General features: G+C 65.2%; 50 protein-coding genes (2 of these 50 running past the window's edge). 30 read left to right on the top strand and 20 right to left on the bottom strand.

Annotated elements, in window-relative coordinates; genetic code table 11:
* The 3 genes from RN01_RS09940 to RN01_RS09930 form a co-directional block, all read right to left on the bottom strand.
* Positions 1–1,082, bottom strand: partial view of a lytic transglycosylase F gene (locus RN01_RS09940; RefSeq protein WP_024569503.1) — the 5' portion only. 418 nt of this gene lie to the left of the window's left edge; only the first 1,082 of its 1,500 coding nucleotides appear in the window; it begins with the start codon at positions 1,080–1,082; its stop codon lies beyond the left edge, outside the window.
* Between the two features lie 194 nt (positions 1,083–1,276).
* Positions 1,277–2,083: an IclR family transcriptional regulator gene (locus tag RN01_RS09935; protein ID WP_017510964.1), complete on the bottom strand. Its 807-nt coding sequence runs from the start codon at positions 2,081–2,083 to the stop codon at positions 1,277–1,279.
* Entirely contained in the window at positions 2,080–2,865 is a 786-nt protein-coding gene (locus RN01_RS09930) for an IclR family transcriptional regulator (protein ID WP_017510965.1), read from the bottom strand. Before RN01_RS09930 ends, RN01_RS09935 begins: the two co-directional genes overlap by 4 nt.
* A gap of 217 nt (positions 2,866–3,082) precedes the next feature.
* Here RN01_RS09930 and RN01_RS09925 point away from each other — a divergent pair, with 217 nt between their 5' ends.
* The 5 genes from RN01_RS09925 to RN01_RS09905 all read left to right on the top strand — a co-directional run bounded on the left by RN01_RS09925 (position 3,083) and on the right by RN01_RS09905 (position 8,633).
* Positions 3,083–4,042 (top strand): MBL fold metallo-hydrolase, encoded by a 960-nt coding sequence (locus RN01_RS09925; RefSeq protein ID WP_008645261.1) that lies wholly within the window; start codon positions 3,083–3,085, stop codon positions 4,040–4,042.
* Between the two features lie 103 nt (positions 4,043–4,145).
* Entirely contained in the window at positions 4,146–5,900 is a 1,755-nt protein-coding gene (locus RN01_RS09920; RefSeq protein ID WP_017510966.1) for an FAD-dependent oxidoreductase, read from the top strand.
* A gap of 25 nt (positions 5,901–5,925) precedes the next feature.
* Positions 5,926–6,135 (top strand): DUF2783 domain-containing protein, encoded by a 210-nt coding sequence (locus RN01_RS09915; protein WP_017510967.1) that lies wholly within the window; start codon positions 5,926–5,928, stop codon positions 6,133–6,135.
* Positions 6,136–6,218: 83 nt separating this feature from the next.
* Entirely contained in the window at positions 6,219–7,580 is a 1,362-nt protein-coding gene (locus tag RN01_RS09910; RefSeq protein ID WP_017510968.1) for an MFS transporter, read from the top strand.
* Positions 7,581–7,724: 144 nt separating this feature from the next.
* Positions 7,725–8,633: a glutamate/aspartate ABC transporter substrate-binding protein gene (locus RN01_RS09905; RefSeq protein WP_017510969.1), complete on the top strand. Its 909-nt coding sequence runs from the start codon at positions 7,725–7,727 to the stop codon at positions 8,631–8,633.
* A 12-nt stretch (positions 8,634–8,645) separates the two neighbouring features.
* Here the strand turns inward: RN01_RS09905 and RN01_RS09900 are convergent, their stop codons facing one another.
* Positions 8,646–9,542 (bottom strand): MurR/RpiR family transcriptional regulator, encoded by an 897-nt coding sequence (locus RN01_RS09900; protein ID WP_008644433.1) that lies wholly within the window; start codon positions 9,540–9,542, stop codon positions 8,646–8,648.
* A 203-nt stretch (positions 9,543–9,745) separates the two neighbouring features.
* Here RN01_RS09900 and RN01_RS09895 point away from each other — a divergent pair, with 203 nt between their 5' ends.
* The 3 genes from RN01_RS09895 to RN01_RS09885 all read left to right on the top strand — a co-directional run bounded on the left by RN01_RS09895 (position 9,746) and on the right by RN01_RS09885 (position 13,232).
* Positions 9,746–11,071, top strand: a complete 1,326-nt coding sequence (locus RN01_RS09895; protein WP_017510970.1) for an aspartate aminotransferase family protein — start codon at positions 9,746–9,748, stop codon at positions 11,069–11,071.
* An 11-nt stretch (positions 11,072–11,082) separates the two neighbouring features.
* Complete coding sequence (locus tag RN01_RS09890; RefSeq protein WP_017510971.1) at positions 11,083–11,952, top strand: 3-keto-5-aminohexanoate cleavage protein; 870 nt, start codon at positions 11,083–11,085, stop codon at positions 11,950–11,952.
* 80 nt (positions 11,953–12,032) lie between these two features.
* A complete protein-coding gene (locus tag RN01_RS09885; RefSeq protein ID WP_017510972.1) occupies positions 12,033–13,232 on the top strand; it encodes a pyridoxal phosphate-dependent aminotransferase in 1,200 nt (399 codons plus the stop codon).
* A 71-nt stretch (positions 13,233–13,303) separates the two neighbouring features.
* Here RN01_RS09885 and RN01_RS09880 read toward each other — a convergent pair whose 3' ends face one another.
* The 5 genes from RN01_RS09880 to RN01_RS09860 are packed head-to-tail and all read right to left on the bottom strand — an operon-like array spanning position 13,304 to position 18,601.
* Positions 13,304–14,770 carry an efflux transporter outer membrane subunit gene (locus RN01_RS09880; protein WP_017510973.1) on the bottom strand — a complete coding sequence of 489 codons (1,467 nt, stop codon included), beginning with the start codon at positions 14,768–14,770 and terminating at the stop codon, positions 13,304–13,306.
* A 12-nt stretch (positions 14,771–14,782) separates the two neighbouring features.
* Positions 14,783–15,937: an ABC transporter permease gene (locus tag RN01_RS09875; RefSeq protein WP_017510974.1), complete on the bottom strand. Its 1,155-nt coding sequence runs from the start codon at positions 15,935–15,937 to the stop codon at positions 14,783–14,785.
* A complete protein-coding gene (locus RN01_RS09870; RefSeq protein WP_017510975.1) occupies positions 15,934–16,932 on the bottom strand; it encodes an ABC transporter ATP-binding protein in 999 nt (332 codons plus the stop codon). The genes RN01_RS09875 and RN01_RS09870 overlap by 4 nt, the downstream gene beginning before the upstream one ends.
* Entirely contained in the window at positions 16,929–17,891 is a 963-nt protein-coding gene (locus RN01_RS09865) for an HlyD family secretion protein (protein WP_029700022.1), read from the bottom strand. Before RN01_RS09865 ends, RN01_RS09870 begins: the two co-directional genes overlap by 4 nt.
* A gap of 17 nt (positions 17,892–17,908) precedes the next feature.
* A complete protein-coding gene (locus RN01_RS09860; RefSeq protein WP_017510977.1) occupies positions 17,909–18,601 on the bottom strand; it encodes a TetR/AcrR family transcriptional regulator in 693 nt (230 codons plus the stop codon).
* A 201-nt stretch (positions 18,602–18,802) separates the two neighbouring features.
* On the opposite strand from RN01_RS09860, the gene RN01_RS09855 reads away from it, so the two are divergent.
* A complete protein-coding gene (locus RN01_RS09855; protein WP_223277304.1) occupies positions 18,803–20,209 on the top strand; it encodes a carbohydrate porin in 1,407 nt (468 codons plus the stop codon).
* A gap of 12 nt (positions 20,210–20,221) precedes the next feature.
* Here RN01_RS09855 and queF read toward each other — a convergent pair whose 3' ends face one another.
* A complete protein-coding gene (gene queF, locus RN01_RS09850) occupies positions 20,222–21,055 on the bottom strand; it encodes an NADPH-dependent 7-cyano-7-deazaguanine reductase QueF (RefSeq protein WP_011515232.1) in 834 nt (277 codons plus the stop codon).
* A gap of 11 nt (positions 21,056–21,066) precedes the next feature.
* Positions 21,067–22,602, bottom strand: coding sequence for a threonine ammonia-lyase, biosynthetic (gene ilvA / locus RN01_RS09845; protein ID WP_008644404.1), 1,536 nt, complete (start codon positions 22,600–22,602; stop codon positions 21,067–21,069).
* Between the two features lie 192 nt (positions 22,603–22,794).
* On the opposite strand from ilvA, the gene otsB reads away from it, so the two are divergent.
* From otsB to otsA, 3 genes are read left to right on the top strand one after another with little or no spacing between them, the layout of a single operon-like run.
* The gene (gene otsB / locus RN01_RS09840; RefSeq protein WP_008644402.1) at positions 22,795–23,595 is read left to right on the top strand and encodes a trehalose-phosphatase; all 801 of its coding nucleotides are present in this window, start codon (positions 22,795–22,797) and stop codon (positions 23,593–23,595) included.
* On the top strand, positions 23,592–25,454 hold the full coding sequence (locus tag RN01_RS09835; protein WP_008644401.1) for a glycoside hydrolase family 15 protein: 1,863 nt from the start codon (positions 23,592–23,594) through the stop codon (positions 25,452–25,454). The genes otsB and RN01_RS09835 overlap by 4 nt, the downstream gene beginning before the upstream one ends.
* Positions 25,455–25,485: 31 nt before the next feature.
* The gene (gene otsA / locus RN01_RS09830) at positions 25,486–26,880 is read left to right on the top strand and encodes an alpha,alpha-trehalose-phosphate synthase (UDP-forming) (RefSeq protein ID WP_008644400.1); all 1,395 of its coding nucleotides are present in this window, start codon (positions 25,486–25,488) and stop codon (positions 26,878–26,880) included.
* Between the two features lie 46 nt (positions 26,881–26,926).
* Here otsA and RN01_RS09825 read toward each other — a convergent pair whose 3' ends face one another.
* The 8 genes from RN01_RS09825 to RN01_RS09790 form a co-directional block, all read right to left on the bottom strand.
* Positions 26,927–27,523, bottom strand: a complete 597-nt coding sequence (locus RN01_RS09825; protein ID WP_024569499.1) for an NTP transferase domain-containing protein — start codon at positions 27,521–27,523, stop codon at positions 26,927–26,929.
* Positions 27,520–28,566, bottom strand: coding sequence for an XdhC family protein (locus RN01_RS09820; RefSeq protein WP_024569498.1), 1,047 nt, complete (start codon positions 28,564–28,566; stop codon positions 27,520–27,522). Before RN01_RS09820 ends, RN01_RS09825 begins: the two co-directional genes overlap by 4 nt.
* Positions 28,539–29,108 (bottom strand): CoxG family protein, encoded by a 570-nt coding sequence (locus tag RN01_RS09815; protein WP_017515447.1) that lies wholly within the window; start codon positions 29,106–29,108, stop codon positions 28,539–28,541. Before RN01_RS09815 ends, RN01_RS09820 begins: the two co-directional genes overlap by 28 nt.
* Complete coding sequence (locus RN01_RS09810) at positions 29,099–30,367, bottom strand: VWA domain-containing protein (RefSeq protein WP_024569497.1); 1,269 nt, start codon at positions 30,365–30,367, stop codon at positions 29,099–29,101. The genes RN01_RS09815 and RN01_RS09810 overlap by 10 nt, the downstream gene beginning before the upstream one ends.
* Positions 30,368–30,369: 2 nt before the next feature.
* The gene (locus RN01_RS09805; protein ID WP_024569496.1) at positions 30,370–31,266 is read right to left on the bottom strand and encodes a MoxR family ATPase; all 897 of its coding nucleotides are present in this window, start codon (positions 31,264–31,266) and stop codon (positions 30,370–30,372) included.
* Between the two features lie 76 nt (positions 31,267–31,342).
* The gene (locus RN01_RS09800) at positions 31,343–32,143 is read right to left on the bottom strand and encodes a xanthine dehydrogenase family protein subunit M (RefSeq protein ID WP_017515114.1); all 801 of its coding nucleotides are present in this window, start codon (positions 32,141–32,143) and stop codon (positions 31,343–31,345) included.
* Between the two features lie 16 nt (positions 32,144–32,159).
* Positions 32,160–34,538, bottom strand: a complete 2,379-nt coding sequence (locus tag RN01_RS09795) for a xanthine dehydrogenase family protein molybdopterin-binding subunit (protein WP_024569495.1) — start codon at positions 34,536–34,538, stop codon at positions 32,160–32,162.
* An 11-nt stretch (positions 34,539–34,549) separates the two neighbouring features.
* Positions 34,550–35,044, bottom strand: coding sequence for a (2Fe-2S)-binding protein (locus RN01_RS09790; protein WP_017513308.1), 495 nt, complete (start codon positions 35,042–35,044; stop codon positions 34,550–34,552).
* 249 nt (positions 35,045–35,293) lie between these two features.
* On the opposite strand from RN01_RS09790, the gene RN01_RS09785 reads away from it, so the two are divergent.
* From RN01_RS09785 to RN01_RS09710, 16 genes are all read left to right on the top strand, one after another.
* Positions 35,294–35,872: a YqaA family protein gene (locus tag RN01_RS09785; RefSeq protein ID WP_011515244.1), complete on the top strand. Its 579-nt coding sequence runs from the start codon at positions 35,294–35,296 to the stop codon at positions 35,870–35,872.
* 169 nt (positions 35,873–36,041) lie between these two features.
* Positions 36,042–40,016: an FAD/FMN-binding oxidoreductase gene (locus RN01_RS09780; protein WP_017513307.1), complete on the top strand. Its 3,975-nt coding sequence runs from the start codon at positions 36,042–36,044 to the stop codon at positions 40,014–40,016.
* A 77-nt stretch (positions 40,017–40,093) separates the two neighbouring features.
* Positions 40,094–40,528 (top strand): HIT family protein, encoded by a 435-nt coding sequence (locus tag RN01_RS09775; RefSeq protein ID WP_024569494.1) that lies wholly within the window; start codon positions 40,094–40,096, stop codon positions 40,526–40,528.
* A gap of 150 nt (positions 40,529–40,678) precedes the next feature.
* Positions 40,679–42,589 carry an ABC transporter ATP-binding protein/permease gene (locus RN01_RS09770; RefSeq protein WP_024569493.1) on the top strand — a complete coding sequence of 637 codons (1,911 nt, stop codon included), beginning with the start codon at positions 40,679–40,681 and terminating at the stop codon, positions 42,587–42,589.
* A gap of 70 nt (positions 42,590–42,659) precedes the next feature.
* On the top strand, positions 42,660–43,076 hold the full coding sequence (locus tag RN01_RS09765) for a gamma-butyrobetaine hydroxylase-like domain-containing protein (protein ID WP_011515247.1): 417 nt from the start codon (positions 42,660–42,662) through the stop codon (positions 43,074–43,076).
* A 35-nt stretch (positions 43,077–43,111) separates the two neighbouring features.
* Complete coding sequence (ubiE, locus tag RN01_RS09760) at positions 43,112–43,843, top strand: bifunctional demethylmenaquinone methyltransferase/2-methoxy-6-polyprenyl-1,4-benzoquinol methylase UbiE (RefSeq protein ID WP_011515248.1); 732 nt, start codon at positions 43,112–43,114, stop codon at positions 43,841–43,843.
* Positions 43,844–43,905: 62 nt separating this feature from the next.
* Positions 43,906–44,883 (top strand): Tim44 domain-containing protein, encoded by a 978-nt coding sequence (locus RN01_RS09755; RefSeq protein WP_024569492.1) that lies wholly within the window; start codon positions 43,906–43,908, stop codon positions 44,881–44,883.
* 120 nt (positions 44,884–45,003) lie between these two features.
* Positions 45,004–45,675 carry an SCP2 domain-containing protein gene (locus RN01_RS09750; RefSeq protein ID WP_017512023.1) on the top strand — a complete coding sequence of 224 codons (672 nt, stop codon included), beginning with the start codon at positions 45,004–45,006 and terminating at the stop codon, positions 45,673–45,675.
* Positions 45,676–45,716: 41 nt separating this feature from the next.
* Entirely contained in the window at positions 45,717–47,294 is a 1,578-nt protein-coding gene (gene ubiB / locus RN01_RS09745; RefSeq protein ID WP_024569491.1) for a ubiquinone biosynthesis regulatory protein kinase UbiB, read from the top strand.
* Between the two features lie 334 nt (positions 47,295–47,628).
* Positions 47,629–49,065, top strand: coding sequence for a sodium:solute symporter family protein (locus RN01_RS09740; protein ID WP_011515253.1), 1,437 nt, complete (start codon positions 47,629–47,631; stop codon positions 49,063–49,065).
* 223 nt (positions 49,066–49,288) lie between these two features.
* Positions 49,289–49,618: an FmdB family zinc ribbon protein gene (locus tag RN01_RS09735; RefSeq protein WP_024569490.1), complete on the top strand. Its 330-nt coding sequence runs from the start codon at positions 49,289–49,291 to the stop codon at positions 49,616–49,618.
* 14 nt (positions 49,619–49,632) lie between these two features.
* Complete coding sequence (locus tag RN01_RS09730; protein ID WP_024569489.1) at positions 49,633–50,346, top strand: DUF502 domain-containing protein; 714 nt, start codon at positions 49,633–49,635, stop codon at positions 50,344–50,346.
* A gap of 48 nt (positions 50,347–50,394) precedes the next feature.
* Entirely contained in the window at positions 50,395–52,203 is a 1,809-nt protein-coding gene (gene aspS, locus RN01_RS09725) for an aspartate--tRNA ligase (RefSeq protein WP_017512028.1), read from the top strand.
* Positions 52,204–52,381: 178 nt separating this feature from the next.
* Positions 52,382–53,317 (top strand): hypothetical protein, encoded by a 936-nt coding sequence (locus RN01_RS09720; RefSeq protein ID WP_017512029.1) that lies wholly within the window; start codon positions 52,382–52,384, stop codon positions 53,315–53,317.
* 79 nt (positions 53,318–53,396) lie between these two features.
* Positions 53,397–53,888, top strand: coding sequence for a dihydroneopterin triphosphate diphosphatase (gene nudB, locus RN01_RS09715; RefSeq protein ID WP_008645954.1), 492 nt, complete (start codon positions 53,397–53,399; stop codon positions 53,886–53,888).
* Entirely contained in the window at positions 53,885–54,640 is a 756-nt protein-coding gene (locus tag RN01_RS09710; protein ID WP_017512030.1) for an endonuclease/exonuclease/phosphatase family protein, read from the top strand. Before nudB ends, RN01_RS09710 begins: the two co-directional genes overlap by 4 nt.
* 16 nt (positions 54,641–54,656) lie before the next feature.
* Here RN01_RS09710 and mobB read toward each other — a convergent pair whose 3' ends face one another.
* The gene (gene mobB, locus RN01_RS09705) at positions 54,657–55,166 is read right to left on the bottom strand and encodes a molybdopterin-guanine dinucleotide biosynthesis protein B (protein WP_017512031.1); all 510 of its coding nucleotides are present in this window, start codon (positions 55,164–55,166) and stop codon (positions 54,657–54,659) included.
* Between the two features lie 94 nt (positions 55,167–55,260).
* On the opposite strand from mobB, the gene clsB reads away from it, so the two are divergent.
* Positions 55,261–56,610 (top strand): cardiolipin synthase ClsB, encoded by a 1,350-nt coding sequence (clsB, locus tag RN01_RS09700; RefSeq protein WP_024569488.1) that lies wholly within the window; start codon positions 55,261–55,263, stop codon positions 56,608–56,610.
* A 383-nt stretch (positions 56,611–56,993) separates the two neighbouring features.
* Positions 56,994–57,500 carry the 5' portion of a TetR/AcrR family transcriptional regulator gene (locus RN01_RS09695; RefSeq protein ID WP_008645958.1) on the top strand. 84 nt of this gene lie beyond the right edge of the window, so 507 of the gene's 591 nt are visible here — the first part of the coding sequence; its start codon is at positions 56,994–56,996; its stop codon lies beyond the right edge, outside the window.

The raw sequence follows: 57,500 nt of genomic DNA, 5'->3' as shown, positions 1-57,500 counted from the left end.
GCGTTCTGATTCAGCTGGGACTCCTGGAAGCCCTGCGCCGCCAGCATCAGCGGATCGAAATGGTAGAGCTTGCCGTACTTCTCGAAGAACGCCAGGGTGTCCTGGAATCGCTTGATCTCCGCGCCGTTGGTGTTGTCCGAGATCTGCTTGATGACCTTCATGTATTGCTTCAGCCGGTAGTCGGCGATGCCCTGCTTCTTGATGAAGTTGTCGTTGTAGTCCGAGAGGACCGCGTTCAGCTTTGGACTGCCCTTGCGGATAGCCCAGCCGATCTTGCTGCCTTCGCGTACCGCGAGGTCATCGCGAACCTTGATGCGCTTCAGGATCTGGGCCCAGATGCGCGCCTTCCAGTCGTCGACCACCAGGATCTGCAGCGTGCCGGCATTGAGCATCTCCAGTGCGTCCTCGTCCTCCAGCGCGTCGGGCAGTAGCACCAGGCGCATCTGCGGTTTGCCGGCCTTACGGAAGCGGTCGTTCAACGCGGTCAGGCTTTCGTAGTAGCTGCTGCTGGGGCGCACGTGCACGGTCTTGCCAGCCAGGTCGTCGAGAGTGCCAAGCGTGGGGGATTTCGGGCCCGTGATGACCAGCTCACGGATCGGCTTGCTGGTCTGCCCGACAATGAAATCCGCCTGCTTGAGCCGGGAGTCGGTGACCGTGAGATTGCCGGCTGCGATGTCGCCAAGACCGGCATTGAGATCGGGCAGCAAACGGTCGCGCGTGACCGGAATCATGAAGACCGTGAGCGGCCGCTTGGCAAGCTGATTGGCCATGGTCTTGTTGATATAGCGCTCGAAATCCCGCACGGTGTCCGCCGTGACGCCCCGTTCGCGCCCCCGGTCGTTGAAGTACAGGGTGCGGCTGTAGGGCACCAGCACACGAATGCTGCGATGCTTGAACATGCCATCGAAGTCACCGGTCCAGGGCTTATTGGTCAGGTTGAGCTGGCGCGGGGGGGTGAGCCGTTTTTCCTTGGGGGCTGGAATGGCGGGCGTCGCTGCCGCCGCCAGTCCTGACCACGTGATGGAAGCGCCGGCCAGTGCGCGGGCGCCGATGACAAGGAACCGCCTTCGATCGTTGACCATTGCACACCTCGCGACAGTCAGGTCTTGCTGGCACGCGGATGCCGGCCACCGGGAGCGGGCCCGGATGCGCAGGCAATCGCCGTCCGTTGACTAAGCATAGACGGGCAATTGGCGATCGTAGAGGTTCCGTAGAGGTTCCGTAGAGGTTCCGATGAGGGCCGGCCGCGAAGCCGGCGTTGGCCGGTGCGGCCAGGTCAGGCGGGCGCCGCGCCGCTCGCGCCGAATCGCCATGACAGCCGCCGCGCGGCCTGCCGCACCACGTGGGCGGTATCGCTGTCGAGCCGGCTGTCGAAGCTGCCGCTACTGCCCATCACCGCGATCACCAGGGCGAGCGCGCCGGTGTGGTCGAACACCGGTGCGGCCAGCGTGTCGATGCCGGGCACGGGCCGGCTCACGGCGTGGTCGATGCCGCCGGCGCGGATGCCGCGCAGCCGTTCGAGGTATCCGGATGGCAACGCGCCGTCGAAGGCAGTGCCCGCCATGCGGATAGCATCCTGCGCGAGCGCGTCGGCCAGCAGGTCGTCGGGGAGATGCGCCGCCACCACGCGGCCAATCGCCGTATTGACCATCGACAGCACGGTACCCACGCGCAGGCTCACGTGCTGCGGACGGGCCGATTCCTCGAGCCGGATCACGGTGGGCCCGAGCGGCCCCTGCACGGCCATCGCCACCGACAACCCCGTGGCATGGGCCAGAGCGATGACCTCCGGCTCCGCCTCGCGCGTCGGGGAGAGCCGCTGCAGCGCGATCAGGCCGAGTTCCAGACCCAGCGTGCCAGCCTGGAAGTCGCCATCGGCGTTGCGGGAAATCAGTCCGATCTTCTGCAGGCTGACCAGATGCGGAAATGCCTTGGCCGGCACCATGCCCGCCGCGCGCGCCAGTTCCCCGAGCGAGAGTGGCTGCCCCGCATCGACCAGCGCGCCGAGCAACTGGCCCGTGTTGTCGAGCGACTGGATGCCGCGTTGGGGTTTGGCGGCGTCCGCCAGCATCTCGTCGCTCATGCGTCACCTTCCTTCATCGCGCGGGCGATATCGCCGATCGCAGCACGTAGCGCGCTGGCCACCGGACCATCCCACGCGACGTCGATCGCCCCGGTGGAGCCGATGGCGGTCAGCACCAGTCGCAGCGTGCCGTCGTCGTCGAGCAATGGCATCGCCAGACTACTCACGGCCGGGCTCGGCGAATCGATGCTGCGCTCCGTGCCGCGTGCGCGGACGGCGGCAAGTGTTTCGAGAAAGGCGGGCAGGGTGGAGGCCGTGGCCGGTGTCTGCTGCTGCGTCCAGATCGGCTGCCAGTGCGATTCGGGCTGGAACGCGCAGTAGGCGCGTCCCGTGGCGGTGGTGGCCAGCGCCATCACCGTGCCAACGTGCAGGTTCAGATGCAGCGAGGTGCCGGCCGGCGCGTAGTGGACGATGGTCGGCCCTTGCGGCGTGGGCAGGCTGATGGCGACGTTGAAGCCGATATCGGTGGCCAGCGTCCGCACGCGCTGCACTGCGGCACGGTAGGCCGGCTCATTGTCGAGCCGCATCATGCCAAGCCGCAGCGCCAGTGGGCCCGGTTCGTAGTAGCCGTCCACGTGCTCGCGCTTGATCAGTCCCAGCCGCATCAGGCTCACCAGATAGGTGTGCGCCTGCGCCGGAGCCAGTTGCGCGGCAGCCGCCAGTTCGGCCAGCGGCAGTGGACGCCGCGCATCGGCGAGCGCCTGCAACAGGCGGCCGCCGACCTCCACGCTCTGGATGCCGCGTTGCGTCTTGCCCGAACCCTCGCCCGGCGTGCGTGCCATGCCTGTGCCTTGCCTGAAAAGTCCAAATGGTAATCCATGCGCCTCGCAAGGCGCCCCCTGTTGCCATGCTGGATGAGGGTTTTCCCGGGGCGGGCCACGCAACGACAAGGGTTTGCGGGATGTTTAGCGAATAGCAATTGAATTTGCCATTGACTAAAAATGGTCGAATTCCTAAGATTCCCATACCGCTCCCCACGATTCCCATAAAGAGACAGACATGGCAAAAGCATTCGCATCCCAGGCCGACCTGGAAGCCAAGCAGATCACCTTCACCCAGCTTTCCGAAAACGCCTACGCCTACACGGCCGAGGGCGACCCCAATTCCGGCGTGATCATCGGCGATGACGGCGTGATGATCATCGACACCACCGCCACGCCCGCCATGGCACAGGACCTGATCGCCAAGATCCGCGCGATCACGGACAAGCCGATCAAGTACGTGGTGCTGTCGCACTACCACGCGGTGCGTGTGCTCGGCGCGTCGGCGTACTTCGCCGAAGGCGCGCAGCAGATCATCGCCAGCCGTGGCACCTACGAAATGATCGTCGAGCGTGGTGAAGCCGACATGAAGTCCGAGATCGAGCGCTTTCCGCGTCTGTTCGCCGGCGTGGAAACCGTGCCGGGTCTGACCTGGCCGACGCTCGTGTTCGAACGCGAAATCACGCTGTTCCTGGGCAAGCTCGAAGTCCGCATCGCCCATCTGGGCGCGGGCCATACGAAGGGCGACACCGTGGTATGGCTGCCGCAGCAGAAGGTGCTGTTCTCGGGCGATCTGGTCGAATACGACGCGGCCTGCTACTGCGGCGATGCCCAGCTTGAGCAATGGCCTGCCACGCTCGACGCGCTGGCCGCGCTGCAGCCCGAGAAGCTGGTGCCGGGCCGTGGCCCCGCGCTGACCACGCGCGAGGACGTGGCCAAGGGCCTGGCCTACACCAAGGATTTCGTGTCCACGCTGTTCCAGGCTGGCAAGGAAGCCGTGGCCGGAAAGATGGACCTGAAGGCGGCGATGGCGCATACGCGCAAGTCGATGGACCCGAAGTTCGGCCAGGTGTTCATCTACGAACACTGCCTGCCGTTCGACGTGTCGCGCGCCTTCGACGAGGCGGCTGGCGTCACGCATCCGCGTATCTGGACCGCGCAGCGCGACCAGGAGATGTGGGCGGCGCTGCAGGACTGAGCGTCGTTCGGTTGTTGAGTGTGGTTTCCCTCTCCCATGAAGTGGGAGAGGGGAGCAAACAGAAAGCAATATCAAGCGCCGCAAGTGCGTGGATGGAGACACCATGAGCAGTACCAAGGTCGACATCGACTACCAGCGCATCCAGTACGACTACGTACCATGCGCCGAGCAGCGGGGGGCATCGACCAATGCCGCCCCGCATCCCGTGATCGTGGTCGGGGCCGGGCCGATTGGCCTGGCCACCGCCATCGACCTGGCCCGCCACGGCGTGCCGGTGGTGGTGGTCGATGACGACTGCATGCTCTCGGTCGGATCGCGTGCAATCTGCTTCGCCAAGCGCACGCTGGACATCTTCGATCGGCTCGGCTGTGGCGACCGCATGGTCGACAAGGGCGTGCGCTGGAACCTGGGCAAGGTCTTCCTGCGGGACAGCCAGGTCTATGCGTTCGACCTGTTGCCCGAATCCGACCACCAGCGGCCGGCATTCATCAACCTGCAGCAGTACTACCTCGAAGGCTATCTGCTCGAATGCGCGCAGGCGATGCCCAACATCGAGATCCGCTGGAAGAGCAAGGCAGTTGCCATCGAGCAGCACGCGGACCACGTGGCGCTGACGATCGAAACGCCCGATGGCTGCTACGCGCTGCGCGGTGCCTACGTGGTGGCCGCCGATGGCTCGCGCAGCCCGCTGCGCAAGATGTTGGGCCTGGAGAGCCACGGTCATACGTTCCGAGACCGCTTCCTGATCGCCGACGTGAAAATGGAAGCGCCGTTTCCGGCCGAGCGCTGGTTCTGGTTTGATCCGCCGTTCCATCCGAACCAGTCGGTGCTGCTGCACCGGCAGCCCGACAACGTCTGGCGCATCGACTTCCAGCTTGGGTGGGATGCCGATCCTGCATTCGAGAAGACGCCCGAGCGCGTGCTGCCGCGTGTGCAGGCGCTGCTTGGCCCCGATGCGAAATTCGAGCTCGAATGGGTCAGCGTCTATACGTTCTCGTGCGTGCGGATGGACAGCTTCCGCCACGGCCGCGTGTTGTTCGCGGGCGATTCGGCCCACTGCGTCTCGCCGTTCGGCGCGCGCGGCGCGAACAGCGGCGTGCAGGATGCCGAGAACCTTGCCTGGAAACTGGCCTACGTGCTGCAGGGCAAGGCGCCGGAAGGCCTGCTGGATACCTACGCCAGCGAGCGCGAGTTCGCGGCCGACGAGAACATCCTCAACTCGACGCGCTCGACCGATTTCATTACGCCGAAGAGCGCGGTTAGCCGCATCTTCCGCGACGCGGTGCTGACACTGGCGCGCGACCACGCGTTTGCGCGGCAGCTGGTCAACAGTGGCCGGTTGTCGGTGCCAGCGGTGCTGCGCGACTCGCCGCTGAACACTGCCGATGCGGAATCGTTCTCCGGCCAGATGGTGCCGGGCGCGGCATGCGTCGATGCCCCCGTGGCCGGCACGGAAGGCAAACCGTGGCTGCTGCCGCATCTGGGCGACGACTTCGTGGCGTTGATCTTTGGCGCGCCGGCTGGCATCGACGCCGCCTGCCGTGAAGCGCTGACGCGACTGCAGCAGGGAGACATTCCACTGCGCGTGGTGTTCGTGACCGATGCGGCCATTTCGGCATCGGCCGAAGCCTGGCCCGGCGCGGTCGTGTTGCGCGACGCGGGCGGCGTGGCGGCCCGGCGCTATGACGCGCGCGCGGGCACCTGCTACCTGATTCGCCCCGACCAGCACGTCTGCGCGCGGTGGCGCGCGGTCGATGCGAACCAGATCGCCGGGGCGATCGCTCGCGCCACATGCAATGCCGCAGCAAGCGTCGCGGCGCAATCGACAGCCGCGGCACGCACGCCGGCACTGGCCTGATCGACAGTCACCAGGAGACAGGCCCATGCCGCTCAACACCGCTCCCAATCTTGCCTATCCCGACGAGTTCTACGAAGCGCTCATCGAGATGCATCACGACCTCGATGACGCCGAAAGCCAGGCCGTCAACGCGAGACTGATCCTGCTGCTGGCCAACCACATCGGTGATCTCGACACGCTGCGCGAAGCGATGCGCCTGGCGCGCGATGTCGCGCTCGAGCCCGCCGCAACTTAGCCACTTCATTCCTGCCCGCCGGTGACCCGACAGGGGCGCGACAGACGCCCCGGGGCCAACTCGACCCTATTCCGGAGACAACCATGCATACCCAGAGCCTGGGCGCCGCCCCCGTCTTGCCTGAAATCTCGTCACACGCACTACCGCAAGTCCTTCCCGCGCAGCAGGAGGACGCGCTGTACCGCAAGGTCTGGCTGCGCATCATCCCGTTCCTGTTCATCTGCTACGTCGTGTCGTTCCTGGACCGGATCAACATCGGCTTCGCGCAATTGCAGATGAAGCATGACCTTGGGTTCAGCGACGCGATGTACGGGCTGGGCGCCGCAGTGTTCTACGTTGGCTACGTGCTGTGCGAAGTCCCCAGCAACATGCTGTTGGCACGCTTCGGCGCGCGCCGCACGTTCACGCGGATCATGCTGCTGTGGGGTGTCGCATCGGTGGGCATGATGCTGGTGTCGCAGCCGTCGCACTTCTATCTGCTGCGCTTCCTGCTCGGCGTGTTCGAAGCGGGCTTCTTCCCGGGCATCGTGCTGTACCTGACCTACTGGTTTCCGGCGCGCCGTCGCGCGGCGGTGATGGCGATCTTCTTCGCGGGCGTGGCCGTGGCCGGCGTGCTCGGCGGGCTGATCTCGGGCTGGATCATGCGCGACATGGCCGGTGTGCTTGGGATGCGCGGCTGGCAATGGATGTTCGCGATCGAAGGCGCGCCGGCAGTGCTGCTGGGCCTGATCGCCGCCGTGTGCCTCGTCGATGGCCCGCGGCAGGCGCGCTGGCTGACGCCGGCCGAGCAGGATTACCTGGTGGCCCAACATGAGGCGGAATCGCAAGGCGCGGGTGGCCACGCCCATTCGATGCAGGCCCTGCGTCAGGCCCTGGCCAACCCACGGGTCTATCTGTTCGCGTTCATCTACTTCGCGCTGACGTGCGGCTCACTGACGCTGTCATTCTGGATGCCGCTCATGATTCGCGATTTCGGCATCCAGGACGTGGTGGCCGTCAGCCTCTACTCTGTCATCCCGAACGCCATCGGCGCGGTGGGCTTGATCCTCATTGCGCGGCGCTCCGACCGCCTCGGCGAGCGTCACAGGCATTTTCTCTGCTGCACTGCAGGAGGCGCACTGGCGCTGGCCGCGTTGACGCTACATGTGCCGAGCCTTGGCGTGTCGTTGGCGATCCTATCTGTTGCCGCCGTGCTGATCTTCGCCGCGCTGCCGATCTTCTGGGCGCTGCCGCCAAGCCATCTGCCGGCCCAGACCGCCGCCACCGGCATTGCCTTCATCTCCAGCATCGGTATCACCAGCGGCATCGTCAGCCCCTGGGTCATTGGCCAGATCAAGGCGCACACGGGCAGCATGGACAACGCGCTGTACCTGTTGGCCGGACTGCTGCTGGCCAGCGGGCTGGCGCTGTGGAAGGGCGTGCCGCGCACACCGACGGCGCACTAGCCGGGTCGTGTTCCCCGATACCGGGCGCTTCATGCCCGATATCTGGGAAAAATCATTTGTTTCATGGTTATCCATGATGGAACACTTGTTGCTCTATGCCTAGCATTGCAACACCTGACGCTTTCATTCAACAGGAGTGTTCCCATGAACCAGTTCTTCATGACCCGTGCCGCCGTGCTGATGGCGGTGTCGCTCGGCGCCGGTTCGGCGCTTGCGGTCGACGTGGCCGCCAGCCCGACGCTCAGCAAGATCAAGTCGTCCGGCACGATTTCGATCGGTCACCGCACATCGTCGATCCCGTTCTCGTACTACGACGCGAACCAGAAGGTGATCGGCTTTTCGCAGGACATCTGCGATCGCGTGATTGATGCGGTCAAGAAGGAAACCGGCACGCCGAATCTGCAGGTGCGCATGGTGCCCGTGACGTCGCAGAACCGGCAGTCGCTGGTCCAGAATGGCACGGTGGACCTGGAGTGTGGCGTGACCACCAACCTGAAGTCGCGCCAGCAGCAGGTGGCGTTCTCCACCACGTTCTTCGTGGCCGGCACGCGACTGCTGGTGAAGAAGGGCAGCCCGGTCCATGACTTCGGCGATCTGTCGGGCAAGGCCGTGGTGACGAACGCCGGCACCACGTCGGAACGCATCCTGCGCAAGCTCAACGACGAGAAGGGCGCCAACATCACGATCCAGAGCGCCAAGGACTATGGCGAGTCGTTCCTGATCCTGCAGTCGGGCCGTGTGGCCGCGTTCATGATGGACGACGTGCTGCTGTCCGGCTCGCGCACGCTGGCGCCGAACCCCAATGACTGGGTGGTGGTGGGCACGCCGCAGTCGTTCGAGGCGTACGGCTTCATGATGCGCAAGGATGACCCCGGCTTCAAACAAGTCGTGGATGCCACCATGACGGGCCTGATGCGCAGCGGCGAGATCAACACGCTCTACACCAAGTGGTTCCTGAAGCCGGTGCCGCCGAAGAACCTCAGCTTCGACTTGCCGCAGAGCGAGCAGATCAAGAAGGCCTACGCCAATCCGAATGACGAGGCGTTCGAGTAACGCACTGGCGTTTCAGCCGCGCCGCGACGGGAGATAGGCCCCCGTCCGGTGCAGCTGCCCCTCCGTCTGTTCCAGCGCCCGGATCGCCCCCTTGCCCTTCTTTGCCAGCAGATGCTCGACCAGCGCCTCCACCATCGCCACGCCGCTGGTGATCGACGGGAAGAACGATGGGCTGTCGATGGCAAAGAGCAGTGTGCAATCGGCTTCCAGCGCGATTGGCGCCACCGTGCTGTCGGTCAAGGCGATCACCGTGCAGCCAGCCTCGCGCGCGGCGGTGGCCACGCGCATGCTTTCCTGCGAGTAGGGCGCGAAGCCGGCTACCAGCACCGCGTCTTTGGGGCTCAAGGCGCGCAGTTCCATCTCCAGCGTGCCTGCGTCGCCACGGATCAGGCGCACCGAGCTGCGGAACAGTCCGTAGATGTAGTGGAACGAGAACGCGATCGGAAAGCACGAGCGGAAGCCCGCGACGTGGACCATGGGCGCCGCCGCCAGCAGTTCGGCCGCGCGTGGCAGCGCGTCGGCGTTGCTGGCCAGCAGCGCGTCGAGGTTGTGATGCTGCACTTCGATCATTTCCGCGAACATGCGGCTCGAGCCACTTTCCCGCACCACCTTGCGGGCGCGCCTGGCGTAAGGCTGGCTGTCGCCGTCGCGCACTGCCTCGACGAACAGTTCGCGCAATCCCTGCCAGCCTTCGAACCCGAGCGCCTGCGACAGTCGCACCAGCGTGGCGGGCTGCACCCCGGCGTTACCGGCCACCTTGCGCATCGACTGGATGGCGATGTCGCGCGGGTGATCGAGCAGGTATCTGGCGCCACTCTGGAACTGCGCGCTCAGATTCGGGAAATCGGCGCGGAGTTGCGCCAGCAGCGCATCGAGCGACTGCGGCGGCTTGGGCGTGGAGGCGGGCATCTCTGGTTCAGGATTCTTGTGATGCAACGATTGTTGCACAGCTTGGCCCGCCGCAGGGCGCCCTTGTGTTGTGAACGGGTGGCACCGGTGAGGCATCGTATGTTTCGTGGTGGTGCTTCAATGAAACACTTGTTGCGCTGCCGGGACGTTGTTCCTATACTCACACCTGTTTCCGGGCAGACCCCCGCATCCCGCACCTCACCATGACGCACGTATTCCACCGCAATCCGAAGCAAACCTTGCCGGTCGCCGTTGGCGGCCAGGGTATCGAACTGATTGACAGCAATGGCCGGCGCTACCTCGACGCTTCGGGCGGCGCGGCGGTTTCCTGTCTCGGTCATGGCCACCCGCGCGTGATCGAGGCGATCAAGGCGCAGGTGGACACCATTGCCTACGCGCATACGTCGTTCTTTACCACCGAGGTGTCAGAGACGCTGGCCCAGACGCTGGCCGATGCGGCCCCCGGAGATCTCGATCATGTGTACTTCGTGTCAGGCGGCTCCGAGGCGGTGGAAGCCGCGCTGAAGCTGGCGCGCCAGTACTTCGTGGAGATCGGCCAGACGCAGCGCCGCCACTTCATCGCGCGGCGCCAGAGCTATCACGGCAATACGCTTGGCGCGCTGGCGATCGGCGGCAATGCGTGGCGTCGCGAGCCGTTCCTGCCGCTGCTGGTGCCGGCGCACCATGTGTCGCCGTGCTATGCCTATCGAGATCAGGCGGCTGGCGAAACCGACACGCAGTACGCGCAGCGTCTGGCCGACGAACTGGAAGCAAAAATCCTCGAACTCGGCCCCGACTCGGTGGCCGGCTTCGTCGCCGAGACGGTGGTCGGTGCTACCGCAGGGGCGGTGCCGCCGGTGGCCGATTACCTGAAGCGTATCCGCGCAGTGTGCGACAAGTACGGCGTGCTGCTGATCCTCGATGAAGTGATGTCGGGCATGGGCCGGACGGGTTACCTGTTCGCGTGCGAAGAGGACGGCGTGGTGCCCGATATCGTGACGATCGCGAAGGGCCTCGGCGCCGGCTACCAGCCGATCGGCGCGATGCTCTCGACGTCGCGCATCTATGACGCGATCATCGGTGGCAGCGGCTTCTTCCAGCACGGCCACACCTATATCGGCCATGCGACGGCGTGCGCGGCAGCGCTGGCCGTGCAACGCACGATCGTCGAGGACCAGTTGCTGGACAACGTGCTGGCGCGTGGCGAACAGTTGCGCGCACGCCTGCGCGAATCGCTCGGCGACCATCCGAACCTTGGCGACGTGCGAGGCCGTGGACTGTTCGTCGGCGTGGAGTTCGTGGCCGATCGTGCCACCAAGGCCACGCTCGACCCGGCGAAGAAGACGCACGCCGTGCTCAAGCGCACCTGCATGGAGCATGGCGTGCTGGTTTATCCGATGGGCGGCACGGTCGATGGCATCCACGGTGACCACGTGCTGTTTGCGCCGCCGTTTATCTGCACGCCCACCGACATCGACAACATCGTAGACCGCTTCACGCAGGCCGTGAAAACGGTACTGCCGGCCTGAGGAGCGCGACGATGCCGAACCAGAATCCTGTCGCTACCGCTGACACCTTGCGCCGCCCGTTCGCCCTGGCGGTGGCCCCGAATGGCGCGCGCAAGACGCACGCGGACCACGCATGCCTGCCGATCACGCCCGACGAGCTGGCGCAGTGCGCGCGCGAATGCGTGGATGCCGGCGCTGCGATGATCCATCTGCACGTGCGCAAGGCCGACGCCACGCACAGCCTCGAAGTGGCCGACTACGAGCCGGCCATTGCCGCGGTGCGCAAGGCCGTGGGCAATGCGCTGGTGCTGCAGCTGACCACCGAGGCGGTCGGTATCTACCAGCCGGCGCAGCAGATCGCGACCGTGCGTGCGCTGCGCCCCGAGGCCGCATCGGTGGCCGTGCGCGAACTCGTGCCCAATGCCGCCGCGTTGCCTGCCGCCGCCGAGTTCTTCCAGTGGATGCACCGCGAGCATGTGGTGGCGCAATACATCCTCTACGATGCCGACGACGTGCGCCGCTATGCGGCCCTGCGCGAAAGCGGCGCGATTCCGGCCGGGCGGCACTGGGTGCTGTTCGTGCTGGGACGGTATTCGGCCGGACAGAAGTCGTCGCCGGCGGACCTGCTGCCGTTCCTGGCCGCCTGGCGCGAGACCGGACTCGATCAGTCTGGCGTCGAATGGGCGGTCTGCGCATTCGGCAAGCAGGAGGCCGATTGCGCGGCCACGGCCGTAATGCTGGGCGGCCACGCGCGTATCGGCTTCGAGAACAACATGACTTTGCCCGATGGCGCGATGGCGCCGGACAACGCCGCGCTGCTGCAAGCGGTGCGCACGCCGCTCGTCGCGCTTGGCTATGCCTCGATGACGGCTGACGTGCTGCGCGAGCGTTTCGCGGGCTGAAAAAGCCGTCTGACGACGACAGCAGGGCGGGGCGGATTCCGGTACGCTAGGCGTTTCATCGTTCCCCCGAAGGAGTGCCGATGTCGACCAGCCCGTCCCGCCAGTCTTCCCTGACCGAAGCGCCGCCACGGGCGCGTGACGTCGTGCACGCGCTGCGCGCGTCGCGCATCCGTGAAGTGGCCAATGCAGGGATCGGCCTGCCCGACGTGTTGCCGTTCTGGTTTGGCGAATCGGACCAGATCACGCCTTCCTTCATCCGCGATGCCGCGAGTCGCGCGCTCGCCAACGGCGCCACCTTCTACAACCACAATCTTGGCATCGCGCCGCTGCGCGCGGCGTTGTCCGAGTACGTGACCCGATTACACGGGGCCACGCCGGTGGACCATATCGCCGTGACCAGCGCCGGCGTCAATGCGCTGATGCTCGCCGCGCAACTCGTCACCGGCCCCGGCGACCGCGTGGTGGCGGTGACGCCGCTGTGGCCCAACCTCGTCGAGATTCCGCGCATCCTTGGCGCGGCGGTGGAAACAGTGACGCTCGACTATGGCGCGGATGGCTGGACACTCGATGTCGACAAGCTGCTGGCCGCGCTGACGCCGGGCACGCGCGCCGTGATGATCAATTCGCCGAACAACCCGACCGGCTGGGTCATGCCCCGCGCCGCACAGCAGGCCGTGCTCGACCACTGCCGGCGCCACGGCATCTGGATCATCGCCGACGAAGTCTACGAGCGGCTTTACTACGGCGACGAAGGGGCTGTCGCACCATCGTTCCTTGACATCGCTGGCCGCGACGAGCGTGTTATCGCGGTCAACTCGTTCTCGAAGGCATGGCTGATGACCGGCTGGCGGCTTGGCTGGATGGTGGTGCCGTCTTCGATGATGGACGACCTGGGTAAGCTCATCGAGTACAACACGTCCTGCGCGCCTTCGTTCGTGCAGGAGGCCGGCGTGGTGGCCGTGCGTGATGGCGAGGCATTCACCCAGGATCTGGTCAAACGGCTGCGCTCGGCGCGTGATCATCTGGTGAGCGCGCTATCGGCATTGCCCGGTATCGACGCGCACGCGCCGGATGGGGCGATGTATGTGTTCTTCCGCCTGAAAGGCGCGACCGACAGCCTCGATCTGTGCAAGCGGCTCGTGCGCGATGCCCATCTCGGGCTGGCGCCGGGGAGCGCGTTCGGCGACGAGGGCGAGGGCTTTGTGCGGTGGTGCTATGCGTGCGACGAGGCGCGGCTCGATGAGGGGGTGAAGCGGTTGCGGGGCTATCTGCGGCGGTAGTGGTTGATGGGCCCGACCCTCTGGCTCGGCCCCTCCCGCGCTAACGATCCGCTAACGATCGCTAACCACCTCTATTTCAAACTCCCCACCGTTTCCGACTCTCCCCACCATCCACCACCCAGCGCCTGCATCAGCGCGGCTGAATCTGCCAGCCGCGTGGCGCGGGCCTGCGCAAGATCCAGCGCCGCCTGTCGTGCCTGCCGCTCGGCGTCGAGCACCGTGAACTGGCTTACGCCGCCAAGCCGATACTGCTCGTTGACAATCGCCAGTGTGTCGCGCGTTTGCTTTGCGTTGTCCGCGCGCGCCTGCAGCGTGCCAGCGTCCGCGTCCAGCGCGCGCAGGGTGTCGGCAACGTTCTGCAGCCCCTGGAGCACCGCCTGCCGATAGGCGCCCAACGATGCTTCGTACGCAGCTTCCTTCGCACGTTTCTGCGCACGCAACTCGCCCCCGTGGAACACCGGCTGCACGACGCCGGCGGCCAGGCTCCACACATTGAAGCTGTTGAACAGGTCGCTCATGCGCATGGCCTGCGTGCCGCCGCTGGCGGTCAGCGTGATCTGCGGATAGAGATTGGCCGTGGCTACGCCGATATCCGCCGAGGCCTGATGGAGCAGTGCTTCTGCCGCCCGAATATCGGGGCGGCGCCGCGCCAGTTCGGAGGGCAGGCTTACCGGCAGGGTCTCGGGCAACTGCATATCTTCGAGCCGGAATTCTGGAAGCTGGGCGGCGGCGGGGGTCTGGCCGGTGTAGACGGCTAGCTGGTGACGTGTGGCATCGATCTGCTGTGACAGTCCCGGAATCAGCGCCTGTGTCTGCGCTAGTTCGGCCTGCTGGCGCTGCACGTCGACGCGCGCGACACCACCCTGGCCGAGGCGCTGCTGCATGATGGCTAGCTGGCGCTTCTGCGCGTCGGCCATGGCCACGGTATCGGCCAGTTGCGCGCGCAGCCCGGCCTCGCGAATCGCCGCCGTGGCGACGTTGGCCGCGAGCGAAAGCCGGGCTGCCTCGAACTCGTAGCGCTGGTAGTCGACCGCGGCCTGCAAGCCTTCCAGTTCTCGACGCTGACCACCGAACAGATCCAGCGCATAGGACACCTGCACACTCGCGTTGTAGAGCGTGAACGGCCCAGGGCTCGGGAACTGCGTGATGCCGACCGACTGCAGGTTGACCTGCTGCCGCGTTGCGTTGAAATTTGCGTCTACCTGCGGGAAGCGCGTGGCGCTGGTACGGGCCGCGAGATTCTCCTGCGCCTCGCGCAGCTTGGCCTGCGCTTGCGTCAGCGTCGGGCTGTTGGCCAGGGCCACGCGGATGGTTTCATCGAGCTGCGAATTGCGGAACAGCGTCCACCATTGCGCGGGGACGTCACCTTCCACCAGCGATTGCGAGGGATAGTCCTTCGCGTCAAGGCGTTCAGGCTGCGGGCCCGATGTGTAGCGAGCGTCAGCCGGCGCATCGGGCGTGCGGAAATCCGGGCCGACCGCGCAGCCGGCCAGCGACATCACGGCGGCGCACATCAACAGCGTGGGGATCGCGCGCATGGCGGTCTCCTTTCAGTCGAGCGTGCGCTTGTAGAAGCGCACGGCAATGGTGAGGACGATCACCGTGAACAGCGCCACGGGCCACACGTTCGGCCAGAGTTCGATCCAGCCGCTGCCCTTGAGCATGATGCTGCGGATCATCCGGTTGAAGTAGGTCATCGGCAGCACGTTGCCGATCCACTGCGCCCACGTTGGCATGCCCGCGAACGGGAACATGAAGCCGGACAGCAGGATATTGGGCAGGAAGTAGAAGAATGTGAGTTGCAGCGCCTGCAACTGGTTGGCCGCCAGTGAGGACAGCGTGATGCCCACGGTCAGGTTGGCCGCGATGAACAACAAGGCGGCCAGATACACGGCCACGGGTGATCCGACGAATGGCACACCGAACACGAAGTGGGCCGCCAGCAGGATGATCGTCGCCTGAATCAGTCCGATGAAGATGTACGGGATGATCTTGCCCGAGATCACCTCGAGCGGCTGCACCGGCGTGGCCAGCAGGTTTTCCATCGTGCCGCGCTCGCGTTCGCGCGTCATGGCCAGGCCGGTCATCATGACCATCGTCATCGTCAGGATCGTGCCCATCAGCCCCGGCACGATGTTGTACTGCGTGATGCCCTCCGGGTTGTAGAGCCGCTGCACGTTGACGTCGAAGGCGGGCTGCCCGCCGGCCAGTGGCGCCAGCGCGCCCTTCAGGTCGATCCGGGCAACGGTGGCGGGGAGTTGCGCCAGCGCGGCGATGGCCTGGCCCGTCGCGGAAGGATCGGTGGCATCGGCCTCGACCAGGATCGAAGGGCGATCGCCATGCAGCAGGCGTCGCGAGAAATCGGCCGGAATGCTGACCACGAACTGCACATCGCCGCGCATCAGCGCCTCGCGGCCCGCGGCCTCGTCCGGCATCGTGCGCACCACCTTGAAGTACGTGGTGTTGTCCAGCGCGGCAATGAAGGTGCGGGAGAAGTCGCTGTGCTCGGCCACGATGACCGCGGTGGGCATATGGCGCGGATCGCTGTTGATCGCAAAGCCGAACAACAGCAGCTGGATGATCGGTATCCCGATCATCATCCCGAACGTGACGCGATCGCGCCGCAGTTGCAGGAATTCCTTCAGGACGATGCTCCACCAGCGGTGCGCCGAGAAGCGGGAGATCTGACGGCGTACGGCTTTCACGCGTCCCCCTTCGGCCCGCTGGCCCTTTCTGCGCTCTCCTTGGTGGCTTCCTTGGCGGCTGCCTTGGCGGGAACGGCCATGTTGTCCTGCGCGTCACCCATCATGTGGATGAAGACGTCCTCCAGGCTCGTCTCCACCGGCTCGATGCGGTGATCCCGGCCGGCGTACTGCCTGAGCGTCTGTTCGAGCGCGGTGCCGTCCTTGCCCGTGACATGCAGCGCCGTACCGAACGCAACGGTCTGGTCCACGCCGGGCTTGCCCTGCAACTGGGTCGACAGTTCGGCCAGTTCGTCGCCCGATACGCTCCACGTGGTCAGGTGCTGGCTGGCGACGACTTCGGCCGAAGTGCCTTGCGCCAGCAGCTTGCCGTAGGCGATATAGGCGAGCTTGTGGCAGCGCTCCGCTTCGTCCATGTAGTGCGTGCTGACCAGCACCGAGATGCCACGGGCGGCCAACTGGTGCAACTGCTCCCAGAAGTCGCGGCGGGCCTTGGGGTCCACGCCGGCCGTGGGTTCGTCGAGCAGCAGCAACTGCGGTTCGTGCAGCAGGCACGCGGCCAGCGCCAGGCGCTGCTTCCACCCGCCGGAAAGCGACCCGGCCAGTTGTTCGGCCCGCGACGCCAGCCCGAGGTCCTCGAGCGCGCGGTCCACGACCTCGCGCCGGTTCGGCATGGCATACACGCGTGCGACGAAGTCCAGGTTCTCGCGGATCGACAGGTCTTCCCAGTAAGAGAAACGCTGCGTCATGTAGCCCACGTTGCGCTTGATCTCGGCGGACTCCTTGATGATGTCGAAGCCCAGGCAGGTGCCCGCGCCGGAGTCCGGTGTCAGCAGTCCGCACATCATGCGGATCGAGGTGGTCTTGCCGCTGCCGTTCGGGCCCAGGAAGCCGAAGATCTCGCCACGGGCCACCTGCATCGTCAGGTCGTTGACCACGTGCTTGTCGCCGAAGCGCTTGTTGAGGCCGTGCACGTCGATGGCCAGTTCGCCGTTCATGATTGCGTGACCTCGACAGGCTGGCCAGGGCGCAGCTTCGGTGCTTCGGCGGGGTCCGGACGTGCCTCGATCAGGAACACGAGCTTGCGGCGTGTCTCGTTGCTGTAGATGACCGGTGGCGTGAACTCGGCTTCGTTCGAGATATAGGTGATCTTTGCCGCCACCGGGGCCGCGCAACCGTCGCAGCGGATATGGACGGCCTGCCCGTTCTTGAGCGCGCCGACCACGGTTTCAGGTACGTAGAAGCGCACCTTGACGTTGGCGGCGGGCAACATGCGGACCACGGTGCTGCCCGCGGGCACCCACTCGCCGGGGCGGAACGGCACGTCGTAGACCAGGCCCGGCACCGTGGCATTGACGAACTTGCGCGAGAGCTTCCACTCGGCCTGCGTCAGCGCCGCACGCGCGGCATCCACCTGCGCGCTTTGCGCGGCAAGCTGGTCCTTGCGACCCGGCAGGCGCGCGACGTCGATATCGCGCTGCAACTCGCGCACGCGTGCCGCGTCCGCATCCGCCGTGGCGCGGCTGTCGTCGAGCTGCTGTCTGGAGACGCCGCCGATCTCGAACTGGGCTTCGTCACGCCGGCGTTGCGCCGCGCTGCGTTGGGCCTGTGCCTGTGCCTGCGACAGTTGTGCCTGGGTCACGGCCACTTCCACGGGGCGCTTGCCGATCTGGATATCGGCAAGCTGTGCCTCGGCCGCGCGTAGCTGCTCGGCGGCCTGTTGCCGCGCGGCGCGTTCGTCGTCGGATTCCAGCACGAATAGCGGCGCGCCATCGGCCACCTGCTGGCCACGGTCGACCGACAGCTTTTCCAGGCGGCCCGCGAATGGCGACGCCACAGAGACGAACTCGCCCTCCACGTAGCCTTGCCAACTGACGGGCTTGTCATTGCTGCACGCGGCCAGTGCCGTTGCCATGATCAGCAGGGACCACGCATGACGGGGGACGGGATAGGACATACGGGCTCCGGGTGGGCTTATTTGTCTTGGGACGGGGTGCCGGCGGACAGCCCGTGGGTGAGCAGGGTGGTGACGTGGCGTACGAGCGTTTCGGTATCGATATTGGCCGCGCCGGGGAGGCTGCGCCAGATGTGCGTGGTGGCGGGCGGCAGCAGCGCCAGCCCGATCAGCGACACCATGACAAGGGCCGGTTCGAGCCCCGGGGTCAGTTTGCCTTGCGCGTGGGCGGCTGCCAGTGGTCCCATGATCAGCGAGGCACGCCGCAGGGCTACGCGCTCGACCATCCGCTCGCGCAGATGGCCATCGGTACCGACGATCTCCCGGATCCACAGGCCCGGAAACCACGGCGTGGCGGACGCCGTGCGGATCAATTGGCCCGCCAGCGCCGGAATTACTGTCACGATGTCACCGGCGTGCCCGGCCAGGGTCTCGAACACCTGCTCGAACAGCGGCTCCAGCCGTTCGTCGAAGACGGCATCGAGCAGTAGCTCCCGATCGTGGAAGTAGTAGTGGACCAGTGCTGGCGTGACGCCAGCTTCGGCGGCGATCGCCTTGGTGGAGGTGGCGGCCACGCCGTGGCGCGCGAACAGGGTGACGGCGGCGTCGATCAGGCGGTTACGCTGATCGGCATCATTGGCGTTGGCCGTGGGGCGTCCCGGCCGGCGCTGTCGCGGTGCCGGGGACGTATCGGACGAGGACTTGGCTGGCATCAGTCAACTCCAGACGGTATCGAATAGATATTAATTTTCGAATTAATTAATTCAAGATCGGTTACAAAATCGAGTGAGAGCGCAGCGCGTTGGATATGCTGCATTGCAACAATTCACGGTAGACATGTCATGGGGCTTTGGCTAAGCTGCCCGCCAATCCACTGGATGCCTGCATGCGCGCATCCACTGCCCCCAATTCCTATGTCGCGTTCTTGTCCGCCAGCCGCTCCGCAGCGGTTGCGCCCGAGCTTTGCCTGCCGCCTTGCTTTCCCATTTGCCGCCTTGCTGGTGGCGGGCGGGCTTGCATTGCCGTGGGTGGCGCACGCGCAGGAAGCCACCGGGCCGGGGCAGGAAGCCGTGTCCGATGTGGAAAGCCCGTTCGCCTTCCATGGGCAGACCACGTATATCTGGCAGCGCAAGCCGTCCTTCGGCGCGGGGTACTCCGGCGAGAACAGCCTGACGCCCGATCGTGCCAAGAGCTATTCGTTCACGGCCACGCTCGACCTGGGATTGCGGCTCTGGCAGGGCGCCGAGTTCCATTTCAATCCGGAGGTGGCCCAGGGCGTGCCGTTCTCCGAACTGCATGGCGTGGGTGGCCCTTCCAATGGCGAACTGGCCAAGACGGCCAGCACCAATCCGAAGTTCTACCGCGCGCGGGCCTTCATTCGTCAGACGTGGGGGCTGGGAGGCGGCGAGGAAAAGCTCGAGGCCGATTTCAACCAGTTCGCCCGCACCGTCGACAAGCAACGCGTGGTGCTGACCGCCGGCAACTTCAGCGTGCTCGATGTCTTCGACCAGAACCCCTACGGGTCCGATCCACGCACGCAGTTCATGAACTGGTCGTTCCTGACGCACGGTTCGTTCGACTACGCGGCCGACGCGCGGGGCTACAACTGGGGGGCTTCGATCGAGTACATCGGCGATGGCTGGTCGGCGCGTTTCGGCCGTTTCCTGCAGCCGCTCGAATCCAATGGCCAGGAGCTCGACACGCGCATGTTCGAGCACTACGGCGACGTGCTGGAACTCGAAAAGCGCTACCAGATCGGTGGCCGCCCTGGCCAGGCCCGGCTGCTGCTGTGGCGTAACAAGGCGAAGATGGGGGCGTTCAACGACGCCATCGCTTTCGGACTGGCCAACAACGTGACGCCGGACGTGGCCGACGTGCGCCGCGAACACGCGAAGGTGGGCGTAGGGCTTGCGTTCCTGCAGGAGGTCAACGATTCGCTGGGCCTGTTCCTGCGGGCCAACTGGTCCGACGACAAGACCGAAACCTACGCGTTCACGGAAATCGGCCGGCAGGTGGCGTGGGGCGGCACGCTCAAGGGAACGGCGTGGGGTCGTCCCAAAGACGAGGTGGGGCTGGGGATGGCGATCAACATGCTTGGGTCCAACCATCGCAACTATCTGGCGGCGGGTGGCCTGGGCGCGTTCCTGGGGGATGGGGCGCTCAACTACGGCCCCGAGCAGGTATTCGAGATCTACTATAGTTTCGCGGTCTGGAAGACGCTGAGCCTGAGCCCGGACTTCCAGTACATGCGGAACCCGGGCTACAACCGGGATCGCGGGCCCGCCAAGTTCATCGGCATCCGGGCCCACGCGGAGTTTTGAGTCAGTGCGGTCCTACTGCCGCGCATTGCGCCGGTTGTCCGGCCACGGCGTGTTGTAGTTGGTGCGGAACGGATTGATGTCCAGCCCGCCGCGGCGCGTGTAGCGTGCGTAGACCGCGAGCTTCACCGGCTTGCACATGCGCATGACGTCCGTGAAGATCCGCTCGACGCACTGCTCGTGGAACTCGTTATGGTTCCGGAACGAGATCAGGTACTTGAGCAGGCCTTCCTGATCGATCGGCGCGCCCACGTAGCGGATCTGCACGCTGCCCCAGTCCGGCTGGCCCGTGACCAGGCAGTTCGACTTGAGCAGGTGCGACACCAGCGTTTCCTCCACCGGCGACTCTTCCTGCTCGGCCGACAGCAGCGTCGGATCGGGTTCGTAGATATCGGTCTCGATGTCGAGCCGGTCCAGCAGCAGCCCGTCCAGTTCGCCCATCTTCTGCGTGCCGAGGTCGGCCTCGGTCACCAGCCGGACCTGCACCGTGCCGCCCGTGGCCTCGGAGAGGTCGTGATGCAGCAACTGCTGCAGCGCCTCGGGCGAAGCGATCTTGGTCTGGTTGAACGAGTTCAGGTACAGCTTGAACGACTTCGACTCGACGATGTTCGGCGTATCGGCAGGAATGATGAACGTGGCCAGCGCCACCTGCGGCTTGCCCTTCAGGTTCAGCCACGATACCTCGTAGGCATTCCAGATATCCACGCCGAAGAAGGGCAGCGCGCGCCCTTCCGGCAGGCCGATCTCCGCGCGTTTCGGCTGGCGCGGGATCGGGAACAGCAATGATGCGTCGTATTCGGTCTTGTACGCCGAGGGCTTGCCCAGCGGCGAGTGCTCAGGAAGCGTCATGATCGGGGGCGTCAGGAAAGGAACAGCTTGTAGACGGGGTTGTCGGTCTCATCCCAGTGTACGTAACCGAGCGTCGAAAGGAAGCTGCGGAACGCGCGCTTCTCGTTCTTCGGCACCTGGATGCCGACCAGGATGTTCGACGTATCCGCGCCCTGGTTCCGGTAGTGGAACAGGCTGATGTTCCAGTTCGGGCTCATGCTGGACAGGAACTTCATCAGCGCGCCCGGGCGCTCCGGGAATTCGAAGCGATACAGCAGTTCGTCATGCGCCAGCGGCGAATGGCCGCCGACCATGTAGCGGATGTGCTGCTTGGCCAGTTCGTCGTTCGACAGGTCGAGCGTGTCAAAGCCATGGCGGCGGAAGTTGGCGGCGATCTTGTCGCTCTCCGCGCGGCTGGCGATCTGCACGCCGACGAAGATATGCGCCACGCCCTTGTCGGCGATGCGGTAGTTGAACTCGGTCACGCTGCGCGTGCCGACCTGTTCGCAGAAGCGCTTGAAGCTGCCGCGTTCCTCGGGGATCGTCACGGCGAAGACCGCTTCCCGCGCTTCACCCACTTCGGCGCGCTCGGCCACAAAGCGCAGGCGGTCGAAGTTCATATTGGCGCCGCAGGCGATCGCCACCAGGTGCTGGTGCTTGAGCTTCTCGCGCTCGGCGTACGCCTTGAGGCCGGCCACGGCCAGCGCGCCAGCCGGTTCGAGGATGCTGCGGGTGTCCTGGAACACATCCTTCAGGCCCGCGCAGATCGCATCGGTATCGACCAGGATGATGTCGTCGACCAGTTCACGCGTGATGCGGAACGTCTCCTTGCCCACCAGCTTGACGGCGGTACCGTCCGAGAACAGGCCCACATCCTTCAGTTCCACGCGCTTGCCGGCGTCCACCGAGCGCTTCATGGCATCGGAATCGAAGGTCTGCACGCCGATCACCTTGATCTCGGGGCGCACCGCCTTGACGTAGGCGGCGATGCCGGAGATCAGGCCACCGCCGCCGATGGCGACAAAGATCGCGTGGATCGGGCCAGGGTGCTGGCGCAGGATCTCCATCGCGATAGTGCCCTGACCAGCGATGACCTCGGGGTCGTCGAACGGGTGGATGAACGCGAGCTTGTGCTTCTTCTCGAGTTCGGCCGCGTGCAGGTAGGCATCGCTGTACGACTCACCGTGCAGAACGATCTGCACCCACTCGCCGCCGCGCTCGCGCACGGCGTCGATCTTCACCTGCGGCGTGGTGGTCGGCATGGCGATGATCGCCTTGCATTGCATGCGGGCCGCCGCCAGCGCCACGCCCTGGGCGTGGTTGCCTGCCGAAGCGGCGATCACGCCGCGCTTGAGTTCCTCGGGCGTGAGGGACGCCATCTTGTTGTACGCCCCCCGCAACTTGAACGAGAACACCGGCTGGGTGTCCTCGCGCTTGAACCAGACCGCATTGCCGGTGCGCGCCGACAGCGCGGGCGCATAGGTCAATTCGGTTTCCTGGGCCACGTCATAGACCTTGGCAGTCAGGATTTTTTTCAGATAGTCGGGCTTGGCGGGCGTGCGGGTCATGGTCTGCGGAGTGCGGCGCCGGGGGCAGCGGCAAAAAAACCGGAAAAATCGGCGGAAACCGCCAATGATAATGGATGGCGCACTTGGCAGTGCCAGGTTGGCAGTTGCCGTGCGACGGGTGCAGTGACAGCCACAGTTGTAGGACAGCGTCCGGCTGACACCTTCCAAATCGACGTGTTACGGTCTTGCGTGATGTCTTCGCTACCTCTCATCGAACCCGATACCGCGCTGTTTCTGGATTTCGACGGCACGCTGGCTGACCTCGCGCCGCGCCCCGAGCTGGTGCAGGTCGAGCCCGAACTGGTTGGCACGTTGCGCGCGCTGCACACCTGCCTGGACGGCGCCCTGGCCATTATCTCGGGCCGGCCCGTTGCCGAGCTCGATGGCTTCCTGCAGCCGCTGAGGCTCCCCGCCGCAGGCGTGCACGGCGCCGAGCTGCGCCATGACGGCGAAGCGCTGTTTATGCCACCGGCGCCAGGCATCACGGCATTGATGCCGAGGCTCGAAGCCTTCGTCGCGCGCCATCCCGGCCTACGCATCGAGCGGAAATCCGTGGCAGTCGCCATTCACTATCGACAGGCCCCGGAACTCGAGGCGCAGGTGCGCGCGATGGTGGCCGACACCCTGCACGACGTGGATGGGCTGGAAGGCTTGCCCGGAAAAATGGTCGTGGAGATCAAGCCTGCCGGCGTCGACAAGGGGGGCGCGATTGCCACGTTCATGCGCATGGCCCCCTTTGAAGGACGCAAGCCGCTGTTCGCTGGTGACGATGTCACCGACGAAGCGGGTTTCGTCGTGGCGCGTGAACTCGGCGGGGTGGGCGTGCTGGTTGGCGAGCGCGCCACGGCCGCCACGGTCAGCGTGACCGGACCCGCTGCGTTGCGTTGCTGGCTTCATCGATCCGCCCATGCTCTTCTGGCGCTCAGGGCGCAACGCGGCGGCAAGCCGCAGTCCGTCTCATCCACTTCGTCCGAAACGGAGGACTCGCTGTGAACGCCCCCCCCACCCCTACCGCGCATCATCCTGAAGCGCCCGCTTTCAATACCGATACCAATTGCACTGGCCGTCACGCCGATCCGTCGCTATCGCTCGGGATGATTGGCAACTGCGCATTCTCGGCACTGGTCGACGGACGCGGCCGCATCGTCTGGTGTTGCCTGCCGCGCTACGATGCCGACCCCGTTTTCAATGCGCTGCTCGATTCGAGCGAGAACGGCGGCCACTTTTCCATCGAGGTGGAAGACCTGGTGAAGTCCACGCAGTGGTACGAGCCGAATACGGCCATCCTGCGCACGCGCCTGTACGACAAGCATGGTCACTGCCTGGAGATCACCGATTTCTGCCCTCGGTTCTTCCGGCTTGGACGCTATTTCCGCCCGCTGACGCTGGTGCGGCGGATCCGGCCGGTTCGTGGCGCGCCACGGGTGCGGGTCACAGTGGCGCCGCGCTTCAACTGGGGCCGGATCAAACCGCAAATGACACGCGGCAGCAGCCATGTGCGCTATATCGGCGAGGACCTGACGCTGCGGATGACCACTGACGCGCCGCTGGCCTATGTGCTGTCGAACACGCCGTTCCTGGTCACGCGCAACTACAACTTCATTCTCGGGCCAGATGAAACGCTGGCGCATGGCGTGGAGGAGACCGCGCGCGACTTCGAACAGGAGACCACGTCCTACTGGCGCATCTGGAGCCGCCGGCTGGCCGTGCCGCGCGAATGGCAGGACGCCGTGATCCGCGCGGCGATCACGCTGAAGATGTCGCTCTACGAGGAGACCGGCGCGATCGTCGCGGCGATGACAACGAGCATTCCCGAGGCGCCCGGCAGCGGCCGGAACTGGGACTATCGCTACTGCTGGTTGCGGGACGCGTTTTTCGTGGTGCGCGCGCTCAACAGCCTGTCCGAGGTCGGCACGATGGAGGACTACATGCGCTGGCTGACGAATGTCGTCGTGCAGGCGCAGGATGGCCATATCCAGCCGCTCTACGGCATCGGGCTCGAACGCGAGTTGCCGGAGAGCGTTCTCGATCATCTGGGCGGATATCGCAATATGGGCCCGGTGCGCGTGGGCAATCAGGCGCAGGAGCACTTCCAGCACGATGTCTACGGCAACGTGGTGCTCGGCGCCGCGCAGGCGTTTCACGACCACCGGCTGCTGCATCGTGGCGGCCTGACTGAATTTCACCGGCTCGAGGACGTCGGCGAGCAGGCGGTGCGCGTGTTCGGCACGCCGGACGCGGGCATGTGGGAGTTGCGCACGCGCGCGCGGGTCCATACGTCTTCCGCGCTGATGAGCTGGGCAGCTTGCGACCGGCTGGCCAAGATCGCCACCAAGCTCGAGCACCCGCAGCGTGCGGCGTACTGGACGGAACATGCCGACCGCATGAAGCAACGCATCCTGACCGAATCGTGGAGCGAGTCGCGACAGGCTTTCGCGGAGAGTTTCGGCGGCAACGTGCTCGACGCCAGCGTGCTGCTGATGGCGGAAGTGAACTTCATCGATCCGAAAGACCCACGTTTCATTTCGACGCTGAAGGCGCTCGAGGACACGCTCTGCGACGGGCCGTACATGCGGCGCTACGAGGCGCCGGACGACTTTGGCAAGCCCGAGACAGCCTTCAATATCTGCACGTTCTGGCGCATCGACGCGTTGGCACGCATCGGCCGTCGCGAGGAAGCGCGCGAAATCTTCGAAGCGATGCTGGCGGCGCGCAATCCACTCGGGTTGTTGTCGGAGGACACGCACCCGGTCACGGGCGAGATGTGGGGCAACTTCCCCCAGACCTATTCGATGGTCGGCCTGATCAATGGCGCCGTACGGCTGTCGGCCCCCTGGGACAGCGTGATTTGAACGAGGAGTGGATCTCAACCAGAAGCGAGATATGGGAAGACTAGTAGCAGTATCGAACCGGGTTGCCGACCCGCGGAATCATGCAGCGGGTGGACTTGCCGTTGCGCTGTCCGACACGTTGAACAAGACCGGTGGATTGTGGTTCGGCTGGAGCGGCAAGGTGGTGGACGCCAGCCGCGGCGGCACGCCCGGAGAGGGGGAGCTGCACCAGATCCAGGCCGGCAATGTCACGTTGGCCACGGTGGACCTGAGCCGGGAGGACTTCGAGTCCTACTACCTGGGCTACAGCAATGGCGTGCTGTGGCCGGTATTCCACTATCGGGTGGATCTGGCCGACTTCGATTCGGGCGGCAACCTGAATGCCTACCGCCGCGTGAACCAGCTTTTCGCGCGCAAGCTGGCGCCGCTGCTCAAGCCCGACGATGTGATCTGGATCCACGACTATCACCTGATTCCGCTGGCCGCGGAGTTGCGGGCGATCGGTTGCGGCCAGCGCATTGGCTTCTTCCTGCATATCCCGCTGCCGCCACGGCTGATTCTGGCCACCATTCCGCAGCACGAGTGGCTGATGCGCGCGCTGTTTGCCTATGACCTGCTCGGCTTCCAGAGCCACGACGATGTCGAGCACTTCTCCCGCTACGTGCAGGGCGAGGCCGGCGCCGAACCGATGGGCGAGTACCGCTTCCGTGCATTCCATCGCACCGTGCGCGCGCAGGCGTTTCCGATCGGCATCGATGTCGACGAGTTCATCGAACTGGGCCGCGCCGACGAAGCGCGCGAGACCTACGAGATGATGCGCGGCCAGTACGCGCGACGCAGGCTGCTGCTCGGCATCGACCGCCTCGATTACTCGAAGGGCCTGCCCCAGCGCCTCAAGGCTTTCCAGACGCTGCTGGCTGAGTACCCCGAGAACCGTTCAAGCGCCACGCTGATCCAGATCGCCGCGCCGTCACGGGAATCGGTCGACGCCTATGCGGACCTGCGGCGCGACATGGAAGGCATCACCGGCGCGATCAACGGCGAGTATGGCGAGCTGGACTGGATGCCGGTGCGCTACATCCACCGCTCCACCGCGCGTCGCCGGCTGCCTGGTCTGTGTCGTGCGTGCAACGTGGCACTGGTGACGCCATTGCGCGACGGCATGAACCTCGTCGCCAAGGAATACATTGCGGCCCAGGACCCGGAGGATCCCGGCGTGCTGGTGCTGTCCCGCTTTGCGGGCGCGGCGGAACAGATGAAGGAAGCGCTGTTGGTCAATCCGTACGACACGCGTGCCACCGCGCAGGCGATCCAGCAGGCCCTGCATATGTCGCTGTCAGAGCGCCAGGCGCGTCACCAGAAGCTGCTGGAGCGGATTCGCCAGCAGGATGTGCACTGGTGGAGCGGAGAATATCTGCGGGCGCTCATGGAGACGGAAGGGGGGTGATGGTTGAGGCCGCAGGCAGGCGCCGCTAAATCCGCAGCGCCTACACCTACTTCAGATCGCCCGGCACATCCACATCCCGAAACGGACCATCGTCGTCGGTCAGGATGCGCGTCACTGGTTGTGACTTGAGCAGTGCGCGGGCGCCTTCGTCGCCATCGAGCTTCAGCAGTTCTTCGCGCCATGCGGCGCCAAAGCCTACCGGGTGCCCACGCTGGCCATCGCGCCATGGCGCGGCGATGGTGTCGCGCGACGTGATTGTCAGTGCCACGGCGCGCACCAGTTCCATCGACAGCCACGGCATGTCCGCCAGTGCCACGACCCAGCCGCGCGCATCGGCGCAGGCCGTCACGCCGGCGCGTAGCGCCGCGCCCATGCCGGCCTCGGCGTCTGCGGATTCGACTACCTTGCAGCCACCGCGGCGCAGCTCTTCCGATAGCTCGGGATTGCCGGGGCGCACCACGGCGATCGAACCCGGCAGCGCCGCCGCAAGCGTTCGCGCGCTGCGCCATGCCACGGTGCGGCCGTCGGGCAGTTTCTCGAGCAGTTTGTTGCGTGCGCCAGCCGGGTCGAAGCGTCGGCCAAAGCCGGCCGCCAGCAGGATGCCGATGGGCAGGTCGGATTGAGAGAGCACGGGCTTCTTCATGGCTGTGCCGCCGAAGCGGTGGGCAGGATTGGACAGGCCGCCTCGCCAGCGGCGATTTCCCGCGCCGCTTTCGCGCCTTCGACTTGAAGGATGTCAGGGAGCGAGACGTGGTTCTTGGCCGCGACCACTTCGGCCAGGATCGAGATCGCAATCTCCGGCGGCGTGCGGCTGCCGATGTAGATACCCACCGGCCCATGCAATCGCGCGAGCTGCAGCTCTGTCAGGTCGAATTCCTTGAGCCGCTCGCGGCGCGCGTGGTTGTTGCGTCGCGAGCCGAGCGCGCCGACATAGAACGCCGGCGTGCGCAGCGCTTCCATCAGGGCCAGGTCGTCGAGCTTGGGGTCGTGCGTCAGCGCGATCACCGCGCAGCGCTCGTCGAGCTTCATCTCCATGACCGTGTCGTCCGGCATGGTGCGGACCATCGTCACCCCCGCGATGTCCCAGGTCTCGGTGTATTCCTCGCGCGGATCGCAGACAGTGACCTGGAAGCCAAGCCCCACGGCGATCTGGCACAGGTACTTCGACAGCTGGCCGGCGCCGATCACCAGCATCCGGTAGCGCGGGCCGTGGATCGTCAGCAGGGTCTTGCCGTCGAACGCCAGGCCGTCGGTGGCCTCGGCTGGCCCGAGCGTTGCCGCGCCGGTTGCCATGTCGAGCGTGCGGGCGATGAGCCTGCCGTTCTCCACCGCGTCGAGCAGATCGACGATGCCGCTGGCCGCAGACAGCGGCTCGGTCACCAGCTCGATCGTGCCACCGCAAGGCAGGCCGAAGCGGTGCGCTTCCTCCGCGCTGATGCCGTACTTGATCGCTTCGGGGAGGCCCGAATGGATGCCCTCGCGCCGCACGCGGTCGATGATGTCGTCCTCGATGCAGCCGCCGGAAACCGAGCCCACCACGTGGCCATCGTCACGCACGGCCAGCATCGCGCCTTCGGGGCGGGGCGACGACCCCCAGGTTCTGACGACTGTCACCAGCAATACGCCATGCCCTTCCTGCTGCCAGCGCACGCTGCATTTCAGGACTTCGAGATCCACGCTGTCCATGATCGTTTCCGCTTTGTTCCTGTGTCATCGCCGCCGTCGGTCGTTTTCCCCGCGTCGGCTGATTGTTCCGTTTCCGTACTGTTGTCGTCTTCGTTCGCGCCACCGCCACCGACGGCCTCGGTGAAGCGGGTGAAGAAGGTATCGGCCATCTTGCGCGCGGCGGCATCCACCAGCCGCGAGCCGATCTGCGCGATCTTGCCGCCGACCTGCGCGTGAACCGCGTAAGTGAGCAGCGTCTCGTCGCCTTCGGGCGTGAGCTTGACCTGCGCGGACCCCTTGCCAAATCCGGCCGCGCCGCCCTGTCCATCGAACTGGATCGTGTAGCTCTCCGGCGCCTGGATGTCCTGCAGCGCCATGCGCCCCTTGAAGCGCGCCTTGACCGGTCCGACGGCGGCGGTCAGCGCCAGTTGGTAGGCGTTGTCGCCGTCGGGCTCGATGCTCTCACATCCCGGAATACATTGCTTGAGCAGCGCTGTGTCGTTCAGTGCATCCCAGACGACCTGCTGGGGCACGGGCAGTCGCTGGGTCTGGGTCATTTCCATGATGGATATCCTGGTTGGGGGCGTGATGCTTTGACAGGCGGAACGCGCGCGGGATCGGCCAGCAGCGATTCCAGCGCGAACAGGCTGTCCAGGTTGTGCGCCGCACGCAGCGCGTCGACGTGGGGCAGGATCGCCTGAATGCCGCGCGCCTGCGGCGTGAAGCCTTCATAGCGCAGCAGCGGATTGAGCCAGATGATGCGATGCGCAAACCGGCGCAGGCGGGCCATCTCCTGTTCGAGCAGATCGATGTGCTCCAGATCGATACCGTCGCTGACCAGCAGCACCGTGGCGCGGCCGGACAGCGTGCGACGCGCCCATTGCCGGTTGAACGTGGCCAGCGCGGCACCGATGCGGGTGCCGCCAGCCCAGTCGCGGACCTGTTCGGTGATCAGGTTCACCGCGTCGTCCGGATCGCGTTCGCGTAGCGCGCGCGTCACGTTGGTCAGCCGCGTGCCGAACAGGAAGACGTGCAGTCGCTCGCGGGACTGCGTCAGCGCGTGGCAGAAGTAGAGGACGGCGCGCGAGTACTGGCTCATCGAGCCAGAGATATCGAGCAGCAGGACCACGGGCGGTTTGCGCTCGGCACGCTTGCGGTACTTCCAGCGCAGCCATTCACCATGCTGGCGCACCGCCAGTCGCGCGCTGGCGCGCAGGTCGGCGTGCGTCCCGCAGGTGGATGGGCGCAGGCGCCGTGTCTTCTGCAGGGCCAGACGCGCGCGCCGTGTGCGCACCAGATGCTGGAGCGCGCGCCACTCTTCGGCGTTCAGGGTTTCGAAGTCGCGCCCCGCCAGACGCTCCTGATCGGAGAACGTAAGCGGGGCGGTGAAGCGTTCCTCACGGGGCGGCTGGTCCGGCTTTGGCGATGACGGTTGCCGGGCGGCCAGGGCGTCGGCCAGGCGGTTGCTGCGTCGTGGCGGCGGAATCCCCGCATCGACACGCGGCAGCAGCATCGCCCGCAGCTTGCTTTCCCAGTCGGGGTCGCGCCAGAACAGGTCGAAGGCGGCATCGAACAGCGGGCGCTGATCGGGGCCCGATAGCACCAGCGCCGCCAGCGCGGCCCGCACTTCGTCGCGCGCGCCGATATCGATATGCCGCAGGGCTTCCAATGCATCGACGGCATGAGCCGGCGACAGCCCGAACCCGGTGTCACGTAGCAGCCGCATGAAATGCGTGACGTTGCGGGCCAGCATCGGCAGCGGGGGCGGCGTGCCCGATGCGTCTGGTCGGGCAGAGGCGGCAGACGGTGCGGCGCGTGGCATGGTCAGCCTGCCGGTGCTGCCCCGGCGAGCAGTTCGGCGATGGTCGGTCCGTCCGCGCGTGCCAGGTCGTCCTGATACTTGAGCAGGACGCCGAGCGTGTCGCGCACCGATTGCGGATCGAGTTCGGTCACGCCCAGCGCGGCCAGCGCGCGGCACCAGTCGATGGCCTCGGCAATGCCGGGAGCCTTGAACAGGTCGATGCCACGCAGCCGGTGGATGAAATCGACGGCCTGCCGTTGCAGGGCCATCGCCGCTTCGGGCGCGCGCGCCGCGACGATCTGCAACTCACGGTCGCGGCCCGGGTAACCCATCCACTGGTAAAGGCAGCGACGTTTGAGCGCGTCATGCACCTCGCGCGTGCGGTTCGATGTGATCACGATCAGTGGCGGACGTTCGGCCTGGACCACGCCGATTTCGGGGATCGACACCTGGTATTCCGACAGGACTTCGAGCAGAAACGCCTCGAAGGGTTCGTCGGCGCGGTCGATTTCGTCGATCAGCAGCACGCGCGGCACGTTCGGCGCCGCAGGGTCCGGCAACAGCGCCTCGAGCAGCGGGCGCTTGAGCAGGTAGTCGTCGTGATAGAGCGATTGCTGCTCGGGCCGTTCGCCTCGCGCTTCGGCTAGCCGCAGCGCCATGATCTGGCGCGGGTAGTCCCATTCGTAGAGCGCGCTGGCGGCGTCGAGACCTTCATAGCATTGCAGGCGCAGCAGCCGCGTGCCAAGCGCGCGCGCCATGGCTTGCGCCAGCGCTGTCTTGCCGACACCGGGCTCGCCTTCGAGAAAAAGCGGGCGTTGCATCCGAATCGCGAGATACAGCACGGTGGCCGTCTCGCGGTCGGCGAAATATTGCTGCTTTTCGAGCAGCGAGAGGGTTTGGTCGATCGAGGTGGGGAGCATGGTGAGAATGCGAGTTCCGTCGCTATGCGCACCTCTCTCCCGCCGCGCGGGAGAGAGGTACAAACACGACGCAGCCTTAGCCCTTCAGCGCCTGCTCCACGGCTCGCGCCGCCAGCACGGGGATCAGATGCGCGCGGTACTCGGCAGACGCATGCAGGTCCACGTTGAGGCCAGACGGGTCCATCTTCACGGCTCGGGCGGCAGCCGGCGTGAAGCTGGCTGCCAATGCCTGCTCGAGCGCCGGCGCCCGGAACACGCTGTCTGCCGCGCCGGTCACCGCCACGCGCACGGTCTTGCCGGTGCGCGCGACCATCACGCCAACCAGCGCGAAGCGCGATGCGGGGTTGCGGAACTTGATGTAGGCAGCCTGATCCGGCGACGGGAAACGCACCGCGGTGATCAACTCGTCGGGCTCGAGCGCTGTTTCATAGAGCCCCTTGAAAAAGTCGTCCGCCGCGATGCTGCGACGATCGGTGACGACCGTCGCGTTCAGCGCGAGCACGGCGGCGGGATAGTCCGCCGCCGGGTCGTCATTGGCGAGCGAGCCACCGATCGTCCCCATCGCGCGTACCTGCCGGTCGCCGATGCCGTTGGCCAGCGCGGCCAGCGCCGGAATGCGGCGCATCACGTCGGCATTGGCCGCCACATCGGCATGGCGCGTGGCGGCGCCGATCACCAGCGCGTCACCCTCGACGCGAATCCCGTTCATGCCCGGAATGCGCGATACATCGACTAGCGTCGACGGCGAAGCCAGCCGCAGCTTCATCGCCGCCAGCAGGCTTTGTCCACCAGCCAGGAACTTGGCGTCGCCATCGGCCTTCAGCTTGGCCACCGCGGCATTGGCGTCGGCGGCACGTTCATACTGGAATGCATACATGTTGTGCTCTCCCCGGTTACGCGGTGCCAGATTGCGCGGACTGGATGGCTTGCCACACGCGATGCGGCGTGGCAGGCATCTGCAGATCGTGCACGCCGAGCGGCGACAAGGCGTCGACCATGGCGTTGATGAAGGCCGGTGGCGAGCCGATCGCGCCGGCTTCGCCGCAGCCCTTCACGCCGAGCGGATTGTGCGTGCACGGTGTGCCGGCGGACGTCTCCACGGTGAAGTCGGGCAGGTCTCCGGCGCGTGGCATCGCGTAGTCCATGTACGAACCGGTCAGGAGCTGGCCGCTCTCGGGGTCGTAGACGCACTGTTCGAGCATCGCCTGACCCAGACCCTGGCCAATGCCGCCATGTACCTGGCCTTCCACGATCATCGGGTTGATCACGTTGCCGAAGTCATCCACAGCGGTGAACTTGACCACGTGCGACTCGCCGGTATCGGGATCGACCTCGACTTCGCAGATGTACGCGCCGGACGGATACGTGAAGTTCGTTGGATCGTAGAACGCGTTCTCGTTCAGGCCTGGCTCGAGCTTGTCGAGTGGGTAGTTGTGCGGCACGTACGCCGTCAGCGCCACCTCGCCAAACGTCTTGGTGCGATCGGTGCCGGCCACGCGGAACACGCCGTCCTTGAACTCGATGTCGGCGTCGGATGCCTCGAGCAGGTGCGCGGCGATCTTCTTGGCCTTGGCCTCGATCTTGTCGAGTGCTTTCATGATCGCCGAGCCGCCCACTGCCAGTGAGCGGGAGCCATAGGTCCCCATGCCGAAAGGCACGCGGCCCGTATCGCCATGCACGATCTCGACGGCATCCAGTGCGATGCCCAGGCGGTCCGCCACGATCTGCGCGAACGTGGTTTCATGGCCTTGACCGTGGCTGTGCGATCCGGTGAAGACCGTCACGGTGCCCGTCGGATGCACGCGGATCTCGCCCACCTCGAACAGCCCGGCACGCGCGCCCAGCGCTCCGGCGATATTCGATGGCGCCAGCCCGCAGGCCTCGATGTAGCACGAGTAGCCGAGCCCGCGCAGCTTGCCGCGTTGCTTCGCTTCCGCGCGCCGGGCCGGGAATCCCGCCACGTCGGCCAGTTCTTCCGCGCGAGCCAGGCAGGGCTCGTAGTCGCCGGTGTCGTAGGTCAGACCCACCGGGGTGGCATACGGGAAGGTGCGGATGAAGTTCTTGCGGCGCAGCGTGGCCGGGTCGACGTTGGTCTCGCGCGCGGCCGCTTCCACCAGCCGCTCGACGACGTAGGTGGCCTCGGGGCGTCCCGCGCCGCGATAGGCATCGACGGGGGACGTGTTGGTGAACACCGCGTGGACTTCGGCATAGATCGCCGGCGTGGCGTATTGGCCGGCCAGGAGTGTCGCGTAGAGGATCGTCGGCACGCTGCTGGCGAACGTCGACAGGTACGCGCCCATGTTGGCGATGGTGTGCACGCGCATCGCCAGGAAGTTGCCGTCGGCGTCGAGCGCGAGTTCGGCCTTGGTCACATGGTCGCGGCCGTGGGCGTCGGTCAGGAAGGACTCGGAGCGTTCCGCAGTCCACTTGATCGGACGTCCCACCTTTTTTGATGCCCAGGTCAGTGCCACGTCCTCGGGGTAGAGGAAGATCTTCGAGCCGAAGCCGCCGCCCACGTCCGGCGCGATGATGCGCAGGCGCGACTCGGGCAGGCCCAGCACGAACGCCCCCATCAACAGCCGCTCCACGTGCGGGTTCTGGTTGGCGACGTAGACCGTGTAGCCGTCATCCTGGCGCGTATAGCTGGCATTGACCGCGCGCGGTTCGATCGCGTTCGGGATCAGCCGGTTGTTGACGATCTGCAGCGTGGTCACGTGAGCGGCCTTGGCGAATGCCGCGTCGGTGGCTGCCTTGTCGCCGTGGCCCCACGTGTAGCAGGTGTTGGCGGGCACATCGTCGTGGACGAGCGAAGCTGCCGACGAGGCATCGGTCAGGCCGATCACGGCCGGCAGTTCCTCGTAGTCGACAACGATCTTCTCGGAGGCGTCGCGTGCTTGCTGGAGCGATTCGGCGACGACCAGCGCCACCTGGTCGCCCACGTGGCGCACCTTGCCGTGCGCCAGCGAGGGGTGGGGCGGTTCTTTCATCGGCGAGCCGTCGATGCTGTGGATCAGCCAGCCGCAGGGCAGGCCGCCGACCTTGTCGGCTGCCATGTCATCGCCAGTCAGCACGGCGATCACGCCGGGCGAGGCCGCCGCCTCGGACGTGTCGATCGATTTGATGCGCGCGTGAGCATGCGGCGAGCGCAGGAAATAACCGTAGCTCTGGTGCGGCAGGACGACATCGTCGGTGTACTGGCCGTTGCCGGTCAGGAAGCGATAGTCTTCCTTGCGGCGGACCGGCGAACCGATCAGCTTTTCGGGTGCGTTCATGGCCGGTCTCCTTATTCCGCGCTGGCCACGGCCGCCGAGCCCTGCATGGCCGCCTGACCTTGCTGCACCGCACGCACGATGTTGTGATAGCCGGTACAGCGGCACAGGTTGCCTTCGAGCTGGTCGCGAATCGCCTGCGCATCGGCATTGGGGCGGTCCTTGAGCAGGGCCGTGGCCGCCATCACCATGCCCGGCGTGCAGAAGCCGCATTGCAGGCCGTGGCATTCACGGAACGCCTGCTGTACGGGGTGCATTTCGCCGTTGACGGCCAGGCCCTCGATCGTCGTCACGCTGCCGCCGTCTGCCTGCACCACGAGCACGTTGCAGGACTTCACCGCGCGGCCATCCAGGTGGACGGTGCAGGCGCCGCACTGGGCGGTATCGCAGCCCACGTGCGTGCCGGTGAGGCGCAGGTGTTCGCGCAGGAACTGGACGAGTAGTGTGTGAGGTTCGACCTGGGCGTCAACGGGCTTGCCATTGACCGTCAGACGGATCGGAATCGCCATGCTTGTCTCCTGTGTGGGTGCACGCATGGCCAGCTCCATCCATCCCGATTCACTGCGCGGGACTGGCCACGACGCGGTACTGCCGTTTGGTTGAGACGGCTATTTCGTGATATTGGTGCTGCCGGGTTTGCCCGGTTTGCGAAAGCGTTGTGAACGATTGGACGCAAAAGGCTCTCCCAGTTAAACACAAAACCACCGGTGCTGCCATGCGGGTTCTCCTGCGATTCGCGGCCCTATGTTTCCTAGCGCATGGACGCCTTCATCCACTGGCTGTTTGACACCCTTGCCCTCCCGACGGTGGGGTTGCCCGCCATTTTTGTGGTCAGCCTGGTGTCGGCCACGCTACTGCCGCTCGGCTCCGAGCCGGCCGTGTTCGGCTACGTCAAGCTCAACCCCGATATGTTCTGGCCGGCCGTGCTGGTGGCCACGCTCGGTAACACGGTCGGCGGGGCCATCGACTGGTGGATGGGTTACGCGGCCAAGCTTGCCGTGGTGCGCTACCGGCTACGGCGCCAGAATCGGCAGCATGAGCGCGAACACGAGCAGCACCTGGAACACCCGAAGAAGGCCAGCAAGCCGGCGCTCGATGCCAAGTACTTCCGCTGGATGCGCCGCTGGGGGCCCCCGACGATGCTGGTGTCGTGGCTTCCCGGTATTGGTGATCCATTGTGCACTTTGGCGGGCTGGCTGCGGATGCCGTTCTGGCCCAGCGTCGGCTATATGGCCATCGGCAAGTTCCTGCGTTATCTGGCGATGACGGGCAGCCTGCTGTGGATTCCGGACTCCTTCTGGCACGGCGTGGGCCAGATCTTCCACCGGTTGTTCTGAGCGGGAATGCGCCGGACGGGCAGAAAACGGCGAGATCCCTGACGAAACCAAGGGTTATAGGGGGTTTTCGGGGTTGTTGCGGTGCGGCAAACATGGGCGTTGAAGTACAATCGCGCTTTAAAGACGAAATCGCGCACCGTCCCCGTGCGCAGCAGGAAGCGGTCCCGCCATGAACGCCCCACTCGTGCTCGATGCCAAGCTCGCCGCCAAGGACGCACCCCCGCGTCTGCGCGAGATCCCCTATAACTACACGTCATTTTCGGATCGCGAGATCGTTATCCGCCTGCTCGGCGAGGAAGCCTGGCGCATCCTGGACGAACTGCGCGGGGAACGCCGCACCGGCCGCTCGGCGCGGATGCTCTACGAGGTGCTCGGCGATATCTGGGTCGTGCGCCGCAACCCGTACCTGCAGGACGACCTGCTCGAAAATCCCAAGCGCCGCCAGATGCTGGTGAGCGCGTTGCACCACCGCCTGGGCGAAATCGAAAAGCGCCGCGCCGCCGACCGTGCCGAGCACGCCGAGCCCGCCGCGGAAGATCGCTCGCACCGTGTGGAGCAGCTGGTCGCGTTCGCCAAGCAGGCGATCGAGGCCTTCAAGCAGGAATTCTCCGACGCGTACGCGCTGCGCAAGCGCGCCCAGCGCGTGCTGGGCAAGGTGACGCAGCACGACAACATCAAGTTCGACGGACTCTCGCGCGTCTCGCACGTGACCGACGCCACCGACTGGCGCGTCGAGTACCCGTTCGTGGTGCTGACCCCGGATACCGAGGAAGAGATCGCGGGCCTGGTGAAGGGCTGTTTCGAACTGGGTCTCACCATCATCCCGCGCGGAGGCGGCACCGGGTACACCGGCGGCGCCGTGCCGCTGACGCCGTTTTCTGCCGTCATCAATACGGAAAAGCTGGAGCAGCTTGGCGAAGTCGAGCAGACCGATCTGCCCGGCGTGACGCGCAAGGTGGCGACGATCTTCTCCGGCGCCGGCGTGGTCACGCGCCGCGTGGCCGATGCCGCCGACAAGGCCGGGCTGGTGTTCGCGGTCGACCCGACCTCGATCGACGCATCGTGCATCGGCGGCAACGTGGCGATGAACGCAGGCGGCAAGAAGGCCGTGCTGTGGGGTACCGCGCTGGACAACCTGGCGTGGTGGCGCATGGTCGATCCCGAGGGCAACTGGCTCGAGATCACCCGGATGGACCACAACCTCGGCAAGATCCACGACGTGCCGGTGGCCACGTTCGAGCTGAAGTGGTCGGACGGCAACCGCAAGCCGGGCGAGAAGGTGCTGCGCACCGAGACGCTGGCGATCGAAGGCCGCAAGTTCCGCAAGGAAGGTCTGGGCAAGGACGTCACCGACAAGTTCCTGGCCGGCCTGCCTGGCGTGCAGAAGGAAGGTTGCGACGGCATCATCACCAGCGCGCGCTGGGTCCTGCACCGGATGCCGAAGCATATGCGCACGGTCTGCCTGGAGTTCTTTGGCCAGCCGCGCGATGCGATTCCGAGCATCGTCGAAATCAAGGACTTCCTCGACGGCGAGTCGAAGCGCGAGGGCGGCGCCATTCTGGCAGGTCTGGAGCATCTGGACGAACGCTATCTGCGCGCGGTGGGCTACGCCACCAAGAGCAAGCGCAACGCGTTCCCGAAGATGGTGCTGATCGGCGATATCGTCGGTGACGACGAGGACGCCGTGGCCCGCGCCACCTCGGAAGTGATCCGTATGGCCAACGGCAAGAGCGGCGAGGGCTTCATCGCCGTGAGCCCCGAGGCCCGCAAGAAGTTCTGGCTCGACCGCTCGCGCACTGCCGCCATCGCGCGCCATACCAACGCCTTCAAGATCAATGAAGACGTGGTGATCCCGCTGCCACGCATGGGCGAGTACACCGACGGCATCGAGCGCATCAACATCGAGCTGTCGATCAAGAACAAGCTCAAGCTGACCGACGAGCTTGAGGCGTTCTTCGCGCGCGGCAACCTGCCGCTTGGCCGCAGCGACGACGCCAACGAGATTCCCAGCGCCGAACTGCTGGAAGACCGCGTGCAACACGCGCTGACGCTGCTGCGTGAAATCCGCGCGCGCTGGCGCTATCTGCAGGACCACCTCGACACGCCGCTGGCCGCCGCGCGCGCCGCGCTGATCGGGCATGGTCTGGGCCTGCTCGGCCCGGCGTTCGAGCAGCGTCTGCAAACGCAGCCGGACGCGACCGTGTTCCACCTGATGCAGGACCGCACGATCCGCGTAAGCTGGAAGAACGAGATCCGCGCCGAGCTACGCAAGATATTCTCCGGCGGCGAGTTCAAGCCGATCCTCGACGAGGCGCAGAAGATCCACAAGCAGGTGCTGCGCGGCCGCGTTTTCGTGGCGCTGCACATGCACGCCGGCGACGGCAACGTCCACACGAACATCCCCGTGAACTCGGACGACTACGACATGTTGCAGGACGCGCACCGCGCGGTGGCCCGCATCATGACGCTGGCGCGTTCGCTGGACGGCGTGATCTCGGGCGAGCATGGCATCGGCATTACCAAGCTCGAGTTCCTGACCGAAGACGAGATCTCCGAATTCCGCGACTACAAGCAGCGCGTCGATCCGCAGGGCCGCTTCAACAAGGGCAAGCTGCTGCCGGGCGCCGACCTGCGCAATGCCTACACGCCGTCGTTTGGCCTGATGGGGCATGAGTCGATCATCATGCAGCAGAGCGACATCGGCGCGATCGCCGAGAGCGTCAAGGACTGCCTGCGTTGCGGCAAGTGCAAGCCGGTGTGCGCCACACACGTGCCGCGCGCCAACCTGCTGTACAGCCCGCGTAACAAGATCCTGGCCACGTCGCTGCTGATCGAGGCCTTCCTGTACGAGGAACAGACGCGCCGTGGCGTGTCGATCAAGCACTGGGACGAGTTCTCTGACGTGGCCGATCACTGCACGGTCTGCCACAAGTGCGTGACGCCTTGCCCGGTCAAGATCGACTTCGGCGACGTGTCGATGAATATGCGCAACCTGCTGCGCAAGATGGGCCAGAAGAAGTTCAACCCAGGCACCGCCGCGTCGATGTTCTTCCTGAATGCGACCAACCCGCAGACGATCAACATGACCCGTGCGGCCATGATCGGCTGGGGTTACAAGGCGCAGCGCCTGGGCAACGAACTGCTGAAGAAGTTCGCCCGCAAGCAGACCCAGCATCCTCCCGCCACGGTCGGCAAGCCGCCCGTGCAGGAGCAGGTGATTCACTTCATCAACAAGAAGATGCCGGGCAACCTGCCGAAGAAGACGGCGCGCGCGCTGCTCGATATCGAAGACAACGAGATTGTGCCGATCATCCGCAACCCGAAACAGACCACGGCCGAAACGGAAGCCGTGTTCTATTTCCCGGGCTGTGGTTCGGAGCGTCTGTTCTCGCAGGTGGGTCTGGCCACTCAGGCTATGCTCTGGCATGTGGGCGTGCAGACCGTGCTGCCGCCGGGCTACCTGTGTTGCGGTTACCCGCAGCGTGGCGCCGGCCAGTATGACAAGGCCGAGAAGATGGTCAGCGACAACCGCGTGCTGTTCCATCGCGTGGCCAATACGCTGAACTACCTCGACATCAAGACCGTGGTGGTGAGTTGCGGCACGTGCTATGACCAGCTCGCCGGGTATGAATTCGACAAGATCTTCCCGGGCTGCCGCATTATCGACATCCACGAGTATCTGCTCGAGAAGGGCGTGAAGCTCGAAGGCGTCACCGGCACGCGGTACATGTACCACGATCCCTGCCATACGCCGATCAAGACGATGGACCCGACCAAGCTCGTCAATGACCTGATGGGCGGTAACCAGGGTGGCGGCAAGATCGAGAAGAACGAGCGCTGCTGCGGGGAATCGGGCACGCTGGCCGTTACGCGTCCGGATATCTCGACGCAGATCCGCTTCCGCAAGGAAGAGGAAATGCGCAAGGGCGCCGACAAGCTGCGTGACGGCGACTTCAATGGCGACGTGAAGATCCTGACGAGCTGCCCGTCGTGCCTGCAGGGTTTGTCGCGCTACAACGAGGACGCGTCGGTGACGGCGGACTATATCGTCGTGGAGATGGCCAAGCACCTGCTGGGAGAGAACTGGCTGCCGGAGTACGTGGCAAAGGCCAACGCGGGTGGTATCGAGCGGGTGCTGGTTTAAACCGCCGGCCGTAGTCATGAGTTCCTCTCTCCCATGTATGGGGAGAGGAGCAAAACAACACTCTCCAGTCAATCCACATGACCCGAGCCCCCAACTGCCCCCTCTGTGAAGCCGATGGTGGAGAACTCGTCTGGATGGGCGACCGCGCGCGCGTCATCCTGGTCGAGCACGATCGCTTTCCCGGCTTCTGCCGCGTGGTCTGGAACGACCATGTGGCCGAGCTGACCGATCTGGACGAGCACGACTTGGCCTGGCTGATGCGGCTGGTGGCGCGTGTGGAGCGGATCGTCCGCGAGGTGATGACGCCGGACAAGGTCAATCTGGCCGCGTTCGGCAACATGGTGCCGCACCTGCACTGGCACATCATTCCGCGCTATCGCTGGGATTCGCATTTTCCGGAAGCGATCTGGGCCGCGCCGCAACGGACGGCCGACACGGCGCGCGTCGCCGAACTTGCCGACCGGCTGCCGGCGCTGCGTGCAGCACTTTCGACGCTGGATTTGGCCGACTGAAGCATCCCTCGGCACGACGCCGTGCCACCTTGGTAAAGTGCCGTTGCCGTCTGGTAAGGAACCCACCGCCGTGGCGGTGCGTCTGACACCAGTCAAACAACAACATGCCTGCCGGCGTCCCCAGGCCGCGGGCCATTCCGGGCGTCTTCCATGTCCACCACACCGTCGTCTGTCATCGTCCCCGGCCCGGCCGTACCGGCCAAGGCGCTCAAGGACCAGAGCCGCCTGCGCCTGGCTGCCACCTGGGCGCTGATCATGCCCTACTGGAAATCCGAAGACCGCAAGGCGGGGCTTGGCCTGCTGACCCTGGTCGTAGCGCTGAACCTCGGTATCGTCTATATCAACGTGCTGCTCAACGAGTGGAACCGCGTGTTCTACAACGCCATCGAGCAGCGCGACTTCGTCTCCTTCAAGGCATTGCTGCTGCGATTCTCCTGGATCGCGGCCTGCTTCATCGTGCTGGCGATCTCGCGCCAGTACTACCAGATGATGCTGCAGATGCGCTGGCGTACATGGATGACCGGCCGGTTCATGCAACGCTGGCTTGGCCACCAGGCCTACTACCGCATCGAGCAGACCCATTCGACCGACAACCCTGACCAGCGGCTGGCCGACGACCTGCGCCAGTTCACGGATGGCGCGCTGTCGCTGTCGATGGGGCTGCTCAACTCGGTGGTCACGCTGGTGTCGTTCATCGGCATCCTTTGGGTGGTGTCCGGCCCGATCAGCCTGGCGCTCGGCGGGTCCGAACTGACCATCCCGGGTTATATGGTGTGGTTCGCGATCGGCTACGCCGTGGTCGGGTCGCTGATTACCCACTTCGTCGGCCGTCCGTTGATCGGCCTGTCGTTCCAACAGGAACAGTACGAAGCAAACTTCCGTTTCATGTTGGTTCGTCTGCGCGAGAACAGCGAGCCGGTGGCGCTGTACCGTGGCGAGGCGACCGAGCAGGCCGGCCTGCGCGCGCGTTTCGAACGCATCAGGGAAAACTGGAACCAGTTAATGCGCTATACGCGACGGCTGACGTTCGTGAACTCGGGCTACGGCCAGTTCGCGATCATCTTCCCGCTACTGGTGGCGGCGCCGCGCTACTTCTCCGGCAAGCTGACGCTGGGCGGCCTCATGCAGATCAACTCGGCGTTCGGGCAGGTACAGGGCGCCCTGTCATGGTTCGTCGATAGCTACGCCACGCTGGTCGGCTGGAAGGCGGCCGCCAACCGTCTGATCGACTTCCAGCAAGCGATTCGCGTGGCTGAGCGCGAGGATCTGACTCACGAGGGTCCGGGCGACATCGAGGTGGTCGAGTCCACCGACAAGGCCGACAACAGCATCACGATTACCGGACTAGGTCTGGCCCTGCCGGTGCGCGGCGGCCCCGGCCCGGACGACGAAGGCGTCGATCCGCTGAAGCGCCCGGGACAACGTCCACTGGTGGCGCCGTTCTCGCTGTCGATCGGGCCAGGCGAGCGCTGGCTCGTCAATGGCCCTTCCGGCTGCGGCAAGAGCGTGTTGTTCCGCGCGCTGGCGGGCATCTGGCCGTACGGTCATGGCCAGATCATGGTGCCGCACAAGCGCATGCTGTTCCTGCCACAACGCAGTTACCTGCCGATCGGCACGCTGGCCGATGCGCTGTCGTACCCCGATGCCGGCAACGCGCATTCGCGCGAAGCGCTGGCCAACGTGCTGCGCCAGGCTCGCCTCGGCATGCTGATCAAGCATCTGGATGTGTTCGACAACTGGTCGCTGCGGCTGTCGCCGGGAGAACAGCAGCGGCTGGCGTTCGCGCGTGCATTGCTGCAGAAGCCCGACTACCTGTTCCTCGATGAGGCGACGAGCGCGCTCGACGAGGAAACCGAAGGCGCGATGTACCGGCTCATGGTCGAGACCCTGCCGGATGCCGCGATCATCAGCATCGCCCACCGTAGCACCGTGGCCGCGTTCCACGACCGCCGCTTGCATTACCAGCCGGTCGGCGATGCCTCGGATGAGAGCGGCGGCGGGCCGCGGGATGGGCAATTGGAGGGCGGTGGAGTAAGCTATCGGGTCGTACAAGACGCGTGACGGCGCCGTCGCGGCCGGCCTCGCAGCAGTGGCGGAGGGCGGTCGGGTCGCGGCATCGTGCCCTTCATCTATGGCTGGCCTCGAAAAAGACACCCCTCATCCCACCGCGCTGACCGTGCATACGCAGTCGCGTGTGCTCGAAATCGGCTTCGACAATGGCAATACCTGGCGGCTGCCGTTCGAGTTGCTCCGCGTATACTCCCCGTCCGCCGAGGTCCAGGGTCATGGCCCAGGACAGGAAACGCTGCAGACCGGCAAGCGCGACGTCGGCATTGCCGCCGTGGAGCCGGTGGGCAACTACGCCATCCAGATCCGGTTCGACGATGGCCACGACACCGGCATCTATTCGTGGGAATTGCTGTACCGGCTGGGCGACCAGCAGGAAGCGCTCTGGGCCGATTACCTGAAGCGTCTGGCAGACGCGGGGCTGGATCGCGATGCGCCCATGGCGGCCGCCGGCGGCCATGCATGTGGTCATCACCATTGACCACTATTGATTGAAAGAATCCTGGAGTCCGAGAGATGAGCGAAACCCACTTCGGTTTCGAGAAGGTCGACGAATCTGAAAAAGCCGGCAAGGTTGCTGGCGTTTTCCATTCGGTGGCAAGCAAGTACGACGTGATGAACGACCTGATGTCCGGTGGGATGCACCGGCTCTGGAAGGTGTTCACCATCGCCCAGGCCAATGTGCGCCCGGGCCAGAAAGTGCTCGACATTGCCGGCGGCACCGGCGATCTGGCAAAGGCCTTCGCGAAGCAGGCCGGCCCCACCGGCGAAGTCTGGCTGACCGACATCAACGAGTCGATGCTGCGCGTCGGCCGTGACCGCCTGCTCAACAAGGGCGTCGTGACGCCGGTGGCGCTGTGCGATGCCGAGAGGATCCCGTTTCCAGACAACTACTTCGACCTCGTCACGGTAGCGTTCGGCTTGCGGAACATGACCCACAAGGACGCCGCGCTGGCCGAGATGCGCCGGGTGATCAAGCCGGGCGGCAAGGTCATGGTGCTCGAGTTCTCGAAGGTCTGGAAACCGCTCGAGAAGTTCTACGATGTCTATTCCTTCAAGGTTCTGCCGTGGCTTGGCGAGCGCGTGGCGGGGGATGCCCCTAGCTACCGTTATCTGGCGGAATCGATCAGAATGCATCCTGACCAGGGTTCACTTGTACGCATGATGGAACAAGTTGGGCTCGAACAGGTCGAATACTTCAATCTGACGGCCGGAGTAGTGGCGCTCCACGTCGGGAGAAAGTATTAATTCGCCATGTTCGGTCAGCAATGCAAGGCTTGTTGGCTGAGAATGACAGGGGATAGAAGAATATGTCATCTTTTCGCGGAAAATTCCTGGCTATGTCGCTCATCGCGACACTGGCTCTCGGGGCAGCGCTCGACGCCAATGCCAAGCGTCTGGGCGGATCGCGCAGTATCGGCAAGCAGTCGTCGGGCGTGACGCAGCAGCGCCAGCAGGCGCCGGCGCAGCAAAACACGCCGCCGGCCCAGCAACCGGCGCAGGCAGCACCGGCCACGGCAGGTGCGGCAGGTGGCGCAGCCGCCGCGGCGGCGCCCAAGCGTAACTGGGGTGGGATGCTGGGTGGTCTGGCAGCCGGCCTCGGCATCGGCTACCTGCTTTCACACTTCGGCCTGGGCGGCGCGGCCGCCAGCATCCTGTCCAACGTGATCCTGTTCGGCGTGATCGCGCTGGTCGCAATGTGGCTGATCCGCAAGTTCCGCGGTGGCTCGGCTCGCACGCAGCAGCCTTCGTACGCCGGCATGGGCGGCAATGGGTCGAATTACGGTGGTCCGTCGCATGCCGAACCGACGCTGCGCACGGCCGAGCCTGTTGGCAATGGCGGCGCCGCCAGCAATCCGGTCATGGGTGGCGCGGCAGCGGCCGCAACCGCGGCTGTCCAGCAGCCGTGGGGCGTGCCGGCGGATTTCGACACCGAGTCCTTCCTGCGTAACGCCAAGGTTCACTATGTGCGTCTGCAGGCTGCTTGGGATGCGGGCAATCAGGATGACATCCGCGAATTCACCACGCCGGAAATGTTTGCCGAGATCAAGATGGACCTGTCCGAGCGCGGCAGCGAGGTCAACAAGACCGACGTCGTGACGCTGGACGCCCAGTTGCTCGGTATCGAGTCGACCCCGGCCCAGCACATCGCCAGCGTGCGTTTCTCGGGCATGATCCGCGAGAAGGCAGGCGAACCGGCTCAGCCGTTCGGTGAGGTCTGGAACCTGGCAAAGGCGACGTCGGGCAACGGTGGCTGGCTGCTCGCCGGCATCCAGCAGGAATCCTGAGCGCCGCATGAATCCTCCGCCGCATCGGTGACATGATGCGGCGGGCGAGTAGCTTAGAATGGAGGCCCGCGCATTGCGTGGGCCTTTTTATTTGGGCTGTCTGCCCGAGCACCGGATGCCATGAACGCATTGCCGACCCCGCTGGCCGCACCGATCGTTGCCGCGCTGAATCACCTGATCGAACAGGAGCCGTGGGCTTGCAGCCTGCTCACGCCGTTTGCCGGACGCGTGATCCGGTTCGACGCGTCAGCGTTCGCGCTGTCCCTCAAGGTCACGGAGCAGGGCGGCATCGACCAGGCACCCGAGGCCGAGGCGGCCGCCGTCACGCTGATCGTGCCGTTGCAGCAGTGGCCGCTGGTCGTGGCCGATGTTGCCGAAGGCGGCCAGGCGGCCGCGATGCGTCACGTGCGCATCGACGGTGATGCGGAACTGGCCAATGTGGTGTCGACGCTCGCACGCAACCTGCGTTGGGATGCGGCCGAGGATCTGTCCCGCGCGCTGCGTGGCGTGATGGGCGGGCCGGTCAGCGACAGCGTGGCGCAGCGCGTGGTGGACGGCGCGCGTCAGGTGCACGAAAGCGCCACGCGAGCCGGCCGCGCCTTGCTCGACAACGTCACCGAATACCTGCTGGATGAACAGCCGACGCTGGTACGGCACGCAGCGCTGGAGGGCTTCGGCGACGACCTGGCGCGGCTGCGCGACGATCTGGCCCGCCTGGAAAAACGGCTCGAACGGCTGGAGCGTGCTCCGGGCGCGGGCTCCCCGGATGCCTTGCCCTCGGCCCATCGCTGACCTGCCCTGACCCGCCACGTGTCGTTTCCTGAAGATTTCGCATGACCCGCCTGCTGCGTCTCTGCAAGATACTGTTTGTCATCCTGTACTACGGGCTCGATGAACTCGTGCTGTCCGGCTTCAAGAACCGGCGCATCAAGTTCCTCGTCCGAGTCATCACCATCGGTCGCAAGCTCGATCAGCCGCGCGGCGAACGCCTGCGTATGGCGCTGACGGCGCTGGGCCCGATCTTCGTCAAGTTCGGCCAGGTGCTGTCCACGCGCCGTGACCTGATGCCGCCCGATATCGCCGACGAACTGGCCAAGCTGCAGGACCAGGTGCCGCCGTTCGAGTCAGCGGTGGCGGTGAAGATCATCGAAAAATCGCTGGGCCGCCGGCTGACGGAGCTGTTCGAGACGTTCGAGCACGAGCCCGTGGCCAGCGCGTCGATCGCCCAGGTTCACTTCGCCACGCTGCGCGGCGGTCCGAGCCATGGCCGCGAGGTGGCCGTGAAGGTGCTGCGTCCGGGCATGTTGCCGGTAATCGACAGCGATCTGGCGCTGATGCGCGACATGGCCACGTGGCTCGAGCGCGTCTGGGTGGACGGTCGTCGGCTCAAGCCCCGCGAGGTGGTGGCGGAGTTCGACAAGTACCTGCATGACGAACTCGATCTGATGATCGAGGCCGCCAACGCCAGCCAGTTGCGCCGCAATTTTGCCGAAAGCGATCTGCTTTGCGTGCCCGAGGTGTTCTGGGACTGGTGCACGAGCAGCGTCTTCACGATGGAGCGGATGCATGGCATTCCGATCTCCCGCACCGAATCGCTGAAGGCGGCGGGTGTCGACATGCACAAGCTGGCCGAAGAGGGCGTCGAGATCTTCTTCACGCAGGTGTTCCGCGACGGGTTCTTCCACGCGGACATGCACCCCGGCAACATCCTGGTATCGGTCAGGCCCGAGACGTTCGGCCGGTATATCGCGCTGGACTTCGGCATCGTCGGCGCGCTGTCCGAGTTCGACAAAAACTATCTGGCGCAGAACTTCATCGCGTTTTTCCGCCGCGACTACCACCGTGTGGCGCTCCTGCACGTGGAGTCGGGCTGGGTGCCGCCGGAGACCCGGGTCGAGGAACTCGAATCCGCCGTGCGTGCCTGCTGCGAACCGTACTTCGACAAACCGCTGCGCGAGATTTCGCTCGGCATGGTGCTGATGCGGTTGTTCCAGACCTCGCGCCGCTTCAACGTCGAGATCCAGCCGCAACTTGTGCTGCTGCAGAAGACGCTGCTCAATATTGAAGGCCTGGGCCGCCAGCTTGACCCGGACCTCGACCTCTGGAAGACCGCCAAGCCCTTCCTGGAACGCTGGATGTACGAGCAGGTGGGCTGGCAGGGCGCCTGGGAGCGGATCAAGATCGAGGCGCCGCAATGGGCGAAGATGTTGCCCGACTTTCCACGGCTGGCCCACCAGTTCCTGGAGCGCCGCGCGCTGCAGAACAGCGAAGGGCAGGAGCGTCTGCTTGCCCAACTGGTGGTCGAGCAGCGCCGCACGAACCGCCGGCTGTCCACGGCCCTGCTGCTGATGGGCGGATTCCTGGCCGGCATCGTGATCGTCCAGGCACTGGCCTGGGCAGGATACTGGTAGTCACCAGGCCCGAAGCGTCACTGGTTTTCCCTTTCTCCCGCAGGTGGTGGGAGGGGAGAACCACCATACAACACCCAAGTGAACCAAGATGGGGATTTGCCCGCCCTCGGGGGAATTTTTGCCCCCCGGATGGGGGCGCGTCGCTATAATCCGCGTTTTGATTCGGCTACGACCGCCAAATGCCCGCCCGGGCGCCCGCGGCCCCGACCGATGAATTGGACTCCGGCTGGCCCCAACCCTTGACCCGGTCAAGGGCGTCAGGTGCCCCGCCGGCATTCGGTTTTTCGCCGCCAGGGCACATCAATTCTGGCCATTCTGGGATAAGGGCAGCGGTATGCTGATCTGGTTCGTCATCATCTATTGGATCATCTCGGTCGGTATCGGCCTGTGGGCGGCGCTTCGCGTCAAGGGAACCGCCGACTTCGCCGTGGCCGGCCGCAGCCTGCCGTTCTATATCGTCACCGCCACGGTCTTTGCCACCTGGTTTGGCTCTGAAACCGTGCTCGGCATCCCGGCCGTGTTCCTCAAGGAAGGCTTGTCCGGGGTGGTATCGGATCCCTTCGGTTCCTCGCTCTGCCTGATCCTGGTGGGCCTGTTCTTCGCCCGGCCGCTGTACCGGATGAACCTGCTGACGATCGGCGACTACTATCACAACCGCTATGGCCGGCTGGCCGAAGTGCTGACCACGCTATGTATCGTGGTCTCGTATCTGGGCTGGGTGGCTGCGCAGATCAAGGCGCTGGGGCTGGTGTTCTATACGGTGTCGGACGGCGCGCTGTCCCAGGATGCCGGGATGATGATCGGCGCGGCCAGCGTGCTGGTCTATACGCTGTTCGGCGGCATGTGGTCGGTGGCCGTGACCGACTTCATCCAGATGATCATCATCGTGATCGGCATGCTCTATATCGGTTACGAAGTCAGCGGCCAGGCGGGTGGCGTGACGGCCGTGGTGTCGCACGCGGCGGCGGCCGGCAAGTTCGAGTTCCTGCCGTCGCTGGACCTGGTGCAGATCATCGGGTTTGCCGCGGCGCTGTTCACGATGATGCTCGGCTCGATTCCCCAGCAGGACGTGTTCCAGCGGGTCACTTCCTCGCGCACCGAGCAGATCGCCGGTCGTGCGTCGGTGCTGGGTGGCGTGCTGTACTTCTTCTTCGCGTTCATTCCGATGTTCCTGGCCTATTCGGCCACACTGATCGACCCGGCGATGGTCGAGAAGTACATCAACTCGGATTCGCAACTGATTCTTCCGCAACTGATCCTGACGCACGCGCCGATGTTCGCCCAGGTGATGTTCTTCGGCGCGCTGCTTTCCGCCATCAAGAGCTGCGCCTCGGCCACGCTGCTGGCGCCGTCGGTAACCTTCGCCGAGAACATCCTGCGCCCGTACTTCCGCCATCTCGCAGACAAGCAGTTCCTGCGCGTGATGCAGGTGGTGGTGCTCGTCTTCACGTCGCTGGTCACGCTGTTCGCGCTGAACTCGCACCTGTCGATCTTCCACATGGTCGAGAACGCCTACAAGGTGACGCTGGTGTCGTCGTTCGTGCCGCTGGCCTTCGGCATGTTCTGGAAGCCGGCCACCCGCCAGGGCGGTCTGGCCGCGATCCTGCTTGGCCTGGCCTCGTGGCTGACCTGCGAGATCGCCTTTGCCGATGCCACGGTGCCACCGCAAATGGTAGGGTTGCTGTTCTCGATCAGCGGGATGGTATTCGGGTCGCTGCTGCCTCAATGGATCAGCGATCGGCCGCCTGTTCGTGAAGTGCATATTGCGTAACTTTATGCCTTCGAGGCCTTATCTGGCCTGCTTGCGGACGTTTGCGGCCCCGAATGTCCCCTTTTCCGGTCGGTAGCCGGTCCGGCAACGGTTTATAATCAACGGCTTTGCATCGCCGAGCGCCCCCGATCTCGCGCAATTCGCCTTGATCGACGCCCTTGTCATTTGGCGTGGCGCTGCCATCTATCAGTTTTACGTTTCAGTTTTCCGCGAAAGAACCACCATGCCGATCTATGCCTACCGTTGCGACGCCTGCGGATACGGGCGCGATGTGCTGCAGAAGATGAGCGATGCCCCGCTCACGGACTGCCCATCCTGCGGCGCCGCCGGAACCTACAAGAAGCAGCTGACCGCCGCCGGCTTCCAGCTCAAGGGATCGGGCTGGTACGTCACGGACTTCCGCGGTGGCAGCGGCGGCACCAGTGCCCCGGCCACCTCGGGCAACGCCGCCGCGCCTGCCGCCCCGGCGGCATCCGCCGAGCCGTCTACCGCATCGACCACTTCCGCGGCTCCGGCCGCCGGTGGATGCGGCGGTTCGTGCGCCTGCCACTGACGCGCAGGCAAGCCGTGGTCACCAAGAAAACCTCCGCCTTGAAGACCTGGTTCCTGACCGGGCTGCTCGTGCTGGTGCCGCTGGGCATCACCCTGTGGGTGCTCAACGCCGTCATCAGCACGATGGATCAGAGCATGGCGCTGCTGCCGCTGGCATGGCAGCCCGAAAATCTGTTCGGGCTCCGCATTCCGGGCCTGGGCGCCATCCTGACGCTGCTGTTCATCCTGGTGGTGGGCGTGCTGGCCCATAACTTCATCGGCCAGCGGCTGGTGAAGTGGTGGGAAGCGCTGCTCCGTCATATCCCCGTGGTCGGTCCGATCTATACCAGCGTCAAGCAGGTCTCGGACACGCTGCTGTCGTCGTCGGGCAACGCGTTCCGCAAGGCGCTGCTGGTGCAGTACCCGCGCGAGGGATCGTGGACCATCGCGTTCCTGACCGGCCGGCCCGGCGGTGACGTGCAGAATCACCTGCAGGGCGATTACGTCAGCGTCTACGTGCCGACCACGCCGAACCCGACCTCGGGCTTCTTCCTGATGATGCCCAGGGCCGATACGATCGAACTCGACATGACCGTCGACGCCGCGCTGAAGTACATCGTGTCGATGGGCGTCGTGGCCCCGGCGGACCTGCCGCGCAAGTCCGGTGCCGACACGCGCCCGGCGCATGGCGCAGTGGCCGATGCCGATGCCGATGCCGACGACGCCGTAGCCGATACTCATACCAATTGATTGCGCGCGGCCGTTCATCGCGGCCGCGCATTACAGGGAATCTCTCCTATGTCCTCCATGCGTACTCACTACTGCGGTCTGGTGACCGAACAACTGATCGGCCAGGAAGTGGCCCTGACCGGCTGGGTGCAGCGCCGCCGCGATCACGGTGGCGTGATCTTCATCGACCTGCGCGATCGCGAGGGCCTGGTGCAGGTGGTGTGCGACCCGGATCGTCCGGAGATGTTCAAGGCCGCGGAAGAAATCCGCAACGAGTTCTGCATCCGCATCACCGGCAAGGTGCGCCCGCGTCCGGCCGGCACCGAGAACGCCAACCTGACCTCGGGCAAGATCGAGGTGCTGTGCCATGAGCTGACCGTGCTGAACCCGTCGGTCACGCCTCCGTTCCAGCTCGACGATGACAACCTGTCGGAAACCACCCGCCTGACGCACCGCGTGCTGGATCTGCGCCGTCCGCAGATGCAATACAACCTGCGCCTGCGCTACAAGGTGGCGATGGAAGTGCGCAAGTACCTGGACGCACAGGGCTTCATCGACATCGAGACGCCGATGCTCGGCAAGAGCACGCCCGAAGGCGCGCGCGACTATCTCGTGCCGTCGCGCGTGAACCCGGGTCACTTCTTCGCGCTGCCGCAGTCGCCGCAAATCTTCAAGCAGATGCTGATGGTCTCGGGCTTCGACCGTTACTACCAGATCACCAAGTGCTTCCGTGACGAGGACCTGCGCGCTGACCGCCAGCCCGAATTCACGCAGATCGACTGCGAAACGTCGTTCCTGACCGAACAGGAAATCCGTGACCTGTTCGAGGACATGATGCGCACCGTGTTCAAGAACGCGATCGACGTGGACCTGGACGCCAAGTTCCCGGTGATGGAGTTCCGCGAGGCGATGGCCCGCTTCGGTTCGGACAAGCCGGACCTGCGCGTCAAGCTCGAATTCACCGAACTGACCGAAGTAATGAAGGACGTCGACTTCAAGGTGTTCTCGGGCCCGGCCAACAGCGACAACGGTCGCGTGGTCGGCCTGCGCGTGCCGGGTGGCGGCGCGATCTCGCGTGGCGAAATCGATGCCTACACGCAGTTCGTGGCGATCTATGGCGCTAAGGGCCTGGCGTGGATCAAGGTCAATGAAGTGGCCAAGGGCCGCGACGGCCTGCAATCGCCGATCGTGAAGAACCTGCACGACGCCGCGATTGCCGAGATCCTGAAGCGCACGGGCGCCCAGGACGGCGACATCATCTTCTTCGGCGCCGACAAGGCCAAGATCGTCAACGACGCGATCGGCGCGCTGCGCCTGAAGGTCGGCCATTCGGAGTTTGGCAAGAGCACGGGCCTGTTCGAAGACACCTGGAAGCCGCTGTGGGTGATCGACTTCCCGATGTTCGAGTACGACGAGGAAGACGCCCGCTGGGTGGCCATGCACCACCCGTTCACGAGCCCGAAGGACGAGCACATGCAGTACCTGGAAACCGATCCGGGCAAGTGCATCGCCAAGGCCTACGACATGGTGCTGAACGGCTGGGAAATGGGCGGCGGCTCGGTGCGTATCTACCGTGAGGACGTGCAGAGCAAGGTGTTCCGCGCCCTGAAGATCAACGCCGAGGAAGCTCGCGCCAAGTTCGGTTACCTGCTCGACGCGCTGCAGTACGGCGCACCGCCGCACGGTGGCCTGGCTTTCGGCCTGGACCGTATCGTGACGATGATGGCCGGCGCCGACTCGATCCGTGACGTGATCGCGTTCCCGAAGACGCAACGTGCACAGGATCTGCTGACGCAGGCTCCGAGCACGGTCGACGAGAAGCAGTTGCGAGAACTGCACATTCGTCTGCGTGCCCAGGAGCCGAAGACCACGGCCTGATCGTTGTTCAGACCTGCAAAAAAGCCGCGCCGATGCGCGGCTTTTTTGTTCTTGGCGCAAGGATGCGTTTCCATTTGTTACTACCCGGAACGAAGCCGGCGGGGAGAATGTCTTTCTGCGTTGATACGCGTGATGCAGGCCCGCCTCGAAGGCCGCCACGACGTGGGAGGACCAAGGCGTGAATCTAGATACCGAACTGATCCGTGCGTTCCTGCAAGTTCATGCGGAAACGATCCTGACCTGGCTGGCGGCCGGGTTGCTCATGATGCTGCTGGCCCGCTTCGAACTGCGCCGCGCGGTACGCAAGTCGGCGCAGGCGATGTCCCAATCGGTGGCCGCCACGGTGGCCGCTTGTGTACCTGATATCGCGCACGCGGCGCAGCAAGGACATACGGTGCCGGGCGAACTGGCTGCTACCGGCGCCGAACCGGTGGCCACCCAGCGCGCGGACGCGCTGCGCAAGCTCGCGCTCGACACCGTGGCTACCGTGATGACGCGTGGCCGCTGGCTCGAAGACGTTGGCAACCTGCGCCTGGGCGAGGATGCGCTGTTGTCCGGCCGGCGTGCCGGTGGCGCGGATCCGCTGCTCGTGGTGGCGCCGCAACCGGTGGTGCAGGCGTACCTGAACGCCCAGCGCACCTTTGACGATGAAGCGACCACACTGCAGAACCATCGGCGCGAGGCGCTTCGGCTTCAAGAGGCGTTGCAGGCACTCAATGCCGAGGCGGCTCATGTCGAGCAGGAAACGGCAAGCATTGTGATGCGCTTCGAGCAAGTCAATGCGCAGGTCGCCCAAGGCGTGGAAGCGGGCGACTACCAACGGTTCCTGATCCAGAAATACAACCAGCTCGGCGTGCGCGAGAAGGAAATCGGGCAGGAACGCGCGTCCATGGCAGCACAGGCACGCGAGGCCGCCGATGCGCTGGCCAGCCTTGCGCATACGGCCTCGCAACGCTATACGCAGGCACTGGCGCCACTGATGCAGCAGCTTCGCTCGGCATGGGGGCATGGCGATTCGCCCGAGGTGTTCGATACCTGGCTCCGAGCCGCGCCGGCCGCGCAGCCCGGTGACCGTCAGGCGACGATCCGCCCCGGCGAACATACATTGGCCTGAGCAGGGGGTAGGCAGCGGCCGGAGCGCGCCATTGGCGTCCGGCTGCGCTATGCTTTGGTTTGTCCCTGCCACCCTTCCCATGCGCTACAAGATTCCCGAATCGGTACTGGTCGTTATCCACACACCAGACCTGCAAGTCCTCCTGATCGAGCGCGCCGACCGGCCCGGCTATTGGCAGTCGGTGACCGGCAGCCTCGATGCCGAGGACGAGCCGCTACCCATGACCGCCGCGCGCGAGGTGGCCGAGGAAACCGGACTTATTGCCAGCCGCTATTCGCTGACCGACTGGCAACACACCATCGACTACGAGATCTATCCGCAATGGCGCCACCGCTATGCGCCGGGCATCACTCGCAATACCGAGCACTGGTTCGGATTGTGCGTGCCCGCGCCGATGCCGGTGACGCTGGCGCCGCGTGAGCACCTGCGCTTCGAATGGCTGCCCTGGCAGGCGGCCGCGGCGCGTTGCTTCTCCAGCAGCAATGCCGAAGCGGTGCGCCAGCTTGCCTGGCGCGTGGCTGGCGGCCAGGGCGCCGGGCTCGACGTCACGAACGGAGCCGCCGCACCATGAAGTTGCGCGTTGTCACCTACAACATTCACAAGGGCGTAAAGGGGTTCACCGGCAAGCCACGCATCCAGAGCGTGCGAACCGGCCTGCAGTCGATGGACGCGGATATCGTGTTCCTGCAGGAAGTGCAGGACCGCAACGATCGCCTGGTCGCGGCCGAGTTGTTCGACCCCGATCACACCCAGCTCAACTACCTGGCGACGGATGCCTATCCGCATTCGGTCTATGGCCGCAACGCGGTGTATGACCACGGCCATCATGGCAATGCCATCCTGTCGCGCCATCCGATCCTGATGTCGGAGAACCTCGATATCTCCGATCACCGCTTCGAGCAGCGCGGGCTGTTGCACGCAGTGGCCGATATCAACGGCGTCGAGGCACACCTGATCTGCGTGCACTTCGGCCTGTTCGCGGGAAGCCGCGTGCGTCAGACCACCGCGTTGGTGGAGCGCGTGCGCAGCGTGGTGCCGGCCGATGCGCCGCTGGTGATCGCGGGCGACTTCAACGACTGGAACCACAAGCTCGACTCGAAGATTTGCAACACGCTCAATGCCGTCGAGTCGGCGAACGCGAAGAACGGACGCATCCATACGTTCCCGAGCCATATGCCATGGTGGCAGCTCGACCGTATCTACGCGCGGGGCTTCGAGTTCGAGCGCACGCAAGCGCTGACTGGCCGCGAATGGGCGCAGCGCTCGGACCATGTCCCGCTGATGGCGGAACTGGCCCGGCGGGTGGCAATTCCGGAGGTCTGATGTCTGGCGATCGGATTCAGCGATCGAGATAACCGCGGATCCACGCGTAGATCGCGTCGACATCCGAGAGGTTCAGAACGGGCAGGGTCGTCTGTCGGGAGACCTCTTCAGGGACGTCGGTCGCCACCGCGACCACACCCGGCACATCCGTCCACAGCGGCGCCTTGCCGTTGGCGGGGCGATAGATTTCCAGCTTGGGGAAATCGCTCCACTTATAGCCTTCCACCATCACCAGATCGGTTTCAGGCGGCAGTACCGACAATGCCTCGCCGATCTCGGGCGACGGCTTTTCCTCAGGGTAGTGCCGCATCAGCGTCAGGTGACGGGCGCCCACAAGCACCACGTTCTGGCATCCGCCCTCGCGCATCCGCCATGAATCTTTGCCCGGCGTGTCTGGGTCGAACCCGTGGTGCGTGTGCTTGATGCCCGCGACGCGTAGGCCATCGGCTACGAAACGGGGGATCAACTGGTCCAGTAGCGTGCTCTTGCCGCTGCCCGACGAGCCGGCGATGCCGAATACCTTCACAATGCTTTCCCTGTTGGGCGTCACAATGCTCCGACAATATCAGACTTCGCCAGGGCCATGTGCAGGAGCCGCCCGTTGACCGATAATCGAGTCCATGTCACGGATCTACGATCGGGCATCGCCCCCAACGTCGAGTGCGCCAGGCACGCCGGAATCGCCATCGAGCGCATTGCATCAAGAGGATGGCGATCCTACTGCCACCACCGTTGCCACCGCCACCGCGCCATTGATGCGCTGGGTGCGCCGGCGCGGCAGCCCGGTCCAGGGCAACCTGGTCGATCTGCTGAGCAACGGCCAGGAGTATTTTCCCGCTCTGATCGAGGCGATTGATGCCGCGCGCGTGCACGTCGTGCTTGAGACCTATATCTATGCCGACGATGCTGTCGGCGCCCGCGTTACCGATGCGTTGATCCGGGCGGCGCAACGCGGTGTGGATGTCCGGCTGGTCGTCGACGGATTCGGCGCGGGGGATATGCCTGCCACGCTCGCCAGCCGGCTGCGCGATGGAGGCGTGCGCCTCGAGGTTTTTCGTCCGGTGCGCGGATTCAAGCTGGCGCGCCGGCATCTGCGGCGGTTGCATCGCAAGATGGCGGTGATCGACGACAACGTGGCGTTCGTCGGCGGTATCAATATCATCGACGACCATAACTACGGCCCGCTGGAATTGCCCGAAGTCGGCCCACGCTACGACTTCGCCGTGCGCGTGCGCGGACCACTGGTGGCGCAGATCGCGCTGGCTTCGGCGCGGCTGTGGTTCCGGATGGCACAGCAACGCGGGCTGCGCGAAACCGCAACGGCTTTCACCGAAGTGGAAACGCTGACCACCGCCGCGCGGCAGGCCCGGCGCGAGCATCATGCGGGCGGCGTGGCTGCGGCATTGCTGCTGCGCGACAACCTGCGCAATCGCCGCACGATCGAGCGCGAATATCTCTACGCGCTGGGCGCCGCGCGCCATGACGTGATTATCGCCAACGCCTATTTCCTGCCTGGCACGAAGATGCGGCGCGCGTTGCTGGCGTGCCGCGAGCGCGGGGTGCGCGTGCGACTGCTGCTGCAGGGGATGGTCGAGTACCGGCTGCAACATTTCGCGACGCACGCGCTGTATGCGCGGCTGCTCGAGGCCGGCATCGAAATCTACGAATACGAGGCGAGCTTCCTGCACGCGAAGGTCGCCGTCATCGACAACTCGTGGGCGACAGTTGGCTCGAGCAACCTGGATCCGTTCAGCCTGCTGCTGGCACGAGAGGCCAACGTCGCGGTGTATGACCCGGGCTTTGCCGGCGTGCTGCGCGCGCGTCTGGAGCGGGCCATGGCGCAGCGCAGCGCGCGCGTGGTGCCCGAGGTTCACGCACGCCTGCCGCGACTGCGCCGGTTTGCCAATTGGGCGGCGTACTACGTGTTGCGTCTCGGCGTCGTGATCGCGGGTGTCACAGGCCGTTACTGACGCCGCGCAAGCGGGGCACGGTAACATGCTGCCCTGCCGCATGCCGCGCCTTCCGCGCAAACGTGCCCCGGCCATTTCAAGCCGGTTTTAAGCCGATGCTGCATTGCGCCGCAAGATATCAGCGCGATGCCGTCCGTTTAGAAACACGGGTCTAATTAAAAGCTTGATGCCAATCGGCCTCGCCAGAATAATCTGAACGACCGTTCTTTTTTGGCTTAGACTTCGTGCATTCGCGGCCGCCCCCTATTGAAAACCAGCGACCGAAGTGCCTGCCGACCGCAACGTCAGGTCAAGAACAGTGCTCCTGAGAGCACTGCAAAGAACGGAGAAAAAACATGCGCCACCAGTCAGTTCGCCTTGAATCCGCCGCCGCGCCCGCGCCCTTGCGCAAGGGCGAGATGACGCGCGTGGCGATTCTCGATGCGGCACTGGAACTGTCGTCTCGCGACGGGCTCGAAGGGCTGACCATCGGCCTGCTCGCGGAACGTATGCAGATGAGCAAGAGCGGTGTCTTCGCGCATTTCGGTTCGCGCGAGGACCTGCAGGTTGAAGTGGTGCGCGAGTATCACCGGCGGTTCGAGCAAGAGGTGTTCTACCCCTCGCTGCAAGAGCCGCGCGGGTTGCCTCGCCTGTGGTCGATGGTGCGACGCTGGATGGAAAAGCGCATCCAGGAAGTGACCACGGGGTGCATCTACATCAGCGGTGCGGTCGAGTACGACGATCGCGCGGAAAGCCCGGTGCGTGACGAGCTCGTCAAGAGCGTCACGATCTGGCGTGCCGCGCTGATGCGTGCGATCGATCAGGCCAAGGAAGAGGGGCACCTGCGCGCGGATTGCGATCCGCGCCTGATGCTGTTCGAAATGTACAGTCTTGAACTAGGCTTGCATCAC

Origin of the sequence: Cupriavidus sp. SHE, assembly GCF_000812445.1 — a bacterium.
Taxonomy (GTDB): Bacteria; Pseudomonadota; Gammaproteobacteria; order Burkholderiales; family Burkholderiaceae; genus Cupriavidus; species Cupriavidus metallidurans.
The sequence above is the reverse complement of the archived record's forward strand: the minus strand, read 5'-3'. Positions and strand labels throughout refer to the sequence as shown.

What these genes read in the sequence shown, in the direction of transcription:
- RN01_RS09790 (WP_017513308.1), bottom strand. Translation starts at nt 35,044, where the DNA reads ATGGCGATTCCGATCCGTCTGACGGTCAATGGCAAGCCCGTTGACGCC.
- otsA (WP_008644400.1), top strand. Translation starts at nt 25,486, where the DNA reads ATGGGAAGACTAGTAGCAGTATCGAACCGGGTTGCCGACCCGCGGAAT.
- RN01_RS09810 (WP_024569497.1), bottom strand. Translation starts at nt 30,367, where the DNA reads ATGCCACGCGCCGCACCGTCTGCCGCCTCTGCCCGACCAGACGCATCG.
- RN01_RS09805 (WP_024569496.1), bottom strand. Translation starts at nt 31,266, where the DNA reads ATGCTCCCCACCTCGATCGACCAAACCCTCTCGCTGCTCGAAAAGCAG.
- RN01_RS09865 (WP_029700022.1), bottom strand. Translation starts at nt 17,891, where the DNA reads ATGTCCTATCCCGTCCCCCGTCATGCGTGGTCCCTGCTGATCATGGCA.
- RN01_RS09915 (WP_017510967.1), top strand. Translation starts at nt 5,926, where the DNA reads ATGCCGCTCAACACCGCTCCCAATCTTGCCTATCCCGACGAGTTCTAC.
- RN01_RS09735 (WP_024569490.1), top strand. Translation starts at nt 49,289, where the DNA reads ATGCCGATCTATGCCTACCGTTGCGACGCCTGCGGATACGGGCGCGAT.
- RN01_RS09900 (WP_008644433.1), bottom strand. Translation starts at nt 9,542, where the DNA reads ATGCCCGCCTCCACGCCCAAGCCGCCGCAGTCGCTCGATGCGCTGCTG.
- RN01_RS09795 (WP_024569495.1), bottom strand. Translation starts at nt 34,538, where the DNA reads ATGAACGCACCCGAAAAGCTGATCGGTTCGCCGGTCCGCCGCAAGGAA.
- RN01_RS09905 (WP_017510969.1), top strand. Translation starts at nt 7,725, where the DNA reads ATGAACCAGTTCTTCATGACCCGTGCCGCCGTGCTGATGGCGGTGTCG.
- RN01_RS09925 (WP_008645261.1), top strand. Translation starts at nt 3,083, where the DNA reads ATGGCAAAAGCATTCGCATCCCAGGCCGACCTGGAAGCCAAGCAGATC.
- clsB (WP_024569488.1), top strand. Translation starts at nt 55,261, where the DNA reads ATGTCACGGATCTACGATCGGGCATCGCCCCCAACGTCGAGTGCGCCA.
- RN01_RS09785 (WP_011515244.1), top strand. Translation starts at nt 35,294, where the DNA reads ATGGACGCCTTCATCCACTGGCTGTTTGACACCCTTGCCCTCCCGACG.
- RN01_RS09770 (WP_024569493.1), top strand. Translation starts at nt 40,679, where the DNA reads ATGTCCACCACACCGTCGTCTGTCATCGTCCCCGGCCCGGCCGTACCG.
- RN01_RS09870 (WP_017510975.1), bottom strand. Translation starts at nt 16,932, where the DNA reads ATGAACGGCGAACTGGCCATCGACGTGCACGGCCTCAACAAGCGCTTC.
- RN01_RS09880 (WP_017510973.1), bottom strand. Translation starts at nt 14,770, where the DNA reads ATGCGCGCGATCCCCACGCTGTTGATGTGCGCCGCCGTGATGTCGCTG.
- otsB (WP_008644402.1), top strand. Translation starts at nt 22,795, where the DNA reads ATGTCTTCGCTACCTCTCATCGAACCCGATACCGCGCTGTTTCTGGAT.
- RN01_RS09710 (WP_017512030.1), top strand. Translation starts at nt 53,885, where the DNA reads ATGAAGTTGCGCGTTGTCACCTACAACATTCACAAGGGCGTAAAGGGG.
- RN01_RS09935 (WP_017510964.1), bottom strand. Translation starts at nt 2,083, where the DNA reads ATGAGCGACGAGATGCTGGCGGACGCCGCCAAACCCCAACGCGGCATC.
- RN01_RS09780 (WP_017513307.1), top strand. Translation starts at nt 36,042, where the DNA reads ATGAACGCCCCACTCGTGCTCGATGCCAAGCTCGCCGCCAAGGACGCA.
- ilvA (WP_008644404.1), bottom strand. Translation starts at nt 22,602, where the DNA reads ATGACCCGCACGCCCGCCAAGCCCGACTATCTGAAAAAAATCCTGACT.
- RN01_RS09750 (WP_017512023.1), top strand. Translation starts at nt 45,004, where the DNA reads ATGAACGCATTGCCGACCCCGCTGGCCGCACCGATCGTTGCCGCGCTG.
- RN01_RS09755 (WP_024569492.1), top strand. Translation starts at nt 43,906, where the DNA reads ATGTCATCTTTTCGCGGAAAATTCCTGGCTATGTCGCTCATCGCGACA.
- RN01_RS09885 (WP_017510972.1), top strand. Translation starts at nt 12,033, where the DNA reads ATGTCGACCAGCCCGTCCCGCCAGTCTTCCCTGACCGAAGCGCCGCCA.
- queF (WP_011515232.1), bottom strand. Translation starts at nt 21,055, where the DNA reads ATGACGCTTCCTGAGCACTCGCCGCTGGGCAAGCCCTCGGCGTACAAG.
- ubiE (WP_011515248.1), top strand. Translation starts at nt 43,112, where the DNA reads ATGAGCGAAACCCACTTCGGTTTCGAGAAGGTCGACGAATCTGAAAAA.
- ubiB (WP_024569491.1), top strand. Translation starts at nt 45,717, where the DNA reads ATGACCCGCCTGCTGCGTCTCTGCAAGATACTGTTTGTCATCCTGTAC.
- nudB (WP_008645954.1), top strand. Translation starts at nt 53,397, where the DNA reads ATGCGCTACAAGATTCCCGAATCGGTACTGGTCGTTATCCACACACCA.
- RN01_RS09820 (WP_024569498.1), bottom strand. Translation starts at nt 28,566, where the DNA reads ATGGACAGCGTGGATCTCGAAGTCCTGAAATGCAGCGTGCGCTGGCAG.
- RN01_RS09895 (WP_017510970.1), top strand. Translation starts at nt 9,746, where the DNA reads ATGACGCACGTATTCCACCGCAATCCGAAGCAAACCTTGCCGGTCGCC.
- RN01_RS09740 (WP_011515253.1), top strand. Translation starts at nt 47,629, where the DNA reads ATGCTGATCTGGTTCGTCATCATCTATTGGATCATCTCGGTCGGTATC.
- RN01_RS09825 (WP_024569499.1), bottom strand. Translation starts at nt 27,523, where the DNA reads ATGAAGAAGCCCGTGCTCTCTCAATCCGACCTGCCCATCGGCATCCTG.
- RN01_RS09860 (WP_017510977.1), bottom strand. Translation starts at nt 18,601, where the DNA reads ATGCCAGCCAAGTCCTCGTCCGATACGTCCCCGGCACCGCGACAGCGC.
- RN01_RS09930 (WP_017510965.1), bottom strand. Translation starts at nt 2,865, where the DNA reads ATGGCACGCACGCCGGGCGAGGGTTCGGGCAAGACGCAACGCGGCATC.
- RN01_RS09775 (WP_024569494.1), top strand. Translation starts at nt 40,094, where the DNA reads ATGACCCGAGCCCCCAACTGCCCCCTCTGTGAAGCCGATGGTGGAGAA.
- RN01_RS09910 (WP_017510968.1), top strand. Translation starts at nt 6,219, where the DNA reads ATGCATACCCAGAGCCTGGGCGCCGCCCCCGTCTTGCCTGAAATCTCG.
- RN01_RS09890 (WP_017510971.1), top strand. Translation starts at nt 11,083, where the DNA reads ATGCCGAACCAGAATCCTGTCGCTACCGCTGACACCTTGCGCCGCCCG.
- RN01_RS09815 (WP_017515447.1), bottom strand. Translation starts at nt 29,108, where the DNA reads ATGGAAATGACCCAGACCCAGCGACTGCCCGTGCCCCAGCAGGTCGTC.
- RN01_RS09765 (WP_011515247.1), top strand. Translation starts at nt 42,660, where the DNA reads ATGGCTGGCCTCGAAAAAGACACCCCTCATCCCACCGCGCTGACCGTG.
- RN01_RS09855 (WP_223277304.1), top strand. Translation starts at nt 18,803, where the DNA reads ATGTCGCGTTCTTGTCCGCCAGCCGCTCCGCAGCGGTTGCGCCCGAGC.
- RN01_RS09920 (WP_017510966.1), top strand. Translation starts at nt 4,146, where the DNA reads ATGAGCAGTACCAAGGTCGACATCGACTACCAGCGCATCCAGTACGAC.
- RN01_RS09800 (WP_017515114.1), bottom strand. Translation starts at nt 32,143, where the DNA reads ATGTATGCATTCCAGTATGAACGTGCCGCCGACGCCAATGCCGCGGTG.
- aspS (WP_017512028.1), top strand. Translation starts at nt 50,395, where the DNA reads ATGTCCTCCATGCGTACTCACTACTGCGGTCTGGTGACCGAACAACTG.